Genomic DNA, 56,966 nt, shown 5'->3' with positions numbered 1-56,966 from the left:
TGCCGATGCCGATGCCTTCGCCGACCGCGTGCACGTGCTGTTCGACCAGGCGCTGCTGGCCGAGGGCGGCATGCTGGAAGATCCGGCCGCCTACGTGCAGCGGATCAACAAGCTGCTGGCCTGATGCCGGCCAGGCGAGGCGTGCCACGTACGGCGCCACCGGCGGCGCCGACGGAGACGCCGGCGGAGCTGCAGCAGGGGCTGCCGCCGGTGATCGACCGCCATACCCGCGTGCTGATCCTCGGCAGCTTTCCGGGCGCCGCCTCGCTGGCCGCGCGCCAGTACTACGCGCATCCGCGCAACCAGTTCTGGCCGCTGCTGGGGGCGCTGCTCGGCGAGCCGCTGCCCGAGCTGCCCTATGCCGAGCGGCTGACGCGCGTGCTGGCGCATCGCGTCGGCATCTGGGACGTGCTGGGCGCCTGCGTGCGGCCCGGCAGCCTCGATTCCAATATCCGCCACCCGCAGGCCAACGACTTCGAACGCCTGCGGCAGCTGGCGCCGTCGTTGCGCCGCGTCGGTTTCAACGGCGGCACCTCGGGCCGCTTCGCGCCGCAATTCGCCGCGGCCGGCTACGAGACCGTGGTGCTGCCCTCGTCGAGCCCTGCCCATGCCGCGCGCACCTTCGAGCAGAAGCTGGAGCTGTGGCGCGCGCTTCTGTCACAATCGCGGCCGTGATTTGACGCGGACCGCCCCTTGGACTGCCTGGACCGGTGCGGTCTTTCCGTAGCCTGCCGCATTGCTGACCGCAATGCCGACCGCATTGCCTGACTGATGACCCTGCTGAAAAGAAAATCGATCGAAGCCGTGGCTTCGCGCCGTCCCGCGCGCGGCGAACGCGAGCGCGCCGCGCGCCGCCACGACCGCGACACGGCCGCTGACCGTGGCCCGGGCGACGACGAGAAACGGATGACGCCGCGCTTTGCGCCGGTGACCTTCTCCGAATGGAATGGCGTGCGCTATCTGCATTTCGGTACCGAATGGGTGCAGGGCGCGATGCGGCTGCGCAAGCCCGATGCGATCGAGCTCGAATACGCGCAGCAGATGATGGCGTGGCTGCTGTTCCTGTCGCCGTCGCAGCGCGATTTCCATATCGCGCAGCTGGGCCTGGGCGCGGCCTCGCTGACCAAGTTCTGCCATCGGCATTTCGCCAGGGCACGTGTCACCGCGGTCGAACTGAACCCCGCCGTGATCGTCGCCGGCCGCAGCATGTTCGGCCTGCGCGAGAACGATGCGCGGCTGAGCGTGCGCGAGCAGGACGCCTGGGATTATGTGATGGATCCCGCCAGCACCGGCGCGCACGACGTGCTGCAGGTCGATCTGTACGACGCCACCGCGCGCGGTCCGGTGCTCGACACCACGGCGTTCTACAAGGCCTGCCGGCGCGTGCTGAAGGAACCCGGCGTGATGACGATCAATCTGTTCGGCGACCACGACAGCTTTCCGAAGAACATCGTGCGCATCTGCGAGGCCTTCGACGATCGCGTGCTGGTGTTCCCGGAAGTGCACGACGGCAACGTGATCGCGCTGGCGTTCAACGGTCCGCCGATCGACATCGACTGGGAGACCCTGGACCAGCGCGCACGCGTGGTGCAGGAAGCGACCGGCCTGCCGGCGCGGCAGTGGGTCAAGGGCCTGCGCCGCGCGAATGCGCGGCAGGAAGAGCGGCTGCGGATTTGACGCGGCAGCGCGGTGGATCCAGCCTGAATGTGTTCTCCCTCTCCCCCTCAAGGGGAGAGGGTCGGGGAGAGGGAGGTGGTTTTCGATTGCGGTGGTGTCTGGACCGCCGTTTCCCTCTCCCCCAGCCCCTCTCCCGCGCGCGGGAGAGGGGAGCCCGCTAGGGAGCCCGCTCGCCTGACTCGGGAGCCAACTGTGGCTATTCCTTGCGGAAGAACTGCGCCAGCGACCATTCGTCGGTGCGGGCTTCGTAGCGTACGCCCTTGCGCATCGCCCACATCGCCAGCTGGCTGTGCGATGGAATGATGGCGTGGTCGGCCAGCGCGAACTTCGCCGCGGTGCGGGCGTTCTCCTCGCGCGCCTTGTCGCTGCTGATCGTGGTCAGCGAGGTCTCGATCAGCTTGTCCAGCTGCGGGTTGCTGTAGCGCCCCCAGTTCCAGGTGCCGTAGCCGGTCTTGGGATCGGGCGTGCCGGTGATCGAGCGCAGCGCGACGTCGGCCGCGGCCGAGCCCCAACCGAGCATCTGGAACGAGAAATCGCCCTGGCGCGCGCGCGTGAAGTAGGCTGCCACCGGCATCGTCTCGACCTTGGTCTGGATGCCGATCCGCGTCAGCATGCTGGCGGTGGCCTGCGCCACCTGCGCGTCGTTCAGATAGCGGTTGTTGGTCGCATGCAGCGTCAGGCCGAAGCCGTCGGGGTAGCCGGCCTGCGCCAGCAGCTGCTTGGCGCGCTGCGGATCGTAGGCGTCCGGCTTGGTGCCGGGATGACCGAAGATCTGCGGCGAGACGATCGACGAGGCCGGCACCGCCAGGCCTTCCATGATGCGCGAGACGATCGCGTCGCGGTTCAGCGCATGGCTGATCGCCGCGCGCACGCGGGCGTCCTTGAACGGATTCTTGCCGAGCGGCTTGCCGGCGCGGTCGGTCACATAGGGCGAGTTGTCGCGCCACTGGTCCATCTGCCAGAAGATGGTCCGCCACGAAACCTGCTGCTCGATGCGAAAGCGCGCGTCCTTCTTCAGTTTGGCGACGTCGGCCGACGGCACGCTCTCGATCACGTCGACGTCGCCGGCGAGTAGCGCCGAGGTGCGCGCGCCGCTGTCCGTGATGATGCGGAAGACCGCGCGGTCCCACTCGGGCTTCGGGCCCCAGTAGTTCGGGTTGCGCTCCATCACGATCTCGCTGCCGCGCGCGAAGCGCACGAACTTGAACGGCCCGGTGCCGATCATCGCCTTGCCGCTGTCGAAATCGGTCTGGCTCAGCGTGGCCGCGATGCGCTTGGGCATGATCGGCACGCTGTTCAGGTCGTTGGCGAGGTTGGCGTAGTTGCGCACGTTCATCGTCAATCGCACCGTCAGCGGGTCGGGCGTGTCGATGCGCGCGATCGGCTTGGTGTAGCTGGTGAACGAGCCCGGCGCGTTGGTCAGCTTCTCGGGGCGCTGCAGCGACGCCTTGACGTCCTCGCTGGTGAACGGCGAGCCGTCGTGCCATTTGACGTTGGGACGCAGCTTGATTTCCCAGGTGGTGGCGTCGATCGGCTTCCACGACAGCGCCAGCCCGGGGATATAGCGGGCGTTCTTGTCCATGAACACCAGCGATTCGAAGATATGCAGCGCGATCGCGTTGTTGGGCCCGGCATTGTTCCAGTGCGGGTCCATCGAGGTGACGTCGGCCGCCAGGCCGATGCGCAGGTCCTCGGCCTGTGCGGTACCTGCGGGCAGCAGCGCGAAGGCCGTGCTCGCGCCGAGCGTGGCAAGCAGCGCGGCGCTGCTGCGCAGCCAACCGCGGCGCGACGGCAGGGAAGGGGTCGCGCGGCGCGGCGTGCGGAAGGGGCGTTGGGAGTGCGGCATCGTTCGTTGGCTCCTGGTACGGGCCTGCGCGGCGGCGGCTGCCATGCCGGGCAGGCGGGTTCGCGGATGGCTTTGTTGCGCATTGTGCCGATAAATCGCGGGCCGCGTGCGATGGGAGCGTCATATGCTTATGCCGCGGGGGCGACAAGTTCGCCGGTAGAATCGCGCCCATGTTCGCCAACTCCCGCCCGATCGCGTCGGCTCAGACCGACGCCCACCAGCAGCTCGCCACCCGCGTTGCCCGCCATCTCGCCGAGCCGTTCCGCAAGCCGATCGGCGAGGTCAGCCGGCGCGCGCTCGAGGCAGCGTTGGGGAGCTGGCAGGCGGCGGGAGCAGCGCCGCTGATCCTCGATGCCGGCTGCGGCATTGGCGAAAGCACGCTGCGTCTGGCGCAGGCCTTTCCCGATCATTTCGTCATCGGCGTGGATCAGTCGGAGAAGCGGCTGACGGCCGGCAAGGACTGGTGGCAGGGCGCGCTGCCCGACAACTTCGTCTGGGCGCGCGCCGACCTGGTCGATGTCTGGCGGCTGCTGCAGCAGGACCGCATCGCGGTGGCGCGCCACTACGTGCTGTATCCCAATCCGTGGCCCAAGATCGGGCACCTTGGGCGGCGCTGGCACGGCCATGCGGTGTTTCCCGCGCTCGCGGCCTGCGGCGCCTATCTGGAGTGCCGCAGCAACTGGCCGATCTATATCGACGAATTCGCCGCGGCGCTGGCGCTGGTGGGCCGCCCGGCCCGGGTCGAACCCTGGCATCCCGCGCAGCCGATGACGCCGTTCGAGCGCAAGTACCAGGCATCGGGCCATGCGCTGTGGCGCTGCGTCAGCGAGGCGCCGGCGCCCCAATGAAAACGGCCCGCATGGATGCGGGCCGTGGCTTCAAGCCGTCGCCGCTGCGCGCGGCTTTGTGAACGGACTCAGTGAAACAGCGGCTGCTGCGTCGGCGCGTCCTCGGGCAGCTCGGCGTGCACGATCTCGCCGGAGCGGTCCGCGTACAGCGGCGTGCCGCAGTCCTCGCAGTATTCGGGATCGAACAGCGACGCGTGACGGAAGATGTCGTCGACGCCGGCGTTGCGCAGTTCCTCGCAGATCTGTTCGAGCGGATTGCCTTGCCCGCTGTCGTCGATCTCGCCCGACTCGCGGCCGTAGACCGGCCAGACGATGCCGTAGATCACGTCCTTCTCGCCGCGCATGGTGAAGGCCACGCGGTATTCCTCGACCTCGTCCTCGCCGAAGGCCGCGGTGACCGCCGCCAGCTGGCCGGCAGTGATATCGAGCGTGCCGCACAGATAGTTGACCGCGGCGCGCACGGTCAGCGGACGGATGCTCTTGTCCGATTCGCGGCACGACAGGAAGAAGGCGTCCGGCAGCAGCAGTTCGAATTCGCAGCCGGGCAGCAGCAGCGCCAGCGAGGGCTGGACCTGGGTGCGCCACTGCTCCAGGCATACCGAGCGCTCGGCGTGGTGTTCCTTCGATTCCTCCTGCCAGCGGAACAGCGGCTGCTCGTGCTCGGCGACCACCACGGCCAGCAGATAGCGCGGGTCGGCCAGGATGGGCGCGGTCTCGGGCAGGTCGCGCAGGTCGACCTTGGGTGCGACGCCGCCCAGCGCGGCAGAGATCAGCTTGTGGGTCAGCGCGAAGGTGTCGCTATGCGTGCGCGGCAGCTGATCGATGCTGTACAGATAGGGCGACAGCGCCATGCGGGCATTCGAGGCCACCACATGGGCCTGCAGGTGCACGGCGAGCGTCTGCGCCTGCTCGGGCTTGAGCGCGCCCGACGGAATCGCGTAGCGGGTGTGGGCCAGGATCGGGGCCGCGATCAGCAGCGCGTCGTAGCGCACGCCGTCGATCTCGACCGTGGCCGACTCGGCCAGCGTCTCGGCCTGCTCGGCCAACACGTCCGACGCGTCGACGTTGTGCTTGAACAGATGCTCGAGCGCGGCGTCCAGCGCCGACTGGCTGCCATTTTTCAGCAGCCGGCCCAGGCGTTGCGATAGGCGCCGTTCCCAATACGCGTCCTCCATGCGGCTACCCGACGCATCGAGCGCAAGCGCGTCGGCGACCAGACGCTCGGCGTCCGGCGACAGTCGTTGAGAGGCCTTGGGGCGAAAACCTGCCATATGCTGAGTTCATCCGTTTTTCGGTAAAACGGTATTCTACTCGTTGCGTTGACACGGCCCAGCGATCGCATGGGCAAACCCTGATGGATTCGGCGTGCGATCCGGGGTTGGCGCGTCGCGTCATACGCCTGTCATGGAAACGGGCGCTGTCTGGAGAGCTGATCCGGGCGCTGCTTTGGGCGCTGATCGGGCGCCGTTTGGGCGCCGTTTCGCCGTGCAACGTCGTGGAGCGGTGTCCGCCTGGAGTGCCGGCCTGTCCCGTTCGGTCGGAGCCGTCCGGTCGGGGCCGCGGGGTCACTTCTGGGTCTTGGCCTCGCCCGAGGCAGGGGCGTGGGTTTCGGTGCCGTGCTGCTCGCCGCCCATCGAGACGTCGCCGCCTCCCTGCATCAGCAGCATCAGGGCGGCGCCGGCGATGACGATAAAGGCGATCAGGATCTTGGCCATGCTTGTCTCCGAGGTCTGTTGGCGGCCCCAGGGGGCGAAGCCGCGCTGTTCTATCGATGAGACCCAGTGTGGCAGCGCAGGCTTGCGTGGAACTTACAGGCGGCCATGGCGCCCCGTCGAACGGACCGGGGGCCATGGCTTCGCCTTTACGCCACCAGCAGCTGCCGCAGCACGAAGGGCAGGATGCCGCCGTGGTTGAAGTAGTCGACCTCGATCGGCGTGTCGATGCGCAGCAGCAGCGGCACACGCTGGGTCTGGCCGGCGTCGCGATGGATCACCAGCGTGACGTCCTGTTGCGGCCGCAGCTCGCCCTCGATGCCTTCGATATCGAAGGTCTCGGTGCCGGTCAGGCCCAGCGACTGCGCGCTGTCCTCGCCCTTGAACTGCAGCGGCAGCACGCCCATGCCGACCAGGTTCGAGCGGTGGATCCGCTCGAAGCTGCGCGCGATCACCGCCTTGACGCCCAGCAGCTGCGTACCCTTGGCGGCCCAGTCGCGCGAGGAGCCGGTGCCGTATTCCTCGCCGCCGAACACCACGGTCGGCGTGCCCTCGGCGATGTACTTCATCGCGGCGTCGTAGATCGACAGCTGTTCGCCGGACGGCTGGAACAGCGTGTAGCCGCCCTCGACGCGGGTGCCGTCTTCGCGCGGCGGGATCATCAGGTTCTTGATGCGCACGTTGGCGAAGGTGCCGCGCATCATCACTTCATGGTTGCCGCGGCGCGAGCCGTAGCTGTTGAAGTCGGCCTTCAGCACGCCGTTCTCGAGCAGGTACTTGCCGGCGGGCGAGGTGTCCTTGATCGAGCCCGCGGGGGAGATATGGTCGGTGGTCACCGAGTCGCCGAAGATGCCGAGCGCACGGGCGCCGCGGATGCTGCGCGCGCCGCTGTCGGGCTCCATCGTGAAGTTCTCGAAGAAGGGCGGCTGCGCGATATAGGTCGACTTCGGCCAATCGTAGACTTGGCCCGAGGTGCCCTTGATCTTGCCCCACAGCGTGCTCGGCTTCTTGACCTTCTCGTAGTTCTCCTTGAAGGTCTCCTCGTCCATCGCGAAGCGCATCAGCGCGTTGACCTCGTCCGAGGTCGGCCAGATGTCGCCGATATAGACGTCGCGGCCGTGCTTGCCCTTGCCCAGCGGCTCGGTCATCAGGTCGCACAGGATGTTGCCGGCGATCGCATACGCCACCACCAGCGGCGGCGAGGCCAGGAAGTTGGCGCGGATGTTCGGATGGATGCGCGCCTCGAAGTTGCGGTTGCCGGACAGCACCGCGGCGGCCACCAGGTCGTTCTGCACGATGGCCTCGTTCAGCGACGGCGCCAGGTCACCGGCATTGCCGATGCAGGTGGTGCAGCCGTAGGCGGTGACGCCGAAGCCGAGCTTCTCCAGATACGGCAGCAGGCCGGCAGCCTTCAGGTATTCGGTCACCACGCGGCTGCCGGGGGCGAGCGAGGTCTTGATGTGCGGCGCCACGTTCAGGCCCGCCTGCACCGCCTTCTTGGCCAGCAGGCCGGCGGCCAGCATCACGCTCGGGTTCGAGGTGTTGGTGCACGAGGTGATCGCCGCGATCAGCACGTCGCCGTTGCGCACCGAGATGCCGTCCGAGGTCTTGTAGACGCGCTCGAGGTCCTCCGGGTCCTTGCTGAAGCCGTTCTCGGCGACCGGCTTGCTGAACAGGTCGGCGAAGGTCTGCTTGACGTTGCCGATCTCGATCCGGTCCTGCGGACGCTTCGGGCCCGCCAGCGACGGCGCGACCGTGGACAGGTCCAGCGTCAGCACCTTGGTGTAGTCGATGTCGCCGGCGCGCGGGATGCCGAACAGCTCCTGCGCGCGGAAATACGCCTCGAACGCGGCGATCTCGTCCGGCGTGCGGCCGGTGCCGCGGAAATACTCGATGGTCTTTTCGTCGACCGGGAAGAAGCCCATGGTGGCGCCGTATTCCGGCGACATATTGCCGATGGTGGCGCGGTCCGGCACCGACAGGCTGGCGGTGCCTTCGCCGAAGAACTCGACGAACTTGCCGACCACCTTCTCCCGGCGCAGCATCTCGGTGATCGTCAGCACCAGGTCGGTCGCGGTGACGCCCTCGCGCAGCCGGCCCTGCAGTTCCACGCCGACCACATCCGGGGTCAGGAAGTAGACCGGCTGGCCCAGCATGCCGGCCTCGGCCTCGATGCCGCCGACGCCCCAGCCGACCACGCCGATGCCATTGATCATGGTGGTGTGCGAGTCGGTGCCGACCAGCGTGTCCGGGTAGTAGACGCCGTCCTTCTGGTGGACGCCGCGCGCCAGGTACTCGAGGTTGACCTGGTGCACGATGCCGAAGCCGGGCTGCACCACGCCGAAGGTGTCGAACGCCTGCATGCCCCACTTCATGAACTGGTAGCGCTCGTTGTTGCGCTGGAATTCGAGCTGCATGTTCAGGTCCAGCGCCTTCTTCTCGCGGAAGTGGTCGACCTGCACCGAATGGTCGACCACCAGGTCTACCGGCACCAGCGGCTCGATTTTCTTCGGGTTATGGCCCATCTTCTCGGCCACATTGCGCATCGCGGCCAGGTCGGCCAGCAGCGGCACGCCGGTGAAGTCCTGCAGTACCACGCGCGCGACCACGAACGGAATCTCGTCGACACGCGCGCCGGTCGGGTCCCAGTTGGCCAGCTGGCGCACGTGTTCCTCGGTCACTTTCTTGCCGTCGCAGTTGCGCAGCACCGATTCGAGCACCAGGCGGATCGACACCGGCAGGCGCTCGATGGCGACGCCCAGCGCCTTGCCCAACTGCGGCAGCGAGTAGAACTGGCCCCGGGCGGAGGGGCCGATCTGGAATTCTTTGAGCGTGTCGTTCAAGTTGTGGGGCATTGCCTGACTCCAATCGAAGAGGTGCTATTTGCGGAACTTCGTGCGGGACTTCCGGACTTCGTATGCGAATGCGCTTGCGCATCGATATGACGTGGCGGCGGCGGGTGGTGATTGCGGCGCCGGCGTGACGGCATCAGCATTACTTTATGCGTCACCTCCGGCACGGGCAACCGGCACGCCACTTCTGTCTTGCGCATCCTATATCAGTAAAAGAGCGGAACAAATCACATCTTAGGGTGGTGCCTTACGGCGCCGTTTCAATGCCATTCGATGCCGGTACGACGTTATACGAGGCTATATGACGTACAGATCGACGTATTCGTGCACCGGCATCGCCTCCAGCGCGGCCTGGTCCAGCGACACGTCGAGAATCGCCTGCTGCTGTTTGGGCGGAAAACGCCGCGCCAGATTGGTCCTGAACTTCTCGACCAGCAGCGGGATGCCGTCCTCGCGCCGGCGCCGGTGCCCGATCGGGTATTCGACGGCGACCTCCGGGAGCACGGTGCCGTCGGCCAGTTCCACCGTCAGCCCGTTGGCGATCGAGCGCTTGTCCGGATCGTGATAGTCGGCGGTGAAGCCGGCGTCCTCGACGCAGACGATCTTCTCGCGCAGTGCGTCGATGCGCGGGTCGACGGCGACGCTGTCCTCGTAATCCTCGGCGGTCAGCCGGCCGAACAGCAGCGGTACCGCCACCATGTACTGGATGCAGTGGTCGCGGTCGGCCGGGTTCGCCAGCGGCCCCTTCTTGTCGATGATGCGCAGGCACGCCTCGTGGGTGCGGATGGTCACGCGCCGGATATCGGCGGCGCTCCGCCCCATCGCGGCCAGCAGCCCGTGCAGCGTCATCGCCGCTTCGACCGCGGTCTGGGCATGGAATTCGGCGGGGAACGAAATCTTGAACAGCACGTTCTCCATCACGTAGCTGCCGTACGGGCGCTGGAAGCGGAAGGGCTTGCCGTCGAACAGCACGTCGTAGAAGCCCCAGGTCTTCGCCGTCAGCACCGACGGGTACCCCATTTCGCCGGTCCGGGCGATCAGCGCCAGCCGCACCGCGCGGCTGGTGGCGTCGCCCGCGGCCCAGCTCTTGCGGCTGCCGGTATTGGGCGCATGCCGATAGGTGCGCAGGCTCTGGCCGTCGACCCAGGCCAGCGACAACGCGTTGATGATCTCGTCGCGCGACAGGCCCAGCATCTGCGCGACCACCGCGGTCGAGGCGACCTTGACCAGCACCACGTGGTCCAGCCCCACCTTGTTGAACGAATTCTCCAGCGCGAGGCAGCCCTGGATCTCGTGGGCCTTGATCATCGCCGTCAGCACGTCCTTCATCGTCAGCGGCTTTTTGCCGCCCGGGACGCGCTGGCGCGACAGCCAGTCGGCGGTGGCCAGGATGCCGCCCAGATTGTCGGACGGATGGCCCCATTCGGCCGCGAGCCAGGTGTCGTTGAAGTCCAGCCAGCGGATCATGGTGCCGATGTTGAAGGCAGCCTGTATCGGGTCGAGCTGGAATTGGGTGCCGGGAACCCTGGCGCCGTGCGGCACCACCGTGCCGGGCACGACCGGGCCGAGCAGCTTGGTGCAGGCGGGATAGGAAAGTGCCTCGAGACCGCAGCCCAGCGTGTCGATCAGGCAGTTGCGGGCGGTGTCGTAGGCGAGGGCGCTCTTGACCTGGTAGCGGGTCACATAGTCGGCGATGTCGACCAGCACCTGGTCCGGCTCGGGACGGGCGTTCGGATGGAGATGCGGAATGGCTGCGGACACGACACTTCCCCTCGGTGTGGTGTTGCGTGGTGTTGCCAGGCATCGCCGGCGGTGCGATTGCCGTCGAAGCGGCGACCGCACCGATCGGAAGATGCGTTCTGCAGCCGGGGCTGCAGACGAATCCGGGAGCGTGGCGCCGGCCTTCGCGCGCAAGACGTGGATGTCAGGTGCTCGCTTGGGGTCGCGCCACGCGGTACTGCGCGGCCCCGCGGACATGCCCGCGGGGCCCGGCACGGCGCCTTACTGGCGCGGCGCCGCTTGCTGCTCGGTATTGCCCGCCGCCGGGGCCGCCGCTGCGGCAGGCGCTGCGGGCTCGGCACTCTGGGCCGGCTGGTCCGACGGCGCCACCAGCAGCGGCTTGGTGACCGGGGCGCGCAGCGCGCCGGACTGCGTCGGCGCCGCGGCGCCCGCCAGCATGGCGGTGGTCTGGCATTCGTCCGCCAGGCGCTGGCCGTGGTTGCGGTCGAACAGCATGGCCTTGCTCGGAATCACGACCAGATCGAGACCGGATTGCGGATCGAAATAGCGGTCGGCGCCCGTCACCGTGGCCTGGCGCGGCAGGCGGTGGTTACGGCCGTCCCAGTGCACGGTGATCACTTCGTCGCGCAGCATGTTGCCGGCGACATAGAGCGACTTGCCCAGTTCGCATTGCCACTTCTCGCCTTCCGGCACCACCGGGGCGGCGGCCGTGGCTGCCGCCTTGGTCGTGCGTTTCTTGCTGCTGGCCTTGGCCTTGGGTTTGGCGGCGCTCTTCTTGGCCGTGCTGGCCTTGGCGGTTTCCTGGGCGATGGCGACGCTTCCCGCCGACAGCGTGAAGACGCCGAGGCAGGCAGCGAGCAGGAGGTGTTTCATCGGATACTTCCTCGAGATGATGGGTGGATGCGGAAATTGCAGGTCTGAGTCTGCGGATTCTGCGCTGTCGCGCTTATTGGTGTTGGACTTGCGGGGTGCCGATCTGCCGGGTTCACGCCAGACGCGGCGCCGCTATTCTCTCCGATTTGCCGAACCCTCGGCGCACCGTCATTCGCGATGGCTGCCGGCGATGGCTGCGGGCGGTGGCTGCCGGCGATGGCTTGCGGCGGCAGCTGTCCGCGTTGGCTCCCCTCGGTGGCCAGCCAGTGGCTAGCCAAAAAACAGTTCCGCCACATTGGCCGGCAGCGTGGCGCCGGTCGAGTGCGCACGCTGCAGCAGCGCCCAGTAGTAGCGGTAGCTGGCGCGGTCGTGCAGTTCGCCCTGGTGCCGGATCGGCGCCCAGTTGTTCTCGTGCGCCGCCAGCAGGATCGCGCTGGCCAGGCCGATTTCCTCGTCGCCGGGCTGGAAGGCCTGCACGATCGGCCCGATCTGCGCCGGATGGATGCTCCATTTGCGCAGGAAGCCGAACTCCGCGCGGGCGCGCCGGGCGTCCTCGCCGGCCCGTTCGGGGTTCTGGATATCGGTGCTGACATTGTGCGACGGCACCTTGCCGTGGCGATGGCAGGCCGCCGCGATCTCCAGCATGGCGCGGCGCACCAGCGGATGCTCGAACTGCTGCGGCGAGCGCATCGCGTCGCCGGGAATCGCGCCATGATGGGCCGACACGAAATCCATCAGGCCGAAGCTCAGGCATTCGACCTGCACCAGCGAGGCGATGCGGAACACCTGCTCCAGCGCGGCATGGGTTTCGATCAGCACGTGGATCGGGATATGACGGGCGATGCCGGCCGCACGCGCGGCCTGGTTGACGCGGTCGGTCACGCGTGCGACCTCGACCACGTCGGTGACCTTGGGCACCGTCACATAGGCGAGCCGCGCGCCGGCGCCGGCGACCAGGATGTCGACATCGTCGCCCCAGCAAGGATGGCCGGGGTCGTGGATGCGCACGCCGACGCGGTTGAACAGGTTCAGCGGGCCGTTGATCAGCTGCGCGCACAGCTGCGCATGCTCGCGCTCGCTGCCGACCGCGGCGCCGTCCTCGCAATCGAGCGTCAGGTCGAACACCGGGCCGAGCTCCTGCTGCAGCGCCAGCGATTTGCGCATCAGCTTCTCGCTGCCGGCATAGTGGTCGCAGACCGGCAGCTGGACCGGTACGGCTTCGCCCTGGAACAAGACTTCGGATGGATGCACGTCGTCTTCGTCTCTAACGGTGGGAGCAGGGAAATCCGGAGAATCCCGGCAATCGGGGCAATCGGGGCAATCGGGGCAATCGGGGTAATCGGGGTAATCGGGGTAATCGGGGAAACAGGGGGATCGTGCCTGCCCATGACGGCGAGCGGCGAAACGTCCTGATATACAGTGAAGGCGGCGCGGCCGGTATCGGACATGCGCCTACGCGGCGACCAACAAAAAACCGGGGCCCGCTTCGATGGTTCGATGTGGCGCCCCGGTTTCGCATGCGGCGAAGGGAAGGGTATCAGCCCAGCAGATGCTGCACGCCGGCGCGTTCCTCTTCCAGTTCCTTCAGCGTGATGTTGATCTTTTCCTGGCTGTAGGCGTCGATCTCCAGGCCCTTGACAAGTTCGTACTTGCCGTTGGCGGTGGTCACCGGGAAGCCGAACATCACGTCCTCGGGAATGCCGTACGAGCCGTCGGACGGGATGCCCATCGTGACCCACTTGCCGTTCGAGCCCAGCACCCAGTCACGCACGTGGTCGATTGCCGCGTTGGCCGCCGAAGCTGCCGACGACAGGCCGCGCGCCTCGATGATGGCGGCGCCGCGCTTGCCGACGGTCGGCAGGAACACGTCGTTGTTCCAGGCGTGGTCGTTGATCAGGTCCTTGACGCTCTGGCCGTCGACGGTGGCGTAGCGGTAGTCGGCGTACATGGTCGGGCTGTGGTTGCCCCAGACGAACAGCTTCTCGATCGACGACACCGGCTTGCCGGTCTTCGCGGCGATCTGCGACAGCGCGCGGTTGTGGTCCAGGCGCAGCATCGCGGTGAAGTTTTCCTTCGGCAGGTTCGGTGCCGACTTCATCGCGATATAGGCGTTGGTGTTGGCCGGGTTGCCGACCACCAGCACCTTGACGTTGCGGCTGGCCACTTCGTCCAGCGCCTTGCCCTGCACGGTGAAGATCTGGGCGTTGGCTTCGAGCAGGTCCTTGCGCTCCATGCCCTTGCTGCGCGGACGCGCGCCCACCAGCAGCGCGACGTCGGCGTCCTTGAACGCGACCTTGGGATCGTCGGTGATCACCACGCCGGCCAGCAGCGGGAAGGCGCAGTCTTCGAGCTCCATCACGACGCCCTTGACGGCGTTCTGGGCCTGCGGCAGGTCCAGCAGCTGCAGGATGACCGGCTGGTCTTTGCCGAGCATGTCGCCGTTGGCGATGCGGAACAGCAGGGAGTAGCCGATCTGGCCAGCGGCGCCGGTCACTGCGACGCGCATGGGGGCTTTAGCCATCTGTAAGTCTCCAAACGAAGAAAGGGAAACCGGCCGGTGCGGCCGGGGCGGGGGCGCGCGATTGTCACGCCATTGCGCCGGGGTACACCGGGAGCGAGGTTGTCGCCACGGGCGGCGGCGCACCGTCCGGCGCCGCGCTCGGCAGGCGGGCGGAGGGGCCGCGGCGGGTCGCGGATGACCGCGGATGACGACAAGGCGTAAGTCTACTGCGAAGCCGGGGACCGCATCCAGCCGAATCCGCCGGCTCGGCGAGCGCAAGCGCACGCCGGTTCACGCGCGGGGCGCCGCCGGGACATCGGACAGGCGTACCGGACACAAAAAACACGGCGCGAGTGTAGGCGCCGTGGCATGGACTGTCAATTCATATGTCTTATATAAGACATAAGACATTTGATGCAGTGCTGGACGCGCTTTGCCGATCTGTGGTGAAATCCGCCTTATGTCCACGTTGCCCACGTCCCTCGCCGCCGCCGTTCCGGCCGCGCAAGATGGCGCCGCCACGCCCGGCGCCGGGACGTCGGCGTCCGCGCCCGCCAGCGCGCCGGCCCCTGCCGGTGCCGCCTCCGGGGCCGCGGCGGCAGTGTCCCCGACCTTCAGCCCGCTTTATCAGCAGATCAAGTCGCTGATCCTGCAGAGCCTGCAGTCCGGCGAATGGAAGCCGGGCGAGATGATCCCCAGCGAGATGGAGCTGGCGGCCCGCTACAAGGTCAGCCAGGGCACGGTGCGCAAGGCCATCGACGAGCTCGCCGCCGAGAATCTGGTTGCGCGCCGGCAGGGCAAGGGCACCTTCGTGACGACCCATCACGAGGACGTGGTCAAGTTCCGATTCCTGCGGCTGGTCCCCGACGAGGGCGAGCCGCATTACGGCGCCAGCCGGGTGCTCGAATGCAAGCGCCTGCGGGCGCCGGCCGAAATCGCGCGGCTGCTCGACATCCGCACCGGCGACAGCGTGGTGCAGATCCGCCGCGTGCTGTTCTTCTCCGGCGAGGCCACCGTGCTCGACGACATCTGGCTGCTGGGCGCCAACTTCAAGGGCCTGACGGCGGAGAAGCTGACAGAGTGGAAGGGGCCGATGTACGCGCTGTTCGAGGCCGAATTCGGTACGCGGATGGTGCGGGCCACCGAGAAGATCCGCGCGGTCAGCGCCGACGAAACCGCCGCCGCGCTGCTGTCGGTCGCACCCGGTTCGCCGCTGCTGTCGGTCGAGCGGGTCTCGTTCACCTATGGCGACCGTCCCGTCGAAGTGCGGCGCGGTCTGTATGTGACCACGCGGCACTATTACCAGAACGATCTGAGCTGAACGGCGTCGCCCCCACGCGCGAACAGCGCATGACGCGGGCGATTGTTGCGCCCCTTGTCGTCAACGGCGGCCGGCATTGCACAGGGCGATTGGAATGCGCGGCGAGGGCCGAAGGATGCGTGGCCGACGTGCGACGGATGCGCGCAATTCGGTGCCGCGCAATGGCGTTGCAGGCGATTGTCGCGGCCGCGATGTTGGTGTGCGATAGTCGAAAATTATTGGTGCGCCGCGCAACAAAGGCGCTAAAATCACGTGGATTTGCACATTGTGCACTCGGCTCTTTCGTTTTTTTATCGCTAATGGGGTCTCGCATGGCTGAAGCCGTCAAACAAGCCAGGCCGGAGTTCCGGAATATCGGTATCGGGCAACTCGCACGGTACCGGTTGCCCTGGGCCGGCAAGGTATCCATCCTGCATCGCGTCAGCGGTGCGCTGCTGTTCCTCCTCCTTCCTTTCATCCTCTACCTCTTCGAGCAGAGCGTCACTTCCGAACTGAGCTTCGCAAAGTTCTCGGCCCTTCTGTCCGGTGGCTTCGTCAAGCTGGTTCTGCTGGTTCTGATCTGGGGCTATCTGCATCATTTCTGCGCCGGTATCCGCTTCCTCCTGCTGGACATGCACGTCGGCGTGGACAAGCCGTCGTCGGCCAAGTCGGCCATCGCCGTGCTGATCGTCAGCCTGCTTCTGACCGTCGTGTTCGGTCTGAAGCTGTTCGGCGTGTTTTGAGGAGCATGCAAGGTGGCAAATAACAATATCGGTCCCAAGCGTCTGGTCGTCGGTGCCCACTACGGCATGAAGGAATGGCTGGTCCAGCGCGTGACCGCCGTGGTGATGGTGATCTACACCGTCGTGCTGGCGGTGGCATTCCTGTTGTCGAACGGTGCCTCGTATGAGGGCTGGGCGGGCCTGTTCGCCAATCAATGGATGAAGATCCTGACGTTCGTCACGATCCTGTCGCTGCTCTATCACGCCTGGATCGGCGTGCGCGACATCTGGATGGACTATGTGAAGCCGATGGCGGTTCGCCTCGTGCTGCAAGTTCTTACGATTCTGTGGCTCGTCGGTTGCGCGGGCTACGCTGCTCAGATTCTCTGGAGGGTGTAATTCATGGTCGCAGTCAAGACTGGATTGCCGCGTCGGCGCTTTGACGTGGTCATCGTCGGGGCGGGCGGCGCCGGGATGCGCGCATCCCTCCAGCTCGCGGAAGCCGGCCTGAACGTCGCCGTGCTCTCCAAGGTGTTCCCCACGCGCTCGCACACGGTGGCGGCGCAGGGCGGCATCGGTGCCTCGCTCGGCAACATGAGCGAGGACAACTGGCACTATCACTTCTACGACACGGTCAAGGGCTCGGACTGGCTGGGCGACCAGGACGCCATCGAGTTCATGTGCCGTGAAGCGCCGAAGGTGGTCTACGAGCTCGAACACTTCGGCATGCCGTTCGACCGCAACCCCGACGGCACGATCTACCAGCGCCCGTTCGGCGGCCACACCGCCAACTACGGCGAGAAGCCGGTGCAGCGCGCCTGCGCCGCGGCCGACCGTACCGGCCACGCGCTGCTGCACACGCTGTATCAGCGCAACGTCCGCGCCAAGACCCACTTCTTCGTCGAATGGATGGCGCTGGACCTGATCCGCGACCAGGACGGCGACGTGCTGGGCGTGACCGCGCTGGAAATGGAAACCGGCGAGGTCTACATCCTCGAAGCCAAGACCACGCTGTTCGCCACCGGCGGCGCGGGCCGTATCTACGCCGCGTCGACCAACGCCTTCATCAATACCGGTGACGGCCTGGGCATGGCGGCGCGCGCCGGCGTGCCGCTGGAAGACATGGAGTTCTGGCAGTTCCACCCGACCGGCGTGGCCGGCGCGGGCGTGCTGATCACCGAAGGCGTGCGCGGCGAAGGCGGCATCCTGCGCAACAAGGACGGCGAACGCTTCATGGAGCGCTACGCGCCGACGCTGAAGGACCTGGCGCCGCGCGACTTCGTCTCGCGCTCGATGGACCAGGAAATCAAGGAAGGCCGCGGCTGCGGTCCGAACGGCGATTACGTGCTGCTCGACCTGACCCACGTCGGCGCCGAGAAGATCATGAAGCGCCTGCCGTCGATCCGCGAGATCGGCCTGAAGTTCGCCAACGTCGACGCGATCAAGGAACCGATCCCGGTGGTGCCCACCATCCATTACCAGATGGGCGGCATTCCGACCAACTACTACGGCCAGGTGGTGGTGCCGAAGAACGGCAACCCCAACGAGGTCGTCAACGGCTTCTACGCGATCGGCGAATGCTCCTGCGTGTCGGTGCACGGCGCCAACCGCCTGGGCACCAACTCGCTGCTGGACCTGGTGGTGTTCGGCCGCGCCGCCGGCAACCACATCATCTCGACCGCGCTCAAGCAGAAGGAACACAAGCCGCTGCCGGCCGATGCCGCCGACCGCGCGCTGTCGCGCCTCGCGAAGCTGCAGTCGTCCTCGTCGGGCGAGTATGCGCAGGACGTCGCCAACGACATCCGCCGCAACATGCAGTCGCACGCCGGCGTGTTCCGCACGCAGAAGCTGATGGACGAAGGCGTGCAGCGCATCCTGGAAGTGGCCGAGCGCTCGGACAACATCCACCTGAAGGACAAGTCGAAGGTGTTCAACACCGCGCTGGTCGAGGCGCTTGAAGTGGCCAACCTGGTCGAAGTGGCCAAGGCCACGATGATCTCGGCGGCGGCCCGCAAGGAATCGCGCGGCGCCCACGCCCACAGCGACTTCCCGACCCGCGACGACGAGAACTGGCTCAAGCACTCGCTGTTCTACAGCGAAGGCAACCGTCTCGACTACAAGCCGGTCAAGATGCAGCCGCTGACGGTCGAAAGCGTTCCGCCCAAGGCCCGCACCTTCTAAGCACCGCGTAGGCGACTACAGACGACTACAGGACCCACAGAAATGAAGCGTATTTTCGAAGTCTACCGCTACGATCCGGACAAGGACGCGGCGCCCCGCATGCAGACCTACGAGGTCGAGCTCGACGGTCACGAGCGCATGCTGCTCGATGCCCTGGTCAAGCTCAAGAAGCTCGACGAGAGCATCTCGTTCCGCCGCTCCTGCCGCGAAGGCGTGTGCGGTTCGGACGCGATGAACATCAACGGCAAGAACGGCCTGGCCTGCCTGACCAATATGCGCGAGCTGCCGGACCGCATCGTGCTGCGTCCGCTGCCCGGTCTGCCCGTCGTGCGCGACCTGATCGTCGACATGACGCAGTTCTTCAAGCAGTACCACTCGATCAAGCCGTTCCTGATCAACGACGAGCCGCCGCCCGAGAAGGAGCGTCTGCAGTCGCCGGAAGAACGCGACGAGCTCGACGGCCTGTACGAGTGTATTCTGTGCGCGAGCTGCTCGACCTCGTGCCCGTCGTTCTGGTGGAACCCGGACAAGTTTGTCGGCCCGGCCGGCCTGCTGCAGGCCTACCGCTTCATCGCCGACAGCCGCGACCAGGCCACCAACCAGCGACTGGACGACCTGAACGACCCGTATCGCCTGTTCCGCTGCCACACCATCATGAACTGCGTGGATGTGTGCCCGAAGGGACTGAACCCGACCAAGGCGATCGGAAAGATTCGGGAATTGATGGTTCGCCGCGCGGTCTGAACCTGCTGGACCGGACGACGCTTCACGGCGTCGTCCGTGAAGGCCAAGCCATATGACGGATCACCCCACCACTTTCTCCCATCAGGCCGACCCGCACAGGCGGGCGCGACTGCGCTGGCGCGCGCGCCGCGGCCTGCTGGAGAACGACATCATCGTCGAACGTTTTTTCAACCGTTACGAGGAGAGCCTGTCCGACGAGGACGTGGCATCGCTGAGCGAGCTGCTCGAGCTCAGCGACAACGAGTTGATGGACCTGCTGCTTGCCCGCAAGGAGCTGGACGGTGAGCTCGACACGCCGCCGATGCGCAAGCTGCTAGCCCTGCTGCGCTCGGTGTGAGTTTGGTCAACACTATTATTCTTAGCATTTGAAGGAACCGACATGACGCCGTCCGATGTGAAAGCCACGCTATCGTTCTCCGATGGGTCCCCCAGCGTCGAGCTGCCGATCTACAAGGGTACCGTCGGCCCGGACGTGATCGACATCCGCAAGCTGTACGGCCAGACCGGCAAGTTCACCTACGACCCGGGTTTCATGTCGACGGCCTCCTGCAATTCCCGTATCACCTATATCGACGGTGACAAGGGCGAACTGCTGTACCGCGGCTATCCGATCGAGCAACTGGCCGAGAAGTGCGACTTCCTCGAAGTCTGCTACCTGCTGCTCAAGGGCGAACTGCCCAACGCCAAGCAGAAGGAAGAATTCGTCGGCCGCGTGATGAACCACACGATGGTTCACGAGCAGATGCAGTTCTTCATGCGCGGCTTCCGCCGCGACGCGCACCCGATGGCCGTGCTGACCGGCCTGGTGGGCGGCATGAGCGCGTTCTATCACGACGCGATGGACATCAACGATCCGCACCAGCGCGAAATCTCGGCGATCCGCCTGATCGCCAAGATGCCGACCCTGGTCGCGATGTCCTACAAGTACAACATCGGCCAGCCGTACATCTATCCGCAGAACGACCTGTCGTACACCGGCAACTTCATGCGCATGATGTTCGCCACGCCGTGCGCGCCGTTCCAGGTCAACCCGGTGCTCGAGCGCGCGCTGGACCGCATCTTCATCCTGCACGCCGACCACGAGCAGAACGCGTCGACCTCGACGGTGCGCCTGGCCGGTTCGTCGGGCACCAACCCGTTCGCGGCGATCGCCTCGGGCGTGGCCTGCCTGTGGGGCCCGGCTCACGGCGGCGCCAACGAGGCGGCGCTGAACATGCTGGAAGAGATCGGCAGCGTCGACAACATTGCCGAGTTCATCAAGCAGGTCAAGGACAAGAATTCGGGCGTGCGCCTGATGGGCTTCGGCCACCGCGTCTACAAGAACTACGACCCGCGCGCCAAGCTGATGCGCGAGACCTGCCACGAGGTGCTGAACGAGCTGGGTCTGCACAACGACCCGCTGTTCAAGCTGGCGATGGAGCTGGAAAAGATCGCGCTGGAAGACGAGTACTTCGTCAGCCGCAAGCTGTACCCGAATGTCGACTTCTACTCGGGCATCGTCCAGCGCGCGCTGGGCATCCCGACCTCGATGTTCACCTGCATCTTCGCGCTGGCCCGCACCGTGGGCTGGATCTCGCAGTGGGAAGAGATGATCACCGATCCGGAATACAAGATCGGCCGTCCGCGCCAGCTGTTCAACGGCGCCGCGACCCGCGACGTGCCGGACATGGGCAAGCGCTGATTTCCGCGCTTTCGCCTCGGCGTTCCGGAACGCCCCGTGCCCCAGGCATGGGGCGTTTTTCATTTCGCCAGGCATTTTGTCGCCGCTTCGTTTCCCTGCCGGCAGGGATTATCCCTACTCAAGCGCTTCTGCCGATGCGCCGTAATTCGATGCAGCAATCGGCTGCATCGGGCGGACGGTAAGAGAAGGGGTAATGACATGCTTGGGTCGCTGCGCGCGCGCATCGTGGGACTGTCCGTGGCGATCGTCGTCGTCGCGCTGGTCTGCAATGCCTTCGTCAACCATCTGGTCGCTTCGCGCTATAACGACGAGGCCATCCGCAACAATTTGCGCGCCGTGCAGGCAGGCCATGTCGAGGCCATCGCCGAATGGGTGTCCGCCCATACGGCCAGCATGGCGGCCATGCATGAAGCCGCGCTGCAGGACGATCCGGGGCCCGTGCTCAAGCTGATCGCGCAGGCCGGCGGGTTCCTGAACACCTTTGTCGGCTTTCCCGACAAGCGCCACCATTTCTCCAATCCCGAGAGCGTGAAGCCGGGCTTCGATCCGACCTCGCGGCCCTGGTTCAAGCTGGCTGCCGCGGCAGGCAAGCCGGTCGTCACGCCGCCCTATGTGTCGGCCAGTACCGGCAAGATGGTGGTGACGTTCGCCGTGCCGATCCTGCGCGACGGCAGCCTGCGGGCCGTGGTCGGCGGCAATGTGCCGATGGACGGCGTGGTCACCAATGTCCGTTCGATCCAGCCGACGCCGAGCAGCTTCGGCATCCTGGTGTCGCGCAATGGGCAGATCGTGGCGTACCGCGACGACAAGCTGATGCTCAAGCCCATCGGCGAACTGATTCCGGCGCTCGACGGCGACAAGCTTGCCGCGCAGCTGGGCGCCGACTCGCCGCTGGAAGTGACGGTCGGCGACGAGGTCAAGCTGCTGGGCGTGACGGCCATCCCCGGCACCGACTGGATGGCGGTGATAGCGCTGGACAAGGCGGAAGCCACCGCCGGCATGCGGTCCGTGCTGTTCGCCTCGGTGATCTCGCTGGTGGTGGTGGCGATCGCCGCCGCGCTGATCATGGCCGGTGTGACCGCAGTATCGTTCCGCCGCCTGTCGACCATTCGCGACGCGATGGTGGCCATCGGCAGCGGCGATGGCGACCTGACGCGCCGGCTGCCGGCGCAGGGCAACGACGAGGTGGCGCAGATCGCCGGCGCCTTCAATGCCTTCGCCGACAAGCTGGTGGGCGTGATGCGGCAGATCCGCGATGCCAGCGAATCGGTGCACGTGGCCGCCAATGAAATCGCCGCCGGCAATGCCGACCTGTCGCGCCGTACCGAATCGGCGGCCGCGAGCCTGGAGCAGACCGCCGCGTCGATGGAGCAGATCACCGCAACGGTCGGCCAGTCGGAGGCGTCGGCCCGCGCCGCCGAACGATCGTCGGTGCAGGCAAAACAGGTCGCCGACGAGGGCGGCGAAGCGATCAGCGCGGCCGTCCAGACCATGGGCGACGTGCAGCAGGCAGCGGTCAAGGTGTCCGACATCACCGGCGTGATCGACGGCATCGCGTTCCAGACCAATATCCTCGCGCTGAACGCGGCCGTGGAAGCGGCGCGTGCCGGCGAGCAGGGGCGGGGCTTCGCGGTGGTGGCCGGCGAGGTGCGGGCGCTGGCACAGCGCAGCTCGCAGGCGGCGCGGGAGATCAAGACCCTGATCGAGTCGACCGTCAGCAGCGTCAATGCCGGCTCCCAGCAGGTGGAGCGCAGCGGCGACACCATGCGCGAGATCGTCGGCAACGTGAACAGCGTGTCGCGGGTCATCTCGGAAATCCTGCATGCGGCGCAGGAGCAGACGCGCGGCATTCTCGAGGTCAATGTCGCGGTGGGGCAGCTGGACCAGATGGTGCAGCAGAACGCGGCGCTGGTGGAGCAGTCGACGGCCGCGGCGACGACGCTGCAGGACCAGGCCGGCAGGCTGGCCAGCGTGGTGCGGACGTTCCGGCTGGATTGAGGGTGGTGGATTGAGAGTGGATTGAGGGCAGGCACGGCAAGTCGGAGGGGGCTTCCCGAAGCCCCCGAAAACCCCGTTTTCGCCATCCGCGAAATCCCCCTTTCGCCAATCACATTACATCGCTTGCCGCCGCCAACCCTTGCGCCGCCGGGGTTTCCGGCATAATTCCCTCCGAAGTCAAGCAAACGCAGCCACGCAGCTCCGCGCTGCTCACGACGCTGCGAAGACCTCCTCCCCGCAACTTCTATCAGCGGTGCCGGCCCGCCCACGGCGAGGCTGTCGCCGCCCCCGCGACATGGCCAAGACGCTCTACGACAAACTCTGGGACGACCATACCGTGCACGTCGAGGAAGACGGCACCACGCTGCTCTATATCGATCGGCACCTGCTGCACGAGGTAACCAGTCCGCAGGCGTTCGAAGGGCTGAAGCTGGCCGAGCGGCCGGTGTGGCGCATCAGCGCGAACCTGGCGGTGTCGGACCACAACGTGCCGACCACCGACCGCAGCCACGGCATCGCCGACCCGATCTCGAAGCTGCAGGTCGACACGCTGGACGCCAACTGCGACGCCTACGGCATCACGCAGTTCAAGATGAACGATCACCGCCAGGGCATCGTGCACGTGATCGGACCGGAGCAGGGCGCGACGCTGCCCGGCATGACGGTGGTCTGCGGCGATTCGCACACCAGCACGCACGGCGCCTTCGGCGCGCTGGCGCACGGCATCGGCACCTCCGAGGTCGAGCACGTGCTGGCCACCCAGACGCTGCTGGGCAAGAAGGCGAAGAACATGCTGGTCAAGGTCGAGGGCAAGCTGCCGCGCGGCTGCACCGCCAAGGACATCGTGCTGGCCATCATCGGCAAGATCGGCACCGCGGGCGGCACCGGCTACACCATCGAGTTCGCCGGATCGGCGATCCGCGACCTCACCATGGAAGGGCGCATGACGGTCTGCAACATGGCGATCGAAGCGGGCGCGCGCGCCGGCCTGATCGCCGTCGACGACGTCACGCTCGAATACGTCAAGGGCCGTCCCTACGCGCCGCAGGGCGCCGAATGGGAGCAGGCGGTCGCCTACTGGCGCACGCTGCATTCGGACCCGGGCGCGCATTTCGACCGCGTGGTCGAGCTGCGTGCCGAGGAAGTGCGTCCGCAGGTCACCTGGGGCACCTCGCCCGAGATGGTGATCAGCATCGAGGACCGCATTCCCGATCCCGACAAGGAAAAGGACCCGACCCGCCGCAACGCGATCGAACGCGCGCTGCAGTACATGGGTCTGCAGCCGAACGTGCCGATCCAGGACGTGCGCATCGACAAGGTCTTCATCGGCTCGTGCACCAACAGCCGGATCGAGGACATGCGCGCCGCCGCCTGGGTGGTGCAGAAGCTGGGCCGCCGCATCGCCTCGAACGTCAAGCTGGCGATGGTGGTGCCGGGCTCGGGCCTGGTCAAGGAACAGGCCGAGCGCGAAGGGCTGGACAAGGTCTTCAAGGCCGCCGGCTTCGAATGGCGCGAGCCGGGCTGCTCGATGTGCCTGGCGATGAATGCCGACCGGCTCGAGCCGGGCGAGCGCTGCGCATCGACCTCGAACCGCAATTTCGAGGGCCGGCAGGGCGCCGGCGGCCGCACGCATCTGGTCAGCCCGGCGATGGCCGCCGCCGCCGCGATCGAAGGCCATTTTGTCGATATCCGCCAGCTCGGCTGACGCATCGCCGACCCCGGAACCAAGGACGAGACCATGGAAAAGTTCACTGTACACAAGGGCCTGGTGGCGCCGCTCGATCGCGCGAACGTCGATACCGACGCGATCATCCCGAAACAATTCCTCAAGTCGATTCAGCGCACCGGCTTCGGCCCGAACCTGTTCGACGAATGGCGCTATCTCGATGTCGGCCAGCCCGGCCAGGACAACAGCAAGCGCCCGCTGAACCCGGACTTCGTGCTGAACCAGCCGCGCTACCAGGGCGCGTCGATCCTGCTGGCGCGCGACAACTTCGGCTGCGGCAGCTCGCGCGAGCATGCGCCGTGGGCGCTGACGCAGTACGGCTTCCGCGCGGTGATCGCACCCAGCTTCGCCGACATCTTCTTCAACAACTGCTACAAGAACGGGCTGCTGCCGGTGGTGCTGACCGAGGCCCAGGTCGACCAGCTGTTCAACGAGACCAATGCGTTCAACGGCTACCAGCTGACCATCGACCTGGAGCGCCAGGCCGTGATCACGCCGTCGGGCACCGGCTTCGAGTTCGACATCGCGCCGTTCCGCAAGTACTGCATGCTGAACGGCTTCGACGATATCGGCCTGACGCTGCGCCACGCGGACAAGATCCGCGCCTTCGAGGCCGAGCGCGTGGCGAAGATGCCGTGGCTGAACAACCGGCTGGTCGGCTGACGCCGGCGTAGCACCCGCGCAGCGCGCGCCGAGCCGCGCGCGCATTGCACCGAACCGAAACGACAACAAGGCAAACACAGCATGAAGATCGCAGTCCTGCCGGGCGACGGCATCGGCCCCGAGATCGTCGAGCAGGCCGTCAAGGTCCTGAACGCGCTCGACGAGAAGTTCGAGATGGAAACCGCGCCGGTGGGCGGCGCCGGCTACGAGGCCAAGGGCCATCCGCTGCCCGAGGAGACGCTCAAGCTCGCCCAGCAGGCCGACGCGATCCTGTTCGGCGCGGTGGGCGACTGGAAGTACGACAGCCTGGAGCGCGCGCTGCGCCCCGAGCAGGCCATCCTGGGCTTGCGCAAGCATCTGCAGCTGTTCGCCAATTTCCGCCCGGCGATCTGCTATCCGGAGCTGACCGGCGCCTCGAGCCTGAAGCCCGAGCTGGTGGCGGGCCTGGACATCCTGATCGTGCGCGAGCTGAACGGCGACATTTACTTCGGCCAGCCGCGCGGCGTGCGCACGGCCACCGACGGGCTGTTCCCCGGGGCGCGCGAGGGTTTCGACACGATGCGCTACAGCGAGCCGGAAATCCGCCGCATCGCCCACGTGGCCTTCCAGGCCGCGGCCAAGCGCGGCAAGAAGCTGTGCAGCGTCGACAAGGCCAACGTGCTGGAGACCTTCCAGTTCTGGAAGGACATCGTGATCGAGGTCTCGAAGGAGTATCCGGACGTCGAGCTGTCGCACATGTACGTCGACAACGCCGCGATGCAGCTGATCAAGGCGCCCAAGAGCTTCGACGTGATCGTCACCGGCAACATGTTCGGCGACATCCTGTCGGACGAGGCGGCAATGCTGACGGGCTCGATCGGCATGCTGCCGTCGGCCTCGCTGGACGCCAACAACAAGGGCCTGTACGAGCCCTCGCACGGCTCGGCGCCGGACATCGCCGGCAAGGGCGTCGCCAACCCGCTGGCGACCATCCTGTCGGCCGCGATGATGCTGCGCTATTCGCTGAACAAGGCCGAGCAGGCCGATCGCATCGAGAACGCCGTCAAGACCGTGCTGGCCCAGGGCTACCGCACCGCGGACATCCTCACGCCGGGCTGCCGGCAGGTCGGCACCCGCGAGATGGGCGAGGCGGTGCTGGCGGCGCTGTAAGGGGGCTGGGCGCCCGTGCCCTCTCCCCCGGCCCTCTCCCCAGCCCTCTCCCGCAAGCGGGAGAGGGAGCATACCGGCGGCACCGGATCTTGCTGCGGGTTCTCTCCCCTCTCCCGCTCGCGGGAGAGGGGACGGGGGAGAGGGCAGCCCCCGACCCTGGCCACAGCCCCAGCCCAACCCCGCAAAATCGTGTAGACTGCGCCGATGCGCCCGAACCCCCGGTTCCTCCCGACTGACATCGCTTCGCCGACCGCCCTGCGCGCGACGGCCGGCGCGGGTGCGCGCGGCACCATCACCGCAACGACGATTAAAACCATTATTAAAACCACGATCTCCTAGATCGTTCGTCGTGCCTGCTCGTCTTCCCCGCGCAGCCACGCCGGGCGAGGAAAATGCGGGGAAGTTTTCAATCACATCCGAGGTTAGTCATGATTGTAGGTCTCGTCGGTTGGCGAGGAATGGTCGGCAGCGTGCTGATGCAACGCATGCAGGAAGAGCGCGACTTCGACCATATCGAGCCGGTTTTCTTCAGCACGTCCAACGCAGGCGGCAAGGCCCCGGCGATGGCGAAGAACGAAACCACGCTGCAGGACGCCAACGATATCGAGGCGCTCAAGCGCTGCGACGTCGTGCTGACCGCCCAGGGCGGCGACTACACCAACGAGGTCTTCCCCAGGCTGCGCGCCGCGGGTTGGAAGGGCTACTGGATCGACGCCGCCTCGTCGCTGCGGATGAAGGACGACGCGATCATCGTGCTCGATCCGGTCAACCAGGGTGTGATCAAGGACGCGCTGTCCAAGGGCGTCAAGAATTTCATCGGCGGCAACTGCACGGTCAGCTGCATGCTGATGGGCCTGGGCGGGCTGTTCCAGCACGACCTGGTCGAGTGGATGACCTCGATGACCTACCAGGCCGCCTCGGGTGGCGGCGCCCAGCACATGCGCGAGCTGCTGACCCAGTTCGGCACGCTGAACGCCGCGGTCAAGCCGCTGCTGGACGATCCGGCCTCGGCCATCCTCGAGATCGACCGCACCATCCTGTCGACCCAGCACGGCCTGTCCGCCGAGGAAACGAAGCAGTTCGGCGTGCCGCTGGCCGGCAACCTGATTCCGTGGATCGACAAGGATCTGGGCAACGGCGTGTCGCGCGAGGAATGGAAGGGCGGCGCCGAGACCAACAAGATTCTGGGCCGTGGCGACGGCTTCCTGGGTGCCACCGGCGCCGCGCCGATCGCGGTCGACGGCCTGTGCGTGCGCATCGGCGCGATGCGCTGCCACTCGCAGGCCCTGACCATCAAGCTGAGCCGCGACGTGCCGCTGGACGAGATCGAAGGCATGCTGGCCGCCCATAACCCGTGGGCCAAGGTCGTGCCGAACACCCGCGAAGCCAGCATGACCGACCTGACGCCGGCCGCCGTGACCGGCACGCTGACGATCCCGGTCGGCCGCCTGCGCAAGATGCAGATGGGCGGCGAGTATCTGTCGGCCTTCACGGTCGGCGATCAACTGCTGTGGGGCGCCGCCGAGCCGCTGCGCCGCATGCTGCGGATCCTGATCGAGAGCTGATCGCTTTCCGACCGGCCGACGTGGCGTTGCGGCGGGCCAACATGCAGGCCGCCGCCGCGCCACCCGCTGGCCCACGACGCCGCGCCGATGCGCGGCGTTGTCGTTTCCGGACATTGTCCTGTCGGGGTCTTGGGTCACAATACCGTGCTTTCGCGCGATCGCCCGTCGAACCCCCACCCCGCATGAGGTCCCTGTGAGCCACCATCGCCGCCTCCCTACGCCAGACCATCCGCACGGCGCGCACCGTGCGCGCCGCCCGCGCCGCCACGCGCTGGCGGCCGCCGCCCTCGGCGTGCTGCTGAGCCAGGCGCTGCTGCCGTCGGCGGCCCAGGCGGCGGCGCTCGGTTCGCTGCAGGTGCGCTCGGCGCAGGGTCAGCCGCTGCAGGCGGAGATCGAACTGCGCGATGTCGCGGCAGGAGAGGCCGAGCGCCTGACGCTGGCGTTGGCGTCGCCGCAGGCCTATGCCGCGGCGGGCCTGACCTACCCGGCGGGGGCCGAGGGGCTGCAGATCCAGCTGGCGCGCAATGCCGACGGCCGCCCGGTGGCGCGGCTGCGCTCGGCGCAGCCGGTGGGCGAGAACTTTATCGATCTGCTGCTCGAGCTGCGCGGGCCGGCCGGGACGGTGGGGACGGCCGGGACCGTCACGCGGGCCTACACCGTGCTGCTGGCCGCGCCGCCGGCCGATCCCGCCATCGCCGCGCAGCCCGACGCCGGCACGACGCCGCTGGTGCAGGCCGCCACACCGGAGCCAGCCGCGCCGGCGGCTGCTCCTGCCGTGCCGCCGCCGGCCGCCGCGGCCGCCGACTCGGTCGCGGACTCGGTCGCCAAGCCGGGCGCCAAGCCCGCCGCCAAGTCCGCAGCGAAGTCGCCCGGCATGGCTGGCGGCAGCTACACCGTGCGCCGCGGCGACCATCTGTACGGCATCGCGCGCGAGCTGGTACAGCAGCGCGACGCCATCTCGCTCGATCAAATGGTGGTGGCGCTGTACCGTGCCAATCGCGACGCCTTTATCGCCGGCAACATGAACCGGCTGAAGGCCGGCGCGGTGCTGTCGCTGCCGTCGGCGCAGCAGGCCGGCGCGATCGCCGGGCCGGAGGCGCGCCGCGAGGTCGTCGCGCATACCCGCGCCTTCGACGCCTATCGCAACCGCCTGGCCGATGCTGCGGCGGCGATGCAGGTGCAGCCGCAGAGCGGCCAGCAGCAGCGCGGCCAGATCACCGCGCGGGTGCGCGATGCCGCGGTGCCCGAGCAGGCGCGTGACGAGCTGAAACTGACCAAGCCCGAGGCCGGAACGATCGCGCCCAAGGGCACCACGACGGAGGCGGAAGTCGCCCGCGAACGGCAGTTGCGCGAGGCGGAGGAGCGTCTGTCGCAACTGCGCAAGAACGTCGGCGACATGCAGCGCCTGCTCGAGATGAAGAGCGCCGAGCTGGCAAGACTGGGGCCGGACGGGCAGCCGGGGCAGGGCGCCAGCGCCCCGGCCGTGGCGCCGGAGCCGGCCGCCGCGCCCGCGCCAGGCGCACAGCCGAACGCGGCGGCGCCAGCGCCGTCCGCAAGCGCATCGGCTGCCTCGGCTGCCGCCGCGACCCCGCTGCAGGCCTCGACGTCCTGGCTCGATACGCTGCTGCAGAGCCCGTGGACCTTGCCCGGCGGCGGGCTGGCGATCGCGCTGCTGGGCGGTTATGCGCTGTACCGCCGCCAGCGCCGGCCGCTGGCCGAAGAGCCGGGGGCGCAACCCGCCGGCGCCGACATCCTGGCCGGCGCACCGGTTGCATTGACCGGGCTGAGCCTGCCGCTCGACGCCTTCCCGGCGCCCCCTGGCGACCGGCCGATCGCCGCGCCGGCATCCGCCGCGCAGGCGTTCGCCGGGTCGGCGATCGAGGCCGACGCTGGCAATGACAGCGACGACGGTCACGACAGCCGCGGCGGCGACCCGGACACCGCCCGCGCCGCCGCCCCTGCGCCGCGTCCGCTGGCTTTCGACCTGGGCGGCATCTCGCTCGACCTCGATGCCGCTGATGCCGCTGATGCCGCTGATGCCGCCGATGCCGCCGAGAGGGGCGACCGGCCCCGCAAGAGCTCGCCTGATATCATGGCGCCCCCCGACAGTCGCCCCGACACGCCCCCGCGTCCATAAGCCGCATCCATGACCCGTCTTGCCCTCGGCCTCCACTACGACGGCACCGCCTTCTCCGGCTGGCAGTCCCAGCCGCATCGCAATACCGTGCAGGACGTGCTCGAGGACGCCATCGAACGATTCGCCGGTGAGCGGGTGCCGACCACCGTCGCGGGGCGCACCGATGCCGGCGTGCATGCGCTGGGGCAGGTGATCCACCTCGACACCTCTCTGTCGCGCGAGCCGTTCTCGTGGGTGCGCGGCGTCAATGCCTTCCTGCCGCCGACGATCGCTCTGCAATGGGCCAAGCCGGTCGACGACAGCTTTCACGCGCGTTTCGCCGCCTTCGAGCGGACCTACTACTACGCGCTCTATACCGGCCCGCACCGCGCGCCGCTGGTGCATGGCCGCGCCGGCTACCTGATGCTGCCGCCGGGCAAACGGCTGGACGTGGACGCGATGCGCGAGGCCGCCGCCTGCCTGATCGGCGAGCACGACTTTTCGGCGTTCCGCGCCGCCGAGTGCCAGGCGAAGTCGCCGGTCAAGACCATGTACGAGATCCGTCTGCATGCCGACCGCGACTGGGTCTTTCTGCGTTTTCGCGCCAGCGCCTTCCTGCACCATATGGTCCGCAACCTGATGGGCTGTCTGGTGGCGGTCGGGCGAGGGCGCTATCCCGCCTCGTGGGTGGCCGAGGTGCTGGCTTCGCGCCAGCGCAGCATGGCGGCGCCCACCTTCATGCCGGACGGCCTGTATCTGGCCGGGGTCAGGTATCCTGAGCCCTATGGCATCCCGGCCGCCGATCCGGCCGGCAGCCTGTTTCATGGAGTGTTTGCCGATGTCTTCGCCAACTAGTGCGCCGGGCGCCGCAGCCGCGCCAGCCGCTGCGCCGGCCGAGTCCGTGCCGGTCCGTCCGCGCACCCGCATCAAAATCTGCGGGCTGACGCGCGAGGACGATGTGCGCGCGGCGGTCGACGCCGGCGCCGATGCGATCGGGCTGGTGTTCTATCCCGGCAGTCCCCGCCATGTCGATGTGGCGCGCGCCGCCGCGCTGGCCGAGGCCGCCGGCCCGTTCGTCGCGGTGGTCGGCCTGTTCGTCAATGCCGACGCCGAGGAGGTCGCCCACGTGGCCGAGCGCGTGCCGCTGTCGCTGCTGCAGTTCCACGGCGACGAGAGCGCGCAGGACTGCGCGCGGGCGGCCCAGCGCTGCCGGCTGCCGTTCGTGCGTGCCGCGCGCGTGCGCCCCGGCCTCGATTTGGTAGAATTCGGCGATCAATACCGTGACGCCGCCGCGATCCTGCTCGATGCCTTCGTCGAAGGCTACGGCGGCGGCGGTCACGCCTTCGACTGGACCCTGATCCCTCCCGGATGGATTGCGCCTGGCCCCAACACATCAGCATGCAACGGCAATCGAACCGCAAGCGCCGCTCCTCGCATCGTTTTGAGTGGTGGGTTGAACGCGCAAAACGTGGCTGGCGCGATTGAGCGCGTGCGCCCCTACGCCGTCGATGTCAGCAGCGGCGTGGAGGCAGCCAAGGGCGTCAAGGACCCCGCCCGCATCGCGGCCTTCGTGCGCGCGGTGCGCGCCGCGGATGACGACCACGCCGCCTGAGCCTGGCGACCGACCGGCGCCGATGACAGACACCGCGCCGGTCCCGCAAGCCACCTTTTTCCCCTGCCGCGGCCGATCCACCGAGGACGGCCGCGCCACCCGGAAGCCCCACTCATGTACAACCTGCCCGATTCCCGCGGCCACTTCGGCCCCTATGGCGGAACCTTCGTTTCCGAGACCCTGACCCATGCGCTGGACGAGTTGCGCGAGGCCTATGCCAGCCTGCGCAACGATGCCGAGTTCGATGCCGAATTCCGCCGCGAGCTGAAGCACTTCGTCGGCCGTCCGTCGCCGATCTACCATGCGCAGCGCTGGAGCGAGACGCTGGGCGGCGCGCAGATCTACTTCAAGCGCGAGGATCTGAACCACACCGGCGCCCACAAGATCAACAACGTGATCGGCCAGGCCCTGCTCGCCAGGAAGATGGGCAAGCCGCGTGTGATCGCCGAGACCGGCGCCGGCCAGCACGGCGTGGCCACCGCCACCATCGCGGCGCGCTTCGGCATGGAGTGCGTGGTCTATATGGGCGCCGAGGACATCAAGCGCCAGGCCGCCAACGTCTACCGGATGAAGCTGCTGGGCGCCACCGTGGTGCCGGTCGAGAGCGGCTCGAGGACGCTGAAGGACGCGCTGAACGAGGCGATGCGCGACTGGGTCACCAACGTCGAGAACACCTTCTACATCATCGGCACCGTCGCCGGCCCGCACCCGTATCCCGCGATGGTGCGCGATTTCCAGTGCGTGATCGGCGAGGAGGCCAAGGTGCAGATGCCCGAGATGACCGGCCGCCAACCCGATGCGGTGATCGCCTGCATCGGCGGCGGCTCCAACGCGATGGGCATCTTCTATCCGTATATCGACCACCAGGACGTCAGGCTGATCGGCGTCGAGGCGGCCGGCGACGGCATCGAGACCGGCCGGCACGCAGCTTCGCTGAGCGCCGGTTCGCCCGGCGTGCTGCACGGCAACCGCACCTATCTGCTGCAGGATCCGAACGGCCAGATCATCGAGACGCATTCGGTGTCGGCGGGGCTGGACTATCCGGGCGTCGGCCCGGAGCACGCGTGGCTCAAGGACAGCGGCCGTGCCGAATACGTCTGCATCACCGACGACGAGGCGCTGCGCGCCTTCCACGATTGCTGCCGGATCGAGGGCATCATCCCGGCGCTCGAATCGAGCCATGCGATCGCCTACGCGTGCAAGCTGGCGCCGACGCTGCCCAAGGACAAGCTGCTGCTGGTCAATCTGTCCGGACGCGGCGACAAGGACATGCATACGGTCGCCGAACGCGCGGGACTGACCCTCTGATGCGCACGCTACTCGACGAGACCCCCGGCACCGCCGCCGCGGCCACCATCGCGGGCGACGCGATCGCGCTGACCGCCGCGCCGGCGCTGCCGGCCCTGCTGTACCAGGAGGACGTGCTGGACGGCGTGCGCCGGCTGGCCGACGGTTCGATCGATCTCGTGGTCGCCGACCCGCCGTATGGGCTCGGCAAGGACTACGGCAACGATTCGGACCGGCTGTCCGGCCAGGCCTATCTGGAGTGGTCCGAGCGCTGGATCGATGCGGTGGTGCCCAAGCTGTCGCCGCGCGGCTCGCTGTATCTGTTCTGCACCTGGCAGTATTCGCCCGAGCTGTTCGTGATGCTCAAGCGGCGGCTGACGATGGTCAACGAGATCATCTGGGACCGGCGCGTGCCCAGCATGGGCGGCACCACGCGCAAGTATTCGTCGGTGCACGACAACATCGGCTTCTTCGCCAAGGCCCGCGACTACTACTTCGATCTGGACTCGGTGCGCGTGCCGTACGACGCCGAGACCAAGAAGGCCCGCAGCCGGCCGCGATTCGAGGGCAAGAAGTGGCTGGAGGTCGGCTACAACCCGAAGGACCTGTGGAGCGTGCCGCGCATCCATCGGCAGGACCCGGAGCGCGCCGACCATCCGACCCAGAAGCCCTTGCAGATCGTCGAGCGGATGGTGCTGTCGAGTTGCCCGCCCGGCGGGCTGGTGCTCGATCCGTTCACCGGCAGCGGCACCACCGCGGTGGCCTGCGCCCGGCATGGGCGCCGCTTCGTCGGCTTCGAGATCAATCCCGACTATGTCGACGTCGCGCGCGCACGGGTCGCCTCGGTGATGCCGCTGGCCCGGCCCGATGCGGCGCAGGCCGCGGACGCTGCCGAGGCCGCCGCGCTCGCCGCCTCGGCCGCGCCTGCTCCGCCTACTCCGTCTACCCCGGCAGCCGCCAACGACGCCGGTCCGGCGGACGCGCTGCCTCACCTCGCATCCTGACCATGTCCCGCATCCAAACGACTTTCGCGGCGCTGTCCGCACAAGGCAGGAAGGGCCTGATCCCCTTCATCACCGCCGGCGATCCCGAGCCCGGCCTGACGGTCGCGCTGATGCATGCGCTGGTCGAGGGTGGCGCCGATGTGATCGAGCTCGGCGTGCCGTTTTCCGACCCGATGGCCGACGGCCCGGTGATCCAGCGCGCGTCCGAGCGGGCGCTGGCCAACGGCGTCAGCCTGACCCAGGTGCTGGGCTGGGTGCGCGAGTTCCGCCAGCGCGACGCCAACACGCCGGTGGTGCTGATGGGCTATGCCAACCCGATCGAGCGGATGGGCGAGCGCACCTTCGCGCAAGCCGCGCGCGAGGCCGGCGTCGACGGCGTGCTGGTCGTCGATTACCCTCCCGAGGAGTGCGAGTCGTTCGCCCAGCTGATGCGCGAGCACGGCATCGACCCGATCTTCCTGCTGGCCCCGACCACGACCGATGCCCGCATCGCGCAGGTCGCCAAGGTGGCCAGCGGTTACCTGTACTACGTGTCGCTCAAGGGCGTGACCGGTTCGGGCTCGCTCGACCTGGACAGCGTCGCCGCGCGCCTGCCGGTGATCAAGCGGCATGCCGACCTGCCGGTCGGCGTCGGCTTCGGCATTCGCGATGCGCAGACGGCGCGCGCGATCGCCAGCGTGGCCGACGCGGTCGTGATCGGCAGCCGGCTGGTGCAATTGCTGGAGGAAGCGCCGCGGGAACAGGCGGTACAATCGCTGCGTTCGTTTATCGCGGAGATTCGCACGGCGCTGGACGCCAAGGCGTGACGCATTAGCCTCATATCGGCGAGCTTCGGCGACAGTTCACTGCCGACGGCCGCCGATTCCTGCTTTCCGCAGCACAGAATCTCGGCCCCCGGGCGGCGCCCGTGGTACATTCGCCGCCTTGGCCGATGGCCGGGCCTGCCACCTGCGCGCCAGCGTGCGTTCGTACCGCGTTGGGATGCGCCAGGCCGCGGCCTTATCCGAAAGGAGCGTTTTGATGAGCTGGTTGGATAAACTCCTGCCCCCCAAGATTCAACAGACCGACCCCTCGTCCCGCAAGGGCATCCCCGAGGGTCTGTGGGTCAAATGCCCGTCGTGCGAGTCCGTGCTGTACCGGACCGACGTCGAGGCCAATCTGCATGTCTGCCCCAAGTGCGACCACCATATGCGCATCCGCGCGCGCGAGCGGCTCGATTCGCTGCTCGACGCCGAAGGCCGCTATGAGATCGGCCAGGAGATCGTGCCGGTCGACGCGCTCAAGTTCAAGGACTCGAAGAAATATCCGGACCGCATCAAGGCGGCGATGGACGAGACCGGCGAGACCGATGCGATGGTAGTGATGGGCGGCGCGATCCATACCATTCCGGTGGTGGTCAGCTGCTTCGAATTCGCCTTCATGGGCGGCTCGATGGGTTCGGTGGTCGGCGAGCGCTTCGCGCGCGGCGCGCAGGCTGCGCTCGAGCAGAAGGTGCCGTTCATCTGCATCACCGCCACCGGCGGCGCGCGCATGCAGGAAAGCCTGCTGTCGCTGATGCAGATGGCCAAGACCACCGCGATGCTCAACAAGCTGTCGGCCGCCAGGCTGCCGTTCATCAGCGTGCTGACCGACCCCACCATGGGCGGCGTGTCGGCCAGCTTTGCCTTCCTGGGCGACGTGGTGATCGCCGAGCCCAAGGCGCTGATCGGCTTTGCCGGCCCGCGCGTGATCGAGCAGACCGTGCGCGAGAAGCTGCCCGAAGGCTTCCAGCGTGCCGAGTTCCTGCTGCAGAAGGGCGCCATCGACATGATCATCGACCGGCGCAAGCTGCGTGCCGAACTCGCGCAACTGCTGGCGCTGCTGCAGAAGCAGCCGGCGGACGCGGTGGCCTGAGCGGACGCCGATCGCCGAAGGATGGTTTGACGACGCGGACCTGGTCCGCGTTTTTTCATTGCTGCCGGCCGCTTGTTGCCGGCCTATGCTTCCCGCTGACGTACTCCCTCTCCCGCTTGCGGGAGAGGGCCGGGGAGAGGGCAAAGGGCGCCGGCATGCCCGGCGCCGCGTACCCTCTCCCCCAAACCCCTCTCCCGCAGACGGGAGAGGGGAGAGAACCGAGTAGTCGAACGATCATGCCTATCTTCTCCTCCCTGCCCGAGTGGCTGGCCCACCTCGAAACCGCGCATCCGGTCGGCATCGACATGGGCCTGACCCGGATCAGCCGGGTCAAGGAAGCGCTCGGCCTGCGCATCGACGCGCTGGTCTTCACCGTGGGCGGTACCAACGGCAAGGGCTCGACCTGCGCGATGCTCGAGCGGATCCTGCTGGAAGCAGGGTACAAGGTCGGGTGCCACACCTCGCCGCATCTGCTGTCGTTCAACGAGCGCGCCCGCATCAACGGCGAGATGGCCACCGACGCCCAGCTGCTGCCGCACTTCGAGGCGGTCGAGCGCGCCCGCACCAGCTTCGCCGATCCGGTCAGTCTGACCTATTTCGAGTTCACCACGCTGGCGATCGTCCATGCCTTCGCCGCCGCGCAGCTCGACGCGATCATTCTGGAAGTGGGGCTGGGCGGCCGGCTCGACGCCGTCAATGTGTTCGATCCCGACTGCGCGATCGTCACCAGCGTCGATATCGACCATGCGCAGTACCTGGGCGATACGCGCGAGAAGATCGGCTTCGAGAAGGCGGGTATCTTCCGCCCGCACGTGCCGGCGATCTGCGGCGATCCGATGCCGCCGGCCTCGCTGGTCGAGCATGCCGAAACCATTGGCGCCGACCTGTGGCTGGTCGGGCGCGATTTCCAGCACCAGGCCGCCAAGGGCCAGGAGCGCCTGCAGTGGGACTGGAGCGGCCGCGGCCGCAAGCTCAACGGGCTGGGTTATCCGGCGCTGCGCGGTGCCAACCAGTTGCTGAACGCGTCGGCGGCGCTGGCCGCGCTGCAGGCGGTGCGCGACCGCTTGCCGGTCAGCGCGCAGGAAGTGCGCAACGGGCTGGCTTTCGTCGATCTGCCGGGCCGCTTCCAGGTGATGGCCGGGCGCCCGACCGTGATTCTGGACGTGGCGCACAATCCGCATGCCGCGGCGACGCTGGGCCAGAGCCTCGATAACATGGGGTTCTTCCGCTACACCTATGCGGTGTTCGGCGCGATGGCCGACAAGGACATCGCCGGCGTGCTGCGCCACCTGAGCGACAAGGTCGATCACTGGTGCCTGTGCGACCTGCCGACCCCGCGCGCGGCCCGCGCGCAGGACCTGCTGGAGCACCTGGAGCAGGGCGGCTTCCGGCCGGGCCCGGACGCCACCGCGGCGTGCTTCGCCAGCCCCGAGGCGGCCTACCGGGACGCCATCGAGCGTGCCACCGAGAATGATAGAATCCTGGTCTTCGGATCGTTCTACACCGTGGCCGGCGTGATGGCGTACCGCGCGACGCAGGCCAACTAGCCTGCCGGACCGTTTTCTCGGGCACTTCCCGGGCACTTCCGGGGCACGCGCCGCGGTCGAGCGACAAACTCAAGGGGCGGCCGCGCCTGCCGCCCGCACCGAACCAATCTATGGGCCTGCTTTCGCTGTTTTCCTTCCGCAAGGGCAAAGATGCGGCACCGGAGCGCGCGCGGCGCGCCCGCGGCGCCGATGCCGGGGCGGGGTCACGCGCCGGGACGCGCGCCGGCACGCACGATGCACGCCGGGGTGCTGATGACTACGCGGACGACATGCTGGACCCGGAATTTCCGCAGAAGCAGCGCGCGCGGCGCCGCCTGATCGGCGCGCTGGTGATGACGGTGGCCGCGGTCATCGTGCTGCCGATCGTATTCGAGACCGAGCCGCGTCCGTCCGCCGACCAGATCGCGGTGCGCCTGAGCGGCGGTCAGGGCGAGGCGCAGGCCAGGCCCGAACCGCGCAAGGCCGCGCCGCTGCCGCCGCAGCAGCAGGCGCGCCTGGATTCGCAGGCGCTCGATGCCGGCGAGGAGCTGGTCAGCGCACCGGTCAACCGGCCCGCCGACAAGGCGCCGGAAAAGCCGGCCGAAGCGAAGGCCGACAGCAAGCCGGAATCGAAGCCCGAATCGAAGCCGGAGTCGAAGGCCGAAGCCAGATCGTCGGGCAGCGGCAAATATGTGATCCTGGTCGGCGCCTTTTCCACCGAGGAGAAGGCGAAGCAATGGATGAGCAAGTTGAAGGCGAACAAGGTGCCCGCATATATCGAGCGCAAGGCCATGGCCGACGGCGAGCGCATCCTGTTGCGTGTCGGCCCGTTTACGGACCGCGATGCCGCCGACGCGGCGCAGAAGCGCGTGCGCGAGGTCGGCCTGACCGCCCGCATGGTCGAGCTCTGAGCCGCGGCGCATAGGTCGCATAGAGCGAACAAGGCGGCGGATAGGCCGATAGGGGCGGATGGCGGTGCTCGCGGGAATGCAGTTCACTTTTTTCGATTACGCGGTGGTATTCGTGCTGATCGCCTCGGGGCTGGTCGGCGCGCTGCGCGGCCTGATGCGCGAATTGCTGTCGCTGGTGGGCTGGATCGCAGCCTTCTTCGTGGCCTACAACTATGTCGGCGTCGCGGCGCAATGGATGCCCGAGTCGCTGCCGGGCGGCGCGCTCGCGCGCAGCGCCGCCGGATTCGCGGTATTGTTCTTCGGCACCGTGATCGCCGCGGCGCTGATCGGCGCGGTGATCGGCCAGTTGCTGGAGACCACCGGCCTGAAGCCGGCGGATCGCGGGCTCGGACTGGTGTTCGGGGTGGCGCGCGGCGCGCTGGTGGTGATGCTGCTGGTCACGTTGGCCGGCTTCACCAAATTGCCCGACGAACCCTTCTGGCGCGACGCGGTGTCGCGCCCCTACGTCATCGCCGCGATGGAGTCGCTGCGGCCCTGGTTGCCGCCGGAAATCGCCAAATACGTCAGAACGTGAGGCCGGGCGCGCGCCCGGCATGAACTTTTCGCGCCTGGTCTGCCATCGGCAGCGCGCAGGGCGCGCCGAATCGAAGCCTTTCCTGGGAGCTTGGCATGTGCGGTATCGTCGGTGTGGTGTCTGCCACGCCCGTCAATCAGTTGATTTACGACAGCCTGCTGCTGTTGCAGCATCGCGGTCAGGACGCCGCTGGCATCGCGACCGCCAACGGCAGCACCTTCCACATGCACAAGGCCAACGGCCTGGTGCGCGACGTGTTCCGCACGCGCAATATGCGCGGTCTGCCGGGCGCCGCCGGCATCGGCCAGGTTCGCTATCCGACCGCCGGCTCTGCCTCCAGCGAGGAAGAGGCCCAGCCGTTCTACGTCAATGCGCCGTACGGCATCATCCTGGCGCATAACGGCAACCTGACCAACTGGCAGCAGCTGCGCGAGGAGATGTTCCGGCGCGATCGCCGCCACATCAATACGCATTCGGATACCGAGGTACTGCTGAACGTGCTGGCCGACGAGCTGCAGCGCGCCAGCAACGGCACCTCGCTCGACCCCGAGATCATCTTCGCCGCGGTGGCGGGCATGCACCGCCGCGTGCGCGGCTCGTATGCCATCGCCGCGCAGATCGCCGGCTACGGCATGCTGGCCGTGCGCGATCCGTTCGGCATCCGCCCGCTGTGCCTGGGCAGCGTCGAGACGCCGAACGGCAAGGAATGGATGGTGGCGTCGGAATCGGTGGCGCTCGAAGGCATCGGCTACAAGCTCGAGCGCGACGTGGCGCCGGGCGAGGCCATCTTCATCGATCTCGACGGCAAGCTGTACACGAAGCAGTGCGCCGACAATCCGCTGCTGAACTCCTGCATCTTCGAATACGTCTATCTGGCGCGGCCGGATTCGTGCATCGACGGCGTGCCGGTCTACGATGCGCGCCTGCGCATGGGCGACTATCTGGCCGAGAAGATCCGCAGCGAAGTCAGCGCAGGCGATATCGACGTGGTGATGCCGATCCCCGATTCGAGCCGGCCGGCCGCAATGCAGGTCGCCAACAAGCTCGGCCTGAACTATCGCGAGGGCTTCTTCAAGAACCGCTATGTGGGCCGCACCTTCATCATGCCGGGCCAGGCGGTGCGCAAGAAGTCGGTGCGCCAGAAGCTCAACGCGATGGGCGTCGAGTTCAAGGGCAAGAACGTGCTGATCGTCGACGACTCGATCGTGCGCGGCACCACCTCGTTCGAGATCGTGCAGATGGCGCGCGACGCCGGCGCGAACAAGGTCATCTTCGCCTCGGCCGCGCCGCCGGTGAAGTTCCCCAACGTCTACGGCATCGACATGCCGACCCGCAGCGAGCTGGTCGCGCATGGCCGCAGCCATGACGAGATCTGCCGCATGATCGGCGCGGATCAGCTGGTCTATCAGGACGTCGAGGCGATGAAGCAGGCGGTGCGCGACATCAACCCGGCCCTGAAGGACTTCGAGGCCTCCTGCTTCGACGGCAAGTACATCACCGGCGATATCGACGAGGCCTACCTGGACCGCCTCGAGACCGCGCGCAGCCAGGCCGACCGCGAAGGCGGCGGTGATACCGAGCGTTCGCAGCTGCATCTGCAGCGCTCGGGCGGCAACGAGTAAGACTGCCGGCTTGCTCCGGTTTTCTCCCTCTCCCGCTTGCGGGAGAGGGCAGGGGAGAGGGCAGGGGCGCCTGCCATGGCCGGCGACGCAGGCATGCGCGGCGCCGTTACCCTCTCCCCCGGCCCCTCTCCCGCTAGCGGGAGAAGGGAGCACCTCATCACTACTGACGATTTCCCTTCGACCATGAACGAACCGCTCGACCTCGACTCCCTCGGCATTGATACGCTCGGCGTGCGCGCCGGCACGTTGCGCAGCGAGTTCATGGAGCATTCGGAGGCGATGTATCTGACCTCGAGCTTCTGTTTCGGCAGCGCCGCCGAGGCCGCCGAGCGCTTCGCCAACTCGGAAGAGGGCTATACCTACTCGCGCTTCACCAATCCCACCGTCAGCATGTTCCAGCAGCGGCTGGCAGCGCTCGAAGGGGCCGAGGCTTGCATGGCCACCGCCTCGGGCATGAGCGCGATCCTGTCGGTGGTGCTGTCGTCGATGCAGGCGGGGGACCATCTGGTCAGCTCGCGCGCAATCTTCGGCTCGACCATGACGCTGTTCTCGAACATCTTCTCGAAGTTCGGCGTCGAAACCACCTTCGTCGATGGCACCGACCTGGCCGCCTGGCGCGCGGCCGTCAAGCCGAACACCAAGCTGTTCTTCCTCGAGACGCCTTCGAATCCGCTCACCGAGGTTGCCGATATCGCCGCGGTCGCCGAGATCGCGCACGATGCCGGCGCGCTGCTGGTGGTCGACAACTGCTTCTGTTCGCCGGCGCTGCAGCAGCCGCTGCGCTTCGGCGCCGACATCGTCGTGCATTCGGCCACCAAGCATATCGACGGCCAGGGCCGCGTGCTGGGCGGCGCGGTGCTCGGCAAGCACGACTTCATCATGGGCAAGGTGTTCCCTTTCGTGCGGACTGCCGGCCCGACGCTGTCGGCGTTCAACGCCTGGGTGATGCTCAAGGGCATGGAGACGCTGGCGATCCGCATGGAGCGCCATTCGGCCAGCGCGCTGGCGCTGGCGCAGTTCCTCGAATCGCACCCGGCGGTGGCGCGCGTCTACCATCCGGCGCTGAAGTCCCATCCGCAGCACGCGGTCGCGATGCGTCAGCAGAGCGGCGGCGGCGCGATCGTGTCGTTCGAACTGAAGGGCGCCACGCCCGAGGCGCAGCGCGCCAACGCCTGGCGTGTGATCGACAGCACGCGGCTGTGCTCGATCACCGGCAACCTCGGCGATACGCGTACGACGATCACGCATCCGTACACCACCACGCACGCACGTGTCAGCCCCGAGGCCAAGGCCGCGGCCGGCATCGGCGAGGGCCTAATCCGCATGGCGGTGGGGCTCGAGTCGGTCGAGGATCTGAAGGCCGATCTGCTGCGCGGGTTGCGCGACTGACGTCACCGCCCAGGATGGAAAAAGCCGGCCCTGGGGCCGGCTTTGCCTTGTGGGCGTGGTTCCGCCTCACCGCAGCATCCGCCTGCGCAGCAGCACCATGGCGACGACCAGCGCCACCAGCGCATAGGCGGCCAGTACCGCCACATGCAGCCCCACCTGCTCGGCGGGACGGCCGAGCATCAGCGGCCGGATCAGCGCCACCGCGTGGGCCAGCGGCAGCACCTGCGTCGCGGCCTGCGCGCCGGGCGGCAGCTGTTCCAGCGGGAAGAACACGCCCGACAGCAGCAGCATTGGCGTCATCACCAGCGTCTGGTAGAACATGAAGAAGTCATAGCTGGGCGCCAGTGCGGTGACGATCATTGCCAGGCTGGCGAAGGCGATGCCGGCCAGCGCAATCACCGGAAGCGCCAGCAGCGCGTTCGGCATCTGCGCATAGCCGAGCGCGCTCGCGACCAGCATGATCGCCACGCCGGACAGCACCGCCTTGCTGGCCGCCCACACTACTTCGCCGAGCACCACGTCGCCCAGCGTCAGCGGCGCATGCATGATGGCCTCCCAGGTCCGCTGCACGTGCATGCGCGAGAACGCCGAATACATCGACTCGAAGCTGGCCGACATCATCACGCTGGAGGCGGTGGTGCCGGCCGCCAGGAAGGCGATGTACGAGACGCCGTCGACGCGGCCCACCAGCAGGCCCAGGCCGAAGCCCAGCCCGAACAGATAGATCATCGGATCGGCCAGATTGCCGAACATCGACGGGATCGCCAGCTTGCGCCAGACGCGATAGTTGCGATACCAGACCATGGTCCAGTTGCGCAGGTTCAGCGGCCACAGCGGCTGCGGATAGCGTTGCGTGGCGACGGTGGCGCCGCGGGCTGACGTTGCCGCGGTGGCCAGCTTGCCGTCGTTGCCCGGGTCCGGGTCTCGTTCGCTCATGGTTTCCTCGATGGTTCGGTGCGTGGCGGGCGGCGAGCCGTCCCGGCCTTCGGCCGATCAGTCCCGCATTTCGCGGCCGGTCAGCTTCAGGAACACATCCTCCAGATTGGCGGGGCGATGCAGATAGCGGATGCCGCCGTTGCCGTGCAGCGCCGCCAGCAGCGGTTCCGGTTCACGGACGTAGCAGAACAGCGTCTCCCCGCTCTTTTCGGTGCGCTCGGCCAGCGGCGCGAGCCGCTCGCGCAGCGCGTCCAGCTCCTCGCCATAGACCTCGACCACATCACAGCCGATCTGCCGGTCGATCAGCTCGTGCGGCTTGCCTTCGGCAATCTTGCGGCCGCCGTCGATCACGCACAGATAGTTGCACAGGCGCTCCGCCTCCTCCATGAAATGCGTGGTCAGCAGAATGGTCTTGCCGGAGGCGAGCAGCGATTTGAGCCGGTCCCAGATCAGATGGCGCGCCTGCGGGTCCAGGCCCGTGGTCGGCTCGTCCATCACCAGCAGGTCGGGATCGTTGATCAACGCGCGCGCCACCGTCAGGCGCCGGCGCATGCCGCCGGACAGGTCGCGCACGTGCGCGTCGGCGCGGTTTTCCAGGCGGGCGAATTCGAGCAGCATCGGCACGCGCCGTTCGATCTCGGCGGACGACAGGCCGAAGTAGCGGCCGAAGATGCGCAGGTTCTCGACCACGGTGAAGTCGGGATCGAGATTGTCGAACTGCGGCACCACGCCGACGCGCATGCGGGCCTGTGGGGCGCGGGCGGGGACGGGTTCGCCGCACAGCGTCAGCTCGCCCGACGCCGGCGTGGTCAGCCCCAGCAGCAGCCGCAGCGTGGTGGTCTTGCCGGCGCCGTTGGGGCCCAGCAGGCCGAAGCATTGGCCGCGCTGCACCTGCAGGCTCAGATCGTCGACGACGACGGTGTCGCCGTACTGTTTGCGCACATGGCGCAGTTCGAGAATGGCAGTCAACGCAGCGTTCCGGTGAAGCGCGCGTGGCGCGATCCCGCCATTATGCCGATCCCCTTGCGATCGGTCCCTGGCGCGCCGCAGACGCGCCCGTCAAAGCGTGTTGCCGCCAGCGCCGGTTAGACCGCCCGACGCGCGCGCAGGCGACGCATCAGCGAACGCACCAGCCCGTGCAGCAGCCACCCCAGCGCGAGTCCGAGCGCATCGGCCAGGACATCGATGGCGTCCGCGGAACGATAGGGCGTCATCGACTGCAGCCATTCGATCAGTCCGCCATAGACCAGCAATCCGATCGGCACGAGCCACGGCCGCGTCGGATAGGCGCGCCATCCGAGCACGCCCAGCGCGGCGAAGGCCAGCAGATGATTGCTCTTGTCCCAGCCGGTGGTCGGCATCGGCGTCGTGGGCGGCATCAGCGCCAGCGTCAGCACGGTGCACAGGCACAGCCAGAACGCCAGACGCCACTGCGGCGGGCCGATCGTCAGGCTGGGGAACGGGCGGGAAGACATGCGGAAACGGTTCCTGAGACGAAGCGACAGGAACGTAATGTAGCAGCCGGGGCAGGGGCCCGACATCGGCTGTGGGGATGGGTGGCGCAGCGAGGGTCGTCGGCCAGATGGCTGGACGAGAGGGCGCTCCCGGGGGAGTGCGGCGTTCTCTCCGGCGATGGAGAGAGCGGCAGGACAGGGCGACGGGGGTCACGCGGCGGGCGATGCGCCGCGCCCGCGAGACTCCCGGCAATCGAAGATGCTCAGTACATCTTCTTCGGCAGCATCTGCATGCGCAGACGCTTGCGCAGGCGCGATTCGGCGGCCTTCTTCTTGCGCTTGCGCTCGGTGGTCGGCTTCTCGTAGGCCGTACGGCTCTTCAGTTCGACGATCAGGCCATTTTGCAGAATGGCCCGGCGGAATCGCCGCATGGCGACGTCAACCGGTTCGCCCGGCTTCAAAACGATCTTGGTCAAAGCTTGTCCTTCGGGGTGCCGCTGCTGCGGCGGGGGTGGAACGGTGAGCCTCGGCAGCCTCGAGCCTGTGCTCGCTGCCGATACCCGCGGAGCTGGGTGTTGGCAAAACCCCGCAAGCGCGGCGGGGCAGTGGACCGGAAGGGTGGGCGTGCGAGTCACGACGAGGTCGGTCACGCAGGATGCCAGCGCACCAGTGAAAAGGCCCGCCATCTCGGATGGCGGGCCTTTTATTCTTTGGCTCCCCGACCTGGGCTCGAACCAGGGACCTGCGGATTAACAGTCCGTCGCTCTACCGACTGAGCTATCGGGGAACAGCTGAGAAAAGGATTATAGCCAGTTTCTCGTTACTTCGTCAACAACGTTTCGACATTTTGTTGTCGTTGCGTCATCCGCAAACGCTGTGCCGAAGTGTCCGGCCTGCCTGCGCATTCGTTGGGTCGGAAGCCCTGGGGCCGATCCGGTGCCGCGAATGTGCGTTGGCGAGGGGCGCATTATAGACGGCGGCCTAGGCGAATGCCAAGAAAAATTTGCGGGCCGCAACAAAAAACCGCCCGAAGGCGGCTTTTTGCTGGTCGTCGGAGTGCCGGATCGCAAATCGGAAATCGCGAATCGCTTCGGGCTCAGTCGAACACCGGCGATTCGACGCCGAGGATCTTGTGCAGCTTCGGCGAGGTCGTCGTGTACTGCATGTGGATCTTCTTCTCGGGGAAGATGTACGGCGCGGCGCCGAAGGCGGCCAGCGCGGCCTCGTGGAAGCCCGACAGGATCAGCTTCTTCTTGCCCGGATAGGTGTTGATGTCGCCGACCGCGAAGATGCCCGGGATATTGGTCTCGAACTTCTCGGTATCGACCTTGATCTGCTTGCGCTCCAGGTCCAGGCCCCATTCGGCGATCGGGCCGAGCTTGGGCGACAGGCCGAAGAACACCAGCAGGTCGTCCAGCGGCATGCGGCGCGTCACGCCGTCGCCGCCGGTGACCTTGATCTCGGTCAGCGCGCCGTCCTTTTCCTCGTAACCGGTGATCTGGCCGACCATGAACTGCATCTCCATCTGTTCGCACAGTTCCTTCATCTTGGCGACCGAGGCCGGCGCGGCGCGGAAGCCGTCGCGGCGGTGGATCAGCACCACCGACTCGGCCTTGCCGACCAGGTCCAGCGTCCAGTCCAGCGCCGAGTCGCCGCCGCCGACGATCACCAGATTGCGGCCGTGAAAGCGGCTCGGATCCTTGACGCGGTAGAACAGCTGCTTGCCGTCGAACTTGTCCAGGCCCTCGACCTTCAGCGTGCGCGGCTGGAACGAACCGACGCCGGCGGCGATGAAGATGGTCTTGGTCAGGAAGCGGGTGCCGAGCGAGGTCTCGACGAAGAAGCGGCCGTCCTCCTGGCGCTCGACCACCGAGACTTCCTGGCCGAGGTGGAAGGTCGGCTCGAACGGCTCGATCTGCTTGAGCAGGTTGTCCGTCAGCTCCTGGCCGGTGCAGATCGGCACCGCCGGGATGTCATAGATCGGCTTGTCCGGATACAGCTCCACGCACTGGCCGCCGACCACCTTCAGCGAGTCGATCACATGCGCCTTGATCTCGAGCAGGCCGAGTTCGAAGACCTGGAACAGGCCGACCGGACCGGCGCCGACGATCAGCGCGTCGATTTCGAGGGGCTGGCCACCGCCAGCGTTGCCGCCGACCTGATTGGTGGTGTCCGCGACGGGGTTGGGGATGCTCAAGTCCATATGCGTCCTGATACGTTTGGGGGCACGGCGTGCCCGGCATTGCGGGAAAGCGCGTGGGGACGGCTTTCTCTTTGTCGCTATCGGGTTGGTGTTCGCTGGCGGCGTCGGCTCAGCGCTCGAGGTATTGCAGCTTGCCGGTGGCGTCCTTCCATTCCTCGGCCTCGGGCAGCGGGGCCTTGGTCTTGGTGATCGAAGGCCAGTTGCGGGCCAGTTCGGCGTTCAGTTCGATGAACTGCTGCTGGTCGGCCGGCACGTCTTCCTCGGCATAGATCGCGTTGACCGGGCACTCCGCAACGCACACCGCGCAGTCGATGCACTCGTCCGGATCGATCGCGAGGAAGTTGGGGCCCTCGCGGAAACAATCAACCGGGCACACGTCAACGCAGTCGGTATAGCGGCAACGGATGCAGGATTCGGTGACAACGTGAGTCATTTCGGTTCCAGGAAAACGGATCGGCTTCGATGGGAGACTGTTTTTGGCCGCTTGTGCCGGTCGTTGTGCCGGTACAGCTGCCCGTACAACGCACGCACGCGCGGGACGAGCGTCGACCGCGGCCTTTCAAAGATCGGTATTGTAGCCGACCCGTTCGTCCCGCACAGCGGCCCTATATAGCCGAATCAGATAGTTTTCTTATTTCTTTATGCGGGCTTGTTTGGCCTCGGTGCGAGCGTTGGCACCGTAGCGGATTGTTCTTCATCGCGCATTGGCCCCATGCCCGACGAGGTTGCCCGATGGGGTAGCATGTGGGCCTGATTCGGCACACTTGTGCGGGTTACGCCATGATCATCCAATCTCTGCTCGACACCGACCTCTACAAATTCACGATGATGCAGGTGGTTCTGCATCATTTCCCGGCGGCGCAGGTCGAGTACCGCTTCAAATGCCGCAATGCCGGCGTGGACCTGACGCCGTATGCGGACGAGATCCGCGCGCAGATCGAGCTGCTGTGCCAGCTGCGCTTCACCGAAGACGAACTGGAATACCTGCGCGGCTTTCGCTTCATCAAGAGCGATTTCGTCGATTTCCTCGGCCTGTTCCAGCTCAATGCGAAGTACGTGTCGGTCGGCCCGTCGCCGACGCATCCGGGCGAGATCGACATCACGATCCGCGGCCCCTGGCTGCACACCATCCTGTTCGAGGTGCCGCTGCTGGCGATCGTCAACGAGGTCTACTTCCGCCACACGCAGCCGCAGCCCGACTGGGAGGAGGGCCGCCGCCGGCTGGTCGACAAGCTCGCGCTGCTGCGCATGCCGGGCCGCGACGATTGCGTGATCGCCGACTACGGCACGCGCCGCCGCTTCTCGCGCGACTGGCAGGAGGAGGTGCTGGCCTCGATGCAGCAGCTGCTGGGGCCGCAGCTGGCCGGCACCAGCAACGTGCACTTCGCCCGCAAGCACAACCTGACGCCGCTCGGCACGATGGCGCACGAATACCTGCAGGCCTGTCAGTCGCTCGGGCCGCGGCTGCGCGATTCGCAGGTATTTGCGCTGGAAACCTGGGCGCGCGAGTATCGCGGCGACCTCGGCATCGCGCTGTCCGACACGTACGGCTTCGATGCCTTCCTGAACGACTTCGATCTGTACTTCTGCAAGCTGTTCGACGGCGTGCGGCACGACTCGGGCGATCCGGTGGCCTGGGGGGAACGGATGCTCGAGCACTACAGCAGGAACCGTGTCGATCCGCGCAGCAAGACGCTGATCTTCAGCGACAACCTCAATATCCCGCGCGTGATCGAACTGTACGAACGCTTCGGCGGACGCTGCCGGCTGGCGTTCGGGGTCGGCACCAATCTGACCAACGACCTGGGTTACACGCCGCTGCAGATCGTCATCAAGATGGTCCGCTGCAATGGGCAGCCGGTCGCCAAGCTGTCGGACACGCCGGAAAAGACCATGTGCGACGACCCGGCCTATCTCGGTTATCTGCGCCAGGTGTTCGGCGTCGAGCCGGCCTGACCGGAGCGCAGTTTCGGCCAAGCGCACGGGCAGGGGGACTTATAATGCCCGCTGCTCCGGCCTCCCGATTCCGATCGTCCGAACCATGAACACCGATTCCGCTCGCGACCGCATCTTCGCCCGTATCCGTGCCGCCCAGGGGCGGCCGGCGCAACCGACCCGGGGCGAACGCGAGGCGGTGGCCGACTATCTGGCGCGCCATCCGCAAGGTCCGCGCCCCGGCGTGGCCGGCGATCTGGTGGAGGCGTTCAGTGTGCAGGCGCGCAAGATGGCCTCGACGGTCGAGCGGGTCGCGACCATGGCCGACGTGCCGGCGGCGGTGGCGCATTATCTGAGCGGGCTGGCATTGCCTCCGCGCGCGGTCGCCTGGCCTGCGCTGGGCGCGCTGGACTGGCAGGCGCGGGGCATCGCGGTCGAATCGCGGCCGCCGCTGCGCGACCCGCAGGCCGACCGCGAACATGGCGACCTGGTCGGCATCACCGGCTGCTTCTGCGCGATCGCGGAGACCGGTTCGCTGATCCTGCTGTCGGGGCCCGAGACCTTCGCCTCCGGAGCGCTGCTCCCCGAGACCCATATCGCCGTGGTGCCGGTCGGCCGCATCGTCGCCGACCTCGAGGAAGCCTTCGCGCTGGTACGCGCCGAGCGCGGCGAGCTGCCGCGCGCGACCAATATCATCAGCGGCCCGTCCCGCACCGGCGATATCGAACAGACCATCGTGCTCGGCGCGCACGGCCCCTACCGCGTGCACGTGGTGCTGGTCGAACAGGCCTGAGCGAGCCTGTCGTACCGGACGCGGCAACGCACGCCGTCCGGCACACGACACCCCGGCGTTTCCGACCCCGCGCAGCATCCCGTCGCGCCCGCCTTCGCACGGAGGCCGGCATCCCGATTCGAATAACAGGAAACAGGAAAACAGGAGACCGAACACGATGCAGTCTGCCCCCGCGCCCCGTGTATTCAAGCTGCCCCGGCTGGCGCTGCCGGCCATGCTGGCGATGTTCCCCGCGCTGGCCGGCGCCGCCGAACTGGACGGGGCCACGCTCGGGCCGCTGTGGGCCTTGCCCTTTGCCGGCATCCTGCTGTCGATCGCGCTGTTCCCGCTGCTGGCGCCGCGTTTCTGGCATCACCACTTCGGCAAGGTGGCGGCCGCGTGGGGGCTGCTGTTCCTGGTGCCGTTCGCGCTGACGTACGGCGCGCACGCCGCGACCGCCAACGTGGTGCACGCGCTGGTCGCCGAGTACATTCCGTTCATCGTGCTGATCGGCACGCTGTATATCGTCGCCGGTGGCATCTGCGTGCACGGCAATCTGCATGGCACGCCGAAGCTGAACACCGGCATCCTGGCGCTCGGCACTTGCCTGGCCAGCGTGATGGGCACCACCGGCGCGGCGATGCTGCTGATCCGGCCGCTGCTGCGCGCCAATGACAACCGGCGCCATGTGGCCCACGTGGTCGTCTTCTTCATCTTCCTGGTCGCCAATGCCGGCGGTTCGCTGACGCCGCTGGGCGATCCGCCGCTGTTCCTGGGCTTCCTGAAGGGCGTCGAATTCTTCTGGACCACGCGCCATATCTTCCCCGAGACGCTGTTCCTGTGCGTCGCGCTGCTGGTGATCTTCTACTTCATCGATCGGCACTACTTCCGCAATCGCGAAGAGCAACTGCCGCCGCCGCTCGATCCGACCCCCGATTCGCCAGGCATCCGCATCGACGGCAAGGCCAACTTCGTGCTGCTGCTGGCGGTGATGGCGCTGGTGCTGATGAGCGGCCTGTGGAAACCGGGCATCGAATTCGACGTGATGGGCACCGTGGTGCCGCTGCCGGCGCTGGTGCGCGACGTTGCGCTGGTGGCGGTGGCGCTGCTGTCGTTGCTGATCACGCCGCACAGCGCGCGCGCGGGCAACGAGTTCAACTGGGATCCGATTCTGGAGGTCGGCAAGCTGTTCGCCGGCATCTTTCTCACCATCATCCCGGTGATCGCGATGCTGAAGGCAGGCACCGACGGCACCTTCGCCGGCGTGATCCGCGCGGTCAGCGACAGCAACGGCCAGCCGATCGACAGCATGTATTTCTGGGCCACCGGCCTGCTGTCGTCCTTCCTCGACAATGCGCCGACCTACCTGGTGTTCTTCAATACCGCCGGCGGCGACGCGGCCACGCTGATGACGCGCGACGCCACCACGCTGGCGGCGATCTCGGCCGGCGCGGTGTTCATGGGCGCCAACACCTATATCGGCAATGCGCCGAACCTGATGGTCAAGGCGATCGCCGAAGACCGCGGCGTGCGCATGCCGAGCTTCTTCGGTTATATGCTGTGGTCCTGCGGCATTCTGGTGCCGCTGTTCCTGGTGATGACCCTGCTGTTCTTCCGCGTCTGAGGTTCACGATGGCTTCCCAACCGCACTCCCAACCGCAATCGTCTTCCTCGCGTCCGACCGTGCTGGTCACGCGGGCGATCTTCCCCGATGTGCTGGAGCGCCTGTCGCAGTATTTCGAGGTCGACCACAACCAGGCCGACGTGCCGCTGGACGCCGCCGCGCTCAAGGCGCGCCTGGCGGGCAAGGCAGGCGTGCTGGCCAATGCCGCGGACCGCATCGACGCGGAACTGATCGCGGCGCTGCCCGCGCTGCGCGCGGTCTGCAACATGGCGGTGGGCTACAACAATCTGGACCTGGCGGCGCTGACCGCGGCCGGCATCGTCGCCACCAACACGCCGGACGTGCTGACCGAGACTACCGCCGACTTCGGCTGGGCGCTGCTGATGGCGACGGCGCGGCGCGTCACCGAGTCGGAGCACTTCCTGCGCGCCGGCAAATGGGAGCGCTGGTCCTACGACATGTTCCTCGGCATGGACCTGCACGGCACCACGCTCGGCATTCTCGGCATGGGCCGGATCGGCCAGGCGCTGGCGCGGCGCGCCGCCGGTTTCGGCATGACGGTGCTGTATCACAACCGCAGCCAGCTGCCGGCCGAGATCGAGCAGGGGCTCGGCGCGCGCTATGTCAGCAAGGCCGAGCTGCTGCGCGAATCCGATCACCTGATGCTGGTGCTGCCGTACAGCGAGCAGAGCCACCATGCGATCGGGGCGCCCGAACTCGCGCAGATGAAACCGACGGCGACGCTGATCAACCTGGCGCGCGGCGGCATCGTCGACGACGCGGCGCTGGCGCAGGCGCTGCGCGACAAGCGCATCTTCGCCGCGGGGCTGGACGTGTTCGAAGGCGAGCCCAAGGTCCATCCGGCCCTGCTCGAAGTGCCCAACGTCGTGCTGACCCCGCATATCGCCAGCGCCTCCGAAAAGACCCGGCGCGCGATGGCCAATCTTGCGGCCGACAATCTGATCGCCGCGCTCGGCGCCGGTCCCGACGCCGGCCGGCCGCCGTGCGCGCTGAACCCCGAAGTGCTGGCGCGCTAGCGTGACGGCGCCCGCCGCGGTGGCCGCATCCGGCCTTGCCGCGGCGGCGCCCGGCTTCATTACCCGATCCCCGATGTCTTCCTCCTCGCTGATCCTCATCGCGCTGGCCGCGATCCTGCTGCTGGTCCTGCTGACGCTCGTCGTGCTGCTGATGCGCAGGCGCGATGGCGGCAGCGCCGAGCAGCTGCATGCCGAACTGCTGCAACGCCTGTCCGACTGGCGCGAACGCGGCGAGCGCGACAGCGAACGGCTCGAGCGCAGCCTGCGCAGCGAGGTGGCCGAGGCCGCGCGGCTGGGGCGCGACGAGACCAGCGAGCAGATGATGCGGTTCCAGCAGACGCTGTCCGCCCAGATGACGCATATCGCCACGCTGCAGAACAACCAGATCGACATGTTCGCGCAGCAGCTGGCCAAGCTGACCGAATCGAACGAGCGGCGGCTGGGCGAGGTGCGTGCCACGCTGGAGCAGAAGCTCAAGGACATCGAGGCCAACAACGCCGCCAAGCTCGACGAGATGCGCCGCACCGTCGACGAGAAGCTGCACGCGACGCTGGAGCAGCGGCTGGGCGAATCGTTCCGCATGGTGTCGGACCGGCTCGAGCAGGTGCATCGCGGCCTCGGAGAGATGCAGATGCTGGCGCAGGGCGTCGGCGACCTGAAGCGCGTGCTGACCAATGTGAAGACGCGCGGCACCTGGGGCGAAGTCCAGCTGGAGATGCTGCTGCAGCAGATCCTGACGCCGGAGCAATACGCGAGGAACGTCGAGACCGTACCGAACTCCGGCGCGCGGGTCGAATTCGCGATCCGCTTGCCGGGCAAGGAAGTGGGGGTCGGCAACGGCAGCAACGGCGCCGGCAACGGCACGGTGTGGCTGCCGATCGATGCCAAGTTCCCCAAGGAGCAGTACGAACGGCTGACCGATGCGCAGGAACGCGGCGATGTCGAGGGCGTGGCCGCCGCCGGGCGCGAACTCGAGGTGGCGGTCAAGCGCGAGGCCCAGACCATCGCCGAGAAGTACCTGTCGCCGCCGGCCACCACCGACTTCGCGATCCTGTTCCTGCCGACGGAGGGACTCTATGCCGAGGTGCTGCGCCGGCCCGGATTGACCGACCTGCTGCAGCGCAATCACCGTGTCACGGTGGCCGGCCCCACCACGCTGACCGCCGTGCTGAACAGCCTGCAGATGGGCTTTCGCACGCTGGCGCTGGAAAAGCGCTCGAGCGAGGTGTGGGAGGTGCTGGGTGCGGTCAAGACCGAATTCGGCAAGTTCGGCGACGTGCTGGCGCGCACGCGCGACACGCTCGAGCGCGCCGCGCGCAATATCGAGCAGGCCGAGGTGCGCAGCCGCCAGATGGCACGCAAGCTGCGCAAGGTCGAGGCGCTGCCGTCCGAGGCTGCCGAGCAGTTGCTGGGCCTGCCGGAGGAGGACGACGGCGAGGCCGGCCCGAAGGATTCCGGCCCGCCGGCCTGAGCGTTGCCAGCGGCAGCGTCGCGGCAAAAAGGCAATAAAAAAGCGCATCCGTCGGGATGCGCTTTTTTTGTCGGGCGAGGGCCGAACTGCCGGGGCTTATTGCCCCTCGTGCGGCAGATTGCGGATCGTCACCTCGATGCCGCCGAAACGGGCCGCCACCCAGTTGTACGCCTTGCAGGCCAGCCACAGCAGGCCGAAACCGACCAGCGCGTTCAGAATCAGCGCCGTGAACACCGTGATGCCGGGCAGATCGCCATAGCGGACAAAGGCCACGAACAACCCCATCGACACGATCGGCACCGAGAAGCACAGATAGACCAGAACGAGCGCGCGTGCGGTCTTGACGGGGTGGAGGTAAGCGATCTCCTGATTCATGACAGCGTGGCAGTGGGGAAGAGTTGGGGTGCGGCAAGTGTAGCGAATGGGTGGCGTGGCGCATAGCCTCGCCCTGCCGGGGCGGCCAAAAGCGGCCGCCGGCACGGTTTCGGTAAGCAAAAAAACGACAGTGGGGACAGGCAGCGCAGGCGCCGACAGGGGCCGGGAGCGCGGGCGTTACAGCAGGCCCTCGAACAGCATGACCTCGACCGGATCGCCGGCCGCCACGCCGCCCTGCTCGTGTCCCAGCACGATGAAGCAGTTGGCCTCGCTCATCGAGCGCAGCACGCCGGAGCCCTGCTGGCCGGTGATACGCACCTCCCACTGGCCGTCGGCCCCGCGCGCCAGGATGCCGCGCTGGTATTCGGTGCGGCCCGGCTTCTTGCGGATCGCCTGGGCGCTGCGCACGCGCATCAGCGGCGGCGGCGCGATGTCCGCGCCCATCATCCGGTGCAGCGCCGCGCGGACGAAGTGGTAGAAGGTCACCATCACCGCGACCGGATTGCCCGGCAGGCCGAACAGCAGCGCCTGCCGGCCGTTCGAGGCGATGCGCCCGAACGCCATCGGCCGGCCGGGGCGCATCGCGATCTTCCAGAAGGTCACGTCACCGAGCTCGGCCATGATCTGCTTGGTGTAGTCGGCCTCGCCGACCGACACGCCGCCCGAGGTGATCACGGCATCCGCGTTCTCGCAGGCGCTGCGCAGCGCAGCCTCGAGCGCGGCGGGGTCGTCGCGCACCACGCCCATGTCGATCAGCTCGACATGCAGGCGGCGGAGCATGCCGTGCAGCGTGTAGCGGTTCGAATCGTAGACGCAGCCCGCGTCGAGCGGCTCGCCGATCGAACGCAGCTCGTCGCCGGTCGAGAAGAACGCCACGCGCAGGCGCCGCCGTACCTTGACCTCGGCGATGCCGAGCGAGGCCAGCAGGCCGAGGTCGGCCGGCTGCAGCACTCGGCCCCGGTTGAGGGCGGGTTTGCCACGCGCCAGATCCTCGCCGCACAGGCGGCGGTTGTCGCCGGCGCGGACCGCATCGGCAGCAAAGCGCACGGCCTCGCCGGACGCGTCGGATGCCGGTTGCGTAAACTCCTGCGGAATCACGGTATCGCAGCCGGCCGGCATCACCGCGCCGGTCATGATGCGTACCGCTTCGCCGGCCCTCGGCGTCAGCCCGTGGGCCTCGCCGGCCAGCGCGGTGCCGATGACGCGCAGCGTCACCTCGCCGCCGTTTGCGGCCTGCAGCGCGGCGCTGGCAAACGCATAGCCGTCCATGGCGGAGTTGTCGTGCGCCGGCACGTCGATCGGCGACACCACGTCGTCGGCCAGCACGCGATCGAGCGCGGCGCGGATCGCGACCTGCTCGATGCCGCTGACCGGTTCGATCACCTCCGCGATGATCCGGTTTGCCTGCGCCACCGGCAGCGCGCTGGGATCGTAGTCGGACAGGCAGGAGATCACGGATTGCAGGGACGGCATGGCTTGTCGAGGTCGGGTTGGGGGTCGGTTCGGGATGCGGGTTCGGGTCGGACGGTTTGTCTGCCGGTATCGGCCAGCGCGGACGCGGCCGCGGCAGCACCGAAAAAATCAGCGCGCCTCGAAGGTGCGCAGTTCGTCCAGCGTATTGATGTTGGCGAACGGCGCGGCGTCGTCGAACGGCACTTCGGCCAGGCGATGCTGCGAGGCCCACGCCTCGATCTTGCGGCCGCCGCCGTTGAGGAAAGCGACCAGGCTGTCCAGCGCGGTATGCGGCATCAGCAGGAATACCGGCTGGGTCTGGCGCCGGCCCTGTTCGTCGACGGTGACCGGCATCGCCATTTCGGCGCCTTCGGATTCGAGCGCCTGCGCCAGCCGCGCCACCAGATCGGTCGGCAGGAACGGGGAATCGCACGGCGCGGTGACCATCCAGCGCGTCTGGCACTGTTCCAGGCCGGCCAGCATGCCGGCCAGCGGGCCGGCGAAGTCGGGCACCGAGTCGGTGACCACCGGCACGCCGAACGATTCGTAGGCGGCCAGATTGCGGTTGGCGTTGATCAGCAGCGCACCGGTCTGCGGCGCCAGCCGCATCATTGTGTGCATCGCCATCGGTGCGCCGCGCAGCGACTGCAGGCCCTTGTCGGTGCCGCCCATGCGGCTGCCGCGTCCGCCGGCCAGGATCAGGCCGGTAATGTCATCGCGTTCGATCATCGCGGGTGCAGGAGAAAAAGGGGTGAAGCGGTGAAGCGTTGAAGGGAATCGGAGGGGGAGGCGGCGCGCCTAGCCCCCGATATAGGACATCTCGATCTTGCGCGCCGCGCGGGCCGCGCGAACCTGCGCGTCGCCGCGCTGCTCCGAATAGTTGTCGGTGCGCTCGCGCCAGATGCCGGCGATCGCGTTGGCGATCTCGAGGTCGCTGTGCTGGCCGCGCAGCAGCGCGCGCAGATCGTAGCCTTCGGTGGCGAACAGGCACAGATAGAGCCGGCCCTCGGTCGACAGCCGGATGCGGCTGCAATCGCCGCAGAAGGCATGGGTGACGCTGGAAATCACGCCGATCTCGCCGGCGCCGTCGCGATAGCGCCAGCGCTGCGCGGTCTCGCCGCTGTAGTTGGCCGCGATCGGTTCGAGCGGGAATTCGGCATCGATGCGCGCCACCACTTCGTCCGACGGCAGCACCTCGTCCATGCGCCAGTGGTTGCTGGCGCCGACGTCCATGAATTCGATATAGCGGACGATGATGCCGCTGCCGCGGAAATGGCGCGCCATCGGCACGATCTCGGCGTCGTTGGTGCCGCGCTTGACCACCATATTGACCTTCAGCGGCGCCAGCCCGACCGCCTGCGCGGTCTCGATGCCCTTGAGCACGTCCGCCACGGCAAAGTCGACGTCGTTCATGCGGCGGAAGGTGGCGTCGTCGATCGCATCGAGGCTGACCGAGACTCGCGTCAGCCCGGCATCGCGCAGCGCGCGCGCCTTGCGGGCCAGCAGCGAGGCATTGGTGGTCAGTGTCAGGTCCAGCGGCTTGCCGGCCGGCGTTTCGATGCGCGCCAGCATCTCCACCAGCTTCTCGATGTTCTTGCGCAGCAGCGGCTCGCCGCCGGTCAGCCGGATCTTCTCGACGCCATGCGCGACGAACAGGCGCGCGACGCGCTCGATCTCCTCGAAGCTGAGCAGCTCCGAATGCGGCAGGAAGGTGTAGTCCTTGTCGAACACCTCCTTCGGCATGCAGTAGACGCAGCGGAAATTGCAGCGGTCGGTCACCGAGATGCGCAGATCATGCAGCGGCCGTCCGCGGCGGTCGGCCAGCAGGCCGGTCGGCGTTTCCAGTTGCGCGGGGATCGCGGGCTTCATCGAGTGATACCGATGCTCGCGCAGATCGAAGATGGGAATGACGGATTCGGTCATGTCGTGATAGGTCGCCGCCAGCCCGGCGCCGTTCTGCCGCCATTCTAGCCGAGCTTGCGTTGCGGGGCCGGCG

General features: G+C 67.4%; 51 protein-coding genes and 1 tRNA gene (1 of these 52 running past the window's edge). 33 read left to right on the top strand and 19 right to left on the bottom strand.

Translation table 11 applies throughout. From position 1 onward, the window contains the following. From htpG to HTY53_RS15750, 3 genes are all read left to right on the top strand, one after another. A protein-coding gene (htpG, locus tag HTY53_RS15760) for a molecular chaperone HtpG (protein WP_174107547.1) crosses the window boundary here: on the top strand, positions 1-124 show its 3' portion. The gene continues 1,802 nt to the left of window position 1, outside the view; 124 of the gene's 1,926 nt are visible here — the last part of the coding sequence; the start codon falls outside the window, past its left edge; the stop codon is at positions 122-124. Beyond that, the gene (locus HTY53_RS15755) at positions 124-675 is read left to right on the top strand and encodes a DNA-deoxyinosine glycosylase (protein WP_254599974.1); all 552 of its coding nucleotides are present in this window, start codon (positions 124-126) and stop codon (positions 673-675) included. Before htpG ends, HTY53_RS15755 begins: the two co-directional genes overlap by 1 nt. A 96-nt stretch (positions 676-771) precedes the next feature. After that, positions 772-1,677: a spermidine synthase gene (locus HTY53_RS15750; protein WP_174107545.1), complete on the top strand. Its 906-nt coding sequence runs from the start codon at positions 772-774 to the stop codon at positions 1,675-1,677. A 196-nt stretch (positions 1,678-1,873) separates the two neighbouring features. Here HTY53_RS15750 and HTY53_RS15745 read toward each other — a convergent pair whose 3' ends face one another. Continuing rightward, entirely contained in the window at positions 1,874-3,523 is a 1,650-nt protein-coding gene (locus HTY53_RS15745) for an ABC transporter substrate-binding protein (protein WP_174107544.1), read from the bottom strand. A gap of 170 nt (positions 3,524-3,693) precedes the next feature. Here HTY53_RS15745 and trmB point away from each other — a divergent pair, with 170 nt between their 5' ends. After that, complete coding sequence (gene trmB / locus HTY53_RS15740; RefSeq protein ID WP_174107543.1) at positions 3,694-4,371, top strand: tRNA (guanine(46)-N(7))-methyltransferase TrmB; 678 nt, start codon at positions 3,694-3,696, stop codon at positions 4,369-4,371. A gap of 68 nt (positions 4,372-4,439) precedes the next feature. On the opposite strand, the gene HTY53_RS15735 is transcribed toward trmB, so the two are convergent. From HTY53_RS15735 to HTY53_RS15705, 7 genes are all read right to left on the bottom strand, one after another. Beyond that, entirely contained in the window at positions 4,440-5,642 is a 1,203-nt protein-coding gene (locus HTY53_RS15735) for a DUF2863 family protein (RefSeq protein ID WP_174107542.1), read from the bottom strand. A 294-nt stretch (positions 5,643-5,936) separates the two neighbouring features. Next, the gene (locus tag HTY53_RS15730; RefSeq protein ID WP_170265902.1) at positions 5,937-6,086 is read right to left on the bottom strand and encodes a hypothetical protein; all 150 of its coding nucleotides are present in this window, start codon (positions 6,084-6,086) and stop codon (positions 5,937-5,939) included. A gap of 146 nt (positions 6,087-6,232) precedes the next feature. Continuing rightward, a complete protein-coding gene (gene acnA / locus HTY53_RS15725; RefSeq protein WP_174107541.1) occupies positions 6,233-8,938 on the bottom strand; it encodes an aconitate hydratase AcnA in 2,706 nt (901 codons plus the stop codon). Positions 8,939-9,232: 294 nt separating this feature from the next. Beyond that, the gene (locus tag HTY53_RS15720; RefSeq protein WP_438820968.1) at positions 9,233-10,684 is read right to left on the bottom strand and encodes a bifunctional 2-methylcitrate dehydratase/aconitate hydratase; all 1,452 of its coding nucleotides are present in this window, start codon (positions 10,682-10,684) and stop codon (positions 9,233-9,235) included. Positions 10,685-10,936: 252 nt separating this feature from the next. Then, positions 10,937-11,548 carry a hypothetical protein gene (locus tag HTY53_RS15715; RefSeq protein WP_174107539.1) on the bottom strand — a complete coding sequence of 204 codons (612 nt, stop codon included), beginning with the start codon at positions 11,546-11,548 and terminating at the stop codon, positions 10,937-10,939. Between the two features lie 270 nt (positions 11,549-11,818). Then, positions 11,819-12,799 carry an HpcH/HpaI aldolase/citrate lyase family protein gene (locus HTY53_RS15710; RefSeq protein WP_174107538.1) on the bottom strand — a complete coding sequence of 327 codons (981 nt, stop codon included), beginning with the start codon at positions 12,797-12,799 and terminating at the stop codon, positions 11,819-11,821. Between the two features lie 286 nt (positions 12,800-13,085). After that, positions 13,086-14,069, bottom strand: coding sequence for a malate dehydrogenase (locus tag HTY53_RS15705; protein WP_174107537.1), 984 nt, complete (start codon positions 14,067-14,069; stop codon positions 13,086-13,088). Positions 14,070-14,508: 439 nt separating this feature from the next. Here HTY53_RS15705 and HTY53_RS15700 point away from each other — a divergent pair, with 439 nt between their 5' ends. The 24 genes from HTY53_RS15700 (at position 14,509) to HTY53_RS15585 (ending at position 41,711) form a co-directional block, all read left to right on the top strand. Next, a complete protein-coding gene (locus HTY53_RS15700; RefSeq protein WP_174107536.1) occupies positions 14,509-15,369 on the top strand; it encodes a GntR family transcriptional regulator in 861 nt (286 codons plus the stop codon). A 311-nt stretch (positions 15,370-15,680) separates the two neighbouring features. Continuing rightward, the gene (gene sdhC, locus HTY53_RS15695) at positions 15,681-16,091 is read left to right on the top strand and encodes a succinate dehydrogenase, cytochrome b556 subunit (protein ID WP_174107535.1); all 411 of its coding nucleotides are present in this window, start codon (positions 15,681-15,683) and stop codon (positions 16,089-16,091) included. 66 nt (positions 16,092-16,157) lie between these two features. Continuing rightward, entirely contained in the window at positions 16,158-16,469 is a 312-nt protein-coding gene (gene sdhD / locus HTY53_RS15690) for a succinate dehydrogenase, hydrophobic membrane anchor protein (protein ID WP_052511249.1), read from the top strand. A gap of 3 nt (positions 16,470-16,472) precedes the next feature. Continuing rightward, entirely contained in the window at positions 16,473-18,251 is a 1,779-nt protein-coding gene (gene sdhA, locus HTY53_RS15685; protein ID WP_149316990.1) for a succinate dehydrogenase flavoprotein subunit, read from the top strand. Positions 18,252-18,293: 42 nt separating this feature from the next. After that, complete coding sequence (locus tag HTY53_RS15680; RefSeq protein ID WP_149316991.1) at positions 18,294-18,995, top strand: succinate dehydrogenase iron-sulfur subunit; 702 nt, start codon at positions 18,294-18,296, stop codon at positions 18,993-18,995. 52 nt (positions 18,996-19,047) lie between these two features. Beyond that, positions 19,048-19,332, top strand: a complete 285-nt coding sequence (locus HTY53_RS15675) for a succinate dehydrogenase assembly factor 2 (RefSeq protein WP_174107534.1) — start codon at positions 19,048-19,050, stop codon at positions 19,330-19,332. Positions 19,333-19,374: 42 nt separating this feature from the next. Further along, positions 19,375-20,676, top strand: a complete 1,302-nt coding sequence (gltA, locus tag HTY53_RS15670; protein ID WP_174107533.1) for a citrate synthase — start codon at positions 19,375-19,377, stop codon at positions 20,674-20,676. A gap of 198 nt (positions 20,677-20,874) precedes the next feature. Beyond that, positions 20,875-22,674 (top strand): methyl-accepting chemotaxis protein, encoded by a 1,800-nt coding sequence (locus tag HTY53_RS15665; protein ID WP_174107532.1) that lies wholly within the window; start codon positions 20,875-20,877, stop codon positions 22,672-22,674. Between the two features lie 295 nt (positions 22,675-22,969). Further along, positions 22,970-24,379 carry a 3-isopropylmalate dehydratase large subunit gene (gene leuC, locus HTY53_RS15660; RefSeq protein ID WP_174107531.1) on the top strand — a complete coding sequence of 470 codons (1,410 nt, stop codon included), beginning with the start codon at positions 22,970-22,972 and terminating at the stop codon, positions 24,377-24,379. A 33-nt stretch (positions 24,380-24,412) separates the two neighbouring features. Next, positions 24,413-25,063: a 3-isopropylmalate dehydratase small subunit gene (leuD, locus tag HTY53_RS15655; RefSeq protein WP_174107530.1), complete on the top strand. Its 651-nt coding sequence runs from the start codon at positions 24,413-24,415 to the stop codon at positions 25,061-25,063. An 81-nt stretch (positions 25,064-25,144) separates the two neighbouring features. Continuing rightward, positions 25,145-26,212 (top strand): 3-isopropylmalate dehydrogenase, encoded by a 1,068-nt coding sequence (gene leuB, locus HTY53_RS15650; RefSeq protein WP_174107529.1) that lies wholly within the window; start codon positions 25,145-25,147, stop codon positions 26,210-26,212. 428 nt (positions 26,213-26,640) lie between these two features. Beyond that, positions 26,641-27,777, top strand: coding sequence for an aspartate-semialdehyde dehydrogenase (gene asd / locus HTY53_RS15645; RefSeq protein ID WP_174107528.1), 1,137 nt, complete (start codon positions 26,641-26,643; stop codon positions 27,775-27,777). A 193-nt stretch (positions 27,778-27,970) separates the two neighbouring features. Next, positions 27,971-29,914, top strand: a complete 1,944-nt coding sequence (locus tag HTY53_RS25065) for a type IV pilus assembly protein FimV (RefSeq protein WP_174107527.1) — start codon at positions 27,971-27,973, stop codon at positions 29,912-29,914. Positions 29,915-29,923: 9 nt separating this feature from the next. Next, entirely contained in the window at positions 29,924-30,748 is an 825-nt protein-coding gene (gene truA, locus HTY53_RS15635) for a tRNA pseudouridine(38-40) synthase TruA (RefSeq protein WP_174107526.1), read from the top strand. Next, positions 30,732-31,505, top strand: a complete 774-nt coding sequence (locus HTY53_RS15630; RefSeq protein ID WP_174107525.1) for a phosphoribosylanthranilate isomerase — start codon at positions 30,732-30,734, stop codon at positions 31,503-31,505. Before truA ends, HTY53_RS15630 begins: the two co-directional genes overlap by 17 nt. A 114-nt stretch (positions 31,506-31,619) precedes the next feature. Next, on the top strand, positions 31,620-32,813 hold the full coding sequence (gene trpB, locus HTY53_RS15625; protein WP_174107524.1) for a tryptophan synthase subunit beta: 1,194 nt from the start codon (positions 31,620-31,622) through the stop codon (positions 32,811-32,813). Then, on the top strand, positions 32,813-33,796 hold the full coding sequence (locus tag HTY53_RS15620; RefSeq protein ID WP_254599973.1) for a DNA-methyltransferase: 984 nt from the start codon (positions 32,813-32,815) through the stop codon (positions 33,794-33,796). The genes trpB and HTY53_RS15620 overlap by 1 nt, the downstream gene beginning before the upstream one ends. Before the next feature lie 2 nt (positions 33,797-33,798). Then, positions 33,799-34,602 carry a tryptophan synthase subunit alpha gene (gene trpA, locus HTY53_RS15615; protein ID WP_174107523.1) on the top strand — a complete coding sequence of 268 codons (804 nt, stop codon included), beginning with the start codon at positions 33,799-33,801 and terminating at the stop codon, positions 34,600-34,602. A gap of 214 nt (positions 34,603-34,816) precedes the next feature. Beyond that, complete coding sequence (gene accD / locus HTY53_RS15610; protein ID WP_174107522.1) at positions 34,817-35,689, top strand: acetyl-CoA carboxylase, carboxyltransferase subunit beta; 873 nt, start codon at positions 34,817-34,819, stop codon at positions 35,687-35,689. Between the two features lie 236 nt (positions 35,690-35,925). Then, the gene (folC, locus tag HTY53_RS15605) at positions 35,926-37,236 is read left to right on the top strand and encodes a bifunctional tetrahydrofolate synthase/dihydrofolate synthase (protein ID WP_174107521.1); all 1,311 of its coding nucleotides are present in this window, start codon (positions 35,926-35,928) and stop codon (positions 37,234-37,236) included. A gap of 110 nt (positions 37,237-37,346) precedes the next feature. Next, positions 37,347-38,126, top strand: coding sequence for an SPOR domain-containing protein (locus HTY53_RS15600; RefSeq protein WP_174107520.1), 780 nt, complete (start codon positions 37,347-37,349; stop codon positions 38,124-38,126). A gap of 76 nt (positions 38,127-38,202) precedes the next feature. Further along, complete coding sequence (locus HTY53_RS15595; protein WP_174107519.1) at positions 38,203-38,700, top strand: CvpA family protein; 498 nt, start codon at positions 38,203-38,205, stop codon at positions 38,698-38,700. Positions 38,701-38,795: 95 nt separating this feature from the next. Then, positions 38,796-40,322 (top strand): amidophosphoribosyltransferase, encoded by a 1,527-nt coding sequence (gene purF, locus HTY53_RS15590; protein WP_174107518.1) that lies wholly within the window; start codon positions 38,796-38,798, stop codon positions 40,320-40,322. A 183-nt stretch (positions 40,323-40,505) separates the two neighbouring features. Beyond that, on the top strand, positions 40,506-41,711 hold the full coding sequence (locus tag HTY53_RS15585; RefSeq protein ID WP_174107517.1) for an O-succinylhomoserine sulfhydrylase: 1,206 nt from the start codon (positions 40,506-40,508) through the stop codon (positions 41,709-41,711). A 66-nt stretch (positions 41,712-41,777) separates the two neighbouring features. Here HTY53_RS15585 and HTY53_RS15580 read toward each other — a convergent pair whose 3' ends face one another. The 7 genes from HTY53_RS15580 to fdxA form a co-directional block, all read right to left on the bottom strand. Beyond that, positions 41,778-42,647, bottom strand: a complete 870-nt coding sequence (locus HTY53_RS15580; RefSeq protein ID WP_174107516.1) for an ABC transporter permease — start codon at positions 42,645-42,647, stop codon at positions 41,778-41,780. A 57-nt stretch (positions 42,648-42,704) separates the two neighbouring features. Continuing rightward, positions 42,705-43,616 carry a nodulation factor ABC transporter ATP-binding protein NodI gene (gene nodI, locus HTY53_RS15575; RefSeq protein WP_174107515.1) on the bottom strand — a complete coding sequence of 304 codons (912 nt, stop codon included), beginning with the start codon at positions 43,614-43,616 and terminating at the stop codon, positions 42,705-42,707. A 116-nt stretch (positions 43,617-43,732) separates the two neighbouring features. Further along, positions 43,733-44,122: a VanZ family protein gene (locus HTY53_RS15570; RefSeq protein ID WP_174107514.1), complete on the bottom strand. Its 390-nt coding sequence runs from the start codon at positions 44,120-44,122 to the stop codon at positions 43,733-43,735. Between the two features lie 242 nt (positions 44,123-44,364). Next, positions 44,365-44,577, bottom strand: coding sequence for a 30S ribosomal protein S21 (rpsU, locus tag HTY53_RS15565; RefSeq protein ID WP_006578041.1), 213 nt, complete (start codon positions 44,575-44,577; stop codon positions 44,365-44,367). Positions 44,578-44,812: 235 nt separating this feature from the next. Continuing rightward, positions 44,813-44,888: transfer RNA gene (locus tag HTY53_RS15560), tRNA-Asn, on the bottom strand. A 309-nt stretch (positions 44,889-45,197) separates the two neighbouring features. Next, entirely contained in the window at positions 45,198-46,304 is a 1,107-nt protein-coding gene (locus HTY53_RS15555) for an NAD(P)/FAD-dependent oxidoreductase (protein ID WP_174107513.1), read from the bottom strand. Positions 46,305-46,413: 109 nt separating this feature from the next. After that, positions 46,414-46,737, bottom strand: coding sequence for a ferredoxin FdxA (fdxA, locus tag HTY53_RS15550; protein ID WP_174107512.1), 324 nt, complete (start codon positions 46,735-46,737; stop codon positions 46,414-46,416). 347 nt (positions 46,738-47,084) lie between these two features. On the opposite strand from fdxA, the gene pncB reads away from it, so the two are divergent. The 5 genes from pncB (at position 47,085) to rmuC (ending at position 53,143) form a co-directional block, all read left to right on the top strand. After that, the gene (gene pncB / locus HTY53_RS15545) at positions 47,085-48,260 is read left to right on the top strand and encodes a nicotinate phosphoribosyltransferase (RefSeq protein WP_174107511.1); all 1,176 of its coding nucleotides are present in this window, start codon (positions 47,085-47,087) and stop codon (positions 48,258-48,260) included. An 85-nt stretch (positions 48,261-48,345) separates the two neighbouring features. Beyond that, positions 48,346-49,032, top strand: a complete 687-nt coding sequence (locus tag HTY53_RS15540) for a LutC/YkgG family protein (protein ID WP_174107510.1) — start codon at positions 48,346-48,348, stop codon at positions 49,030-49,032. 157 nt (positions 49,033-49,189) lie between these two features. Next, positions 49,190-50,635 carry a sodium:proton antiporter gene (locus HTY53_RS15535; RefSeq protein WP_174107509.1) on the top strand — a complete coding sequence of 482 codons (1,446 nt, stop codon included), beginning with the start codon at positions 49,190-49,192 and terminating at the stop codon, positions 50,633-50,635. Positions 50,636-50,643: 8 nt separating this feature from the next. Then, positions 50,644-51,672: a 2-hydroxyacid dehydrogenase gene (locus HTY53_RS15530; RefSeq protein ID WP_174107508.1), complete on the top strand. Its 1,029-nt coding sequence runs from the start codon at positions 50,644-50,646 to the stop codon at positions 51,670-51,672. 73 nt (positions 51,673-51,745) lie between these two features. Next, complete coding sequence (gene rmuC / locus HTY53_RS15525; RefSeq protein WP_174107507.1) at positions 51,746-53,143, top strand: DNA recombination protein RmuC; 1,398 nt, start codon at positions 51,746-51,748, stop codon at positions 53,141-53,143. A 96-nt stretch (positions 53,144-53,239) separates the two neighbouring features. Here the strand turns inward: rmuC and HTY53_RS15520 are convergent, their stop codons facing one another. The 4 genes from HTY53_RS15520 to moaA all read right to left on the bottom strand — a co-directional run bounded on the left by HTY53_RS15520 (position 53,240) and on the right by moaA (position 56,893). Continuing rightward, positions 53,240-53,518 (bottom strand): hypothetical protein, encoded by a 279-nt coding sequence (locus tag HTY53_RS15520; RefSeq protein WP_174107506.1) that lies wholly within the window; start codon positions 53,516-53,518, stop codon positions 53,240-53,242. Between the two features lie 177 nt (positions 53,519-53,695). Continuing rightward, a complete protein-coding gene (gene moeA / locus HTY53_RS15515) occupies positions 53,696-54,991 on the bottom strand; it encodes a molybdopterin molybdotransferase MoeA (protein WP_174107505.1) in 1,296 nt (431 codons plus the stop codon). Positions 54,992-55,099: 108 nt separating this feature from the next. Further along, on the bottom strand, positions 55,100-55,699 hold the full coding sequence (mobA, locus tag HTY53_RS15510; protein WP_174107504.1) for a molybdenum cofactor guanylyltransferase MobA: 600 nt from the start codon (positions 55,697-55,699) through the stop codon (positions 55,100-55,102). A gap of 69 nt (positions 55,700-55,768) precedes the next feature. Next, positions 55,769-56,893 (bottom strand): GTP 3',8-cyclase MoaA, encoded by a 1,125-nt coding sequence (gene moaA, locus HTY53_RS15505; protein ID WP_174107503.1) that lies wholly within the window; start codon positions 56,891-56,893, stop codon positions 55,769-55,771. Positions 56,894-56,966: the final 73 nt, after the last annotated feature.

This window comes from Cupriavidus gilardii, assembly GCF_013314895.1.
GTDB classification, from domain to species: Bacteria; Pseudomonadota; Gammaproteobacteria; order Burkholderiales; family Burkholderiaceae; genus Cupriavidus; species Cupriavidus gilardii_C.
This window is presented reverse-complemented; position numbering and strand designations above follow the sequence as displayed.

Bases quoted from the DNA above. Each gene is read 5' to 3' on its own strand.
- HTY53_RS15755 (WP_254599974.1), top strand. From the start codon at position 124: ATGCCGGCCAGGCGAGGCGTGCCACGTACGGCGCCACCGGCGGCGCCG.
- HTY53_RS15750 (WP_174107545.1), top strand. From the start codon at position 772: ATGACCCTGCTGAAAAGAAAATCGATCGAAGCCGTGGCTTCGCGCCGT.
- HTY53_RS15745 (WP_174107544.1), bottom strand. From the start codon at position 3,523: ATGCCGCACTCCCAACGCCCCTTCCGCACGCCGCGCCGCGCGACCCCT.
- trmB (WP_174107543.1), top strand. From the start codon at position 3,694: ATGTTCGCCAACTCCCGCCCGATCGCGTCGGCTCAGACCGACGCCCAC.
- HTY53_RS15735 (WP_174107542.1), bottom strand. From the start codon at position 5,642: ATGGCAGGTTTTCGCCCCAAGGCCTCTCAACGACTGTCGCCGGACGCC.
- HTY53_RS15730 (WP_170265902.1), bottom strand. From the start codon at position 6,086: ATGGCCAAGATCCTGATCGCCTTTATCGTCATCGCCGGCGCCGCCCTG.
- acnA (WP_174107541.1), bottom strand. From the start codon at position 8,938: ATGCCCCACAACTTGAACGACACGCTCAAAGAATTCCAGATCGGCCCC.
- HTY53_RS15715 (WP_174107539.1), bottom strand. From the start codon at position 11,548: ATGAAACACCTCCTGCTCGCTGCCTGCCTCGGCGTCTTCACGCTGTCG.
- HTY53_RS15705 (WP_174107537.1), bottom strand. From the start codon at position 14,069: ATGGCTAAAGCCCCCATGCGCGTCGCAGTGACCGGCGCCGCTGGCCAG.
- HTY53_RS15700 (WP_174107536.1), top strand. From the start codon at position 14,509: ATGTCCACGTTGCCCACGTCCCTCGCCGCCGCCGTTCCGGCCGCGCAA.
- sdhC (WP_174107535.1), top strand. From the start codon at position 15,681: ATGGCTGAAGCCGTCAAACAAGCCAGGCCGGAGTTCCGGAATATCGGT.
- sdhD (WP_052511249.1), top strand. From the start codon at position 16,158: ATGAAGGAATGGCTGGTCCAGCGCGTGACCGCCGTGGTGATGGTGATC.
- sdhA (WP_149316990.1), top strand. From the start codon at position 16,473: ATGGTCGCAGTCAAGACTGGATTGCCGCGTCGGCGCTTTGACGTGGTC.
- HTY53_RS15680 (WP_149316991.1), top strand. From the start codon at position 18,294: ATGAAGCGTATTTTCGAAGTCTACCGCTACGATCCGGACAAGGACGCG.
- HTY53_RS15675 (WP_174107534.1), top strand. From the start codon at position 19,048: ATGACGGATCACCCCACCACTTTCTCCCATCAGGCCGACCCGCACAGG.
- gltA (WP_174107533.1), top strand. From the start codon at position 19,375: ATGACGCCGTCCGATGTGAAAGCCACGCTATCGTTCTCCGATGGGTCC.
- HTY53_RS15665 (WP_174107532.1), top strand. From the start codon at position 20,875: ATGCTTGGGTCGCTGCGCGCGCGCATCGTGGGACTGTCCGTGGCGATC.
- leuC (WP_174107531.1), top strand. From the start codon at position 22,970: ATGGCCAAGACGCTCTACGACAAACTCTGGGACGACCATACCGTGCAC.
- leuD (WP_174107530.1), top strand. From the start codon at position 24,413: ATGGAAAAGTTCACTGTACACAAGGGCCTGGTGGCGCCGCTCGATCGC.
- leuB (WP_174107529.1), top strand. From the start codon at position 25,145: ATGAAGATCGCAGTCCTGCCGGGCGACGGCATCGGCCCCGAGATCGTC.
- asd (WP_174107528.1), top strand. From the start codon at position 26,641: ATGATTGTAGGTCTCGTCGGTTGGCGAGGAATGGTCGGCAGCGTGCTG.
- truA (WP_174107526.1), top strand. From the start codon at position 29,924: ATGACCCGTCTTGCCCTCGGCCTCCACTACGACGGCACCGCCTTCTCC.
- HTY53_RS15630 (WP_174107525.1), top strand. From the start codon at position 30,732: ATGTCTTCGCCAACTAGTGCGCCGGGCGCCGCAGCCGCGCCAGCCGCT.
- trpB (WP_174107524.1), top strand. From the start codon at position 31,620: ATGTACAACCTGCCCGATTCCCGCGGCCACTTCGGCCCCTATGGCGGA.
- HTY53_RS15620 (WP_254599973.1), top strand. From the start codon at position 32,813: ATGCGCACGCTACTCGACGAGACCCCCGGCACCGCCGCCGCGGCCACC.
- trpA (WP_174107523.1), top strand. From the start codon at position 33,799: ATGTCCCGCATCCAAACGACTTTCGCGGCGCTGTCCGCACAAGGCAGG.
- accD (WP_174107522.1), top strand. From the start codon at position 34,817: ATGAGCTGGTTGGATAAACTCCTGCCCCCCAAGATTCAACAGACCGAC.
- folC (WP_174107521.1), top strand. From the start codon at position 35,926: ATGCCTATCTTCTCCTCCCTGCCCGAGTGGCTGGCCCACCTCGAAACC.
- HTY53_RS15600 (WP_174107520.1), top strand. From the start codon at position 37,347: ATGGGCCTGCTTTCGCTGTTTTCCTTCCGCAAGGGCAAAGATGCGGCA.
- HTY53_RS15595 (WP_174107519.1), top strand. From the start codon at position 38,203: ATGCAGTTCACTTTTTTCGATTACGCGGTGGTATTCGTGCTGATCGCC.
- purF (WP_174107518.1), top strand. From the start codon at position 38,796: ATGTGCGGTATCGTCGGTGTGGTGTCTGCCACGCCCGTCAATCAGTTG.
- HTY53_RS15585 (WP_174107517.1), top strand. From the start codon at position 40,506: ATGAACGAACCGCTCGACCTCGACTCCCTCGGCATTGATACGCTCGGC.
- HTY53_RS15580 (WP_174107516.1), bottom strand. From the start codon at position 42,647: ATGAGCGAACGAGACCCGGACCCGGGCAACGACGGCAAGCTGGCCACC.
- HTY53_RS15570 (WP_174107514.1), bottom strand. From the start codon at position 44,122: ATGTCTTCCCGCCCGTTCCCCAGCCTGACGATCGGCCCGCCGCAGTGG.
- HTY53_RS15555 (WP_174107513.1), bottom strand. From the start codon at position 46,304: ATGGACTTGAGCATCCCCAACCCCGTCGCGGACACCACCAATCAGGTC.
- fdxA (WP_174107512.1), bottom strand. From the start codon at position 46,737: ATGACTCACGTTGTCACCGAATCCTGCATCCGTTGCCGCTATACCGAC.
- pncB (WP_174107511.1), top strand. From the start codon at position 47,085: ATGATCATCCAATCTCTGCTCGACACCGACCTCTACAAATTCACGATG.
- HTY53_RS15540 (WP_174107510.1), top strand. From the start codon at position 48,346: ATGAACACCGATTCCGCTCGCGACCGCATCTTCGCCCGTATCCGTGCC.
- HTY53_RS15535 (WP_174107509.1), top strand. From the start codon at position 49,190: ATGCAGTCTGCCCCCGCGCCCCGTGTATTCAAGCTGCCCCGGCTGGCG.
- HTY53_RS15530 (WP_174107508.1), top strand. From the start codon at position 50,644: ATGGCTTCCCAACCGCACTCCCAACCGCAATCGTCTTCCTCGCGTCCG.
- rmuC (WP_174107507.1), top strand. From the start codon at position 51,746: ATGTCTTCCTCCTCGCTGATCCTCATCGCGCTGGCCGCGATCCTGCTG.
- HTY53_RS15520 (WP_174107506.1), bottom strand. From the start codon at position 53,518: ATGAATCAGGAGATCGCTTACCTCCACCCCGTCAAGACCGCACGCGCG.
- moeA (WP_174107505.1), bottom strand. From the start codon at position 54,991: ATGCCGTCCCTGCAATCCGTGATCTCCTGCCTGTCCGACTACGATCCC.
- mobA (WP_174107504.1), bottom strand. From the start codon at position 55,699: ATGATCGAACGCGATGACATTACCGGCCTGATCCTGGCCGGCGGACGC.
- moaA (WP_174107503.1), bottom strand. From the start codon at position 56,893: ATGACCGAATCCGTCATTCCCATCTTCGATCTGCGCGAGCATCGGTAT.